This window comes from Bradyrhizobium sp. CIR48 (assembly GCF_014198315.1).
In the GTDB taxonomy this organism is placed as follows: domain Bacteria; phylum Pseudomonadota; class Alphaproteobacteria; order Rhizobiales; family Xanthobacteraceae; genus Bradyrhizobium.
Genome location: NZ_JACIHG010000013.1, coordinates 229625 through 271835 on the forward strand (window position 1 = coordinate 229625; position 42211 = coordinate 271835).

A 42211-nucleotide genomic window follows, 5' to 3' on the forward strand; every position below is an offset into this window, starting at 1 on the left:
CGGAGATCGGCAGGCCGTAGCCGCGATAGCCCATGGCGATCTTGGCCACGAGCCGGAGGTGGCTGGTGACGAGTTGGTGCGCCGCGTCGCGATCGTCATGCTCGCGCCAACGCTTGGCGAGCATGTATTCCTGCTGGGGTTCCAGCATCGGGAACTTGCGGATCTCGGCGAGGTAACGGGAAAGGCCGGATTCTCCATTGAGGACCGGCAAAGCAGCGGTACGGGCCATACTGAAGCCCTCCAAAGGTTCAGGCCCCCGATAGCGGCGGGCCAGGCAGACGACCGCTGTGTTAAAGCCGGCCGTAGCTGCGATGTTCCGTTGGTCATTTCCAACGCAGCCGCAATATACCCCATGGGGGGGCAAAAAGGGAAGGATTGCTGACGTCACGACCCCGTGTGGCAGCTATAATCTTTTGTAATGTAACGCTTTTCTTAAAGGGCCTGCGTCATACCGCCGCTTTCAGGGTGCTCTGGAGGAGAAGCAAATCCTCCGGCAAAGGCGCCTCCCAGTGGAGTAATTCTCCGGTCCTCGGGTGCTCCAATACCAGCAAATACGCATGCAGGGCCTGCCGCCCAAGCGCGGCCAGAGCCGCCTGCGACGAGGGCGCCAGCTGGTTCGCCTTGGTCTTGAAATGCGGGCCATAGACGGCATCGCCCATCAGGGGATGGCCGATATGAGCGAGGTGGACGCGGATCTGGTGGGTACGCCCGGTCTCGAGCTCGCAGGCGAGCAGCGTCGCGATCGGCTTGCCGTCGCGTCCGTTAAAACTCTCCAGAATCTCCCAATGCGTCACCGCCTCGCGGCCGCCCTGGCGCACCGCCATCTTCTCGCGCGCATGCGGATGGCGGTCGATCGGGGCGTCGACGGTGCCGCGATGGCGGCCCGGGACGCCCCAGGCAAAGGCCATGTAGCCGCGGCGCATCGCACCGGTGCGGCCGTGGTCGGCGAATTGCGCGGTCAGCGAGGCATGGGCGAGGTCATTCTTGGCGACCACCATCAGCCCTGTGGTGTCCTTGTCGAGTCGGTGCACGATGCCGGGCCGGCGCACCCCGCCGATGCCCGACAGCGAAGAGCCGCAATGGGCGATCAGCGCGTTCACCAGCGTACCGGTCTCGTGGCCGGCCGCGGGGTGCACCACCAGCCCCTTCGGCTTGTTGAGGACGACGATGTCATCGTCCTCGAACACGATATCGAGGGCGATATCCTCCCCCTTCGGCTCCGGCGGGGCCGCCGCCGGCACGTCGATTATGATCGTATCGCCGGATGTGACGTGATAAGCGGGGTCGCGGACCGCGGAGGCCTTCAGGCTCACCGCGCCCGCCAGGATCAGGGCTTTCAGCCGCGATCGCGACAGGTCGGTGAGGTGTGCCGCCAGCACGCGGTCGAGCCGGGCCGACCCCTCGTTGCCGGCGACGACAACCTCCAACCTTTGCGCAGAGCCAAAATTTTCCATGACGACGACTGATACCGCTGTTCCCGAACCGAGCCCCGAGCAGGCCGCGCTGTTCGCGCGGGTGCGGCGGATGATGCTGATCGCGGGGTTGACCACGGCGCTGGCGATCTGCGCCGTGCTGATCGCGGTGGGCTACCGCCTTTTCAAGTCGGAGGGAAGGGCGGCCGAGGCGGCCAGTGACGTTACCGCCATCCTGCCGAAGGGCGCCAAAATCGTCTCGACCGGCCTCGCCGGCGACCGCCTCGTGGTCAGCCTGGATGTCGGCGGCGTCATCGAGATCCGCACCTTCGACGCCCACACGCTCAAGCCGGCCGGGCGGCTGAAATTCGCCAATGAGCCGTAAAAGGCTCCTCGGGGTCCTTGCGGCGGACAAATTTCGAGGCTATTGGCTAGCCCTCACGCTCCCTTCGTCTAGCGGTTAGGACGCGGCCCTCTCAAGGCTGAAACAGGGGTTCGATTCCCCTAGGGAGCGCCAAATCCTCGATATTCCTCGACTTTTTGCTGCGACCCCATCCGACGGCGGCCCGGTCCGGCCGCGCGATCTCGCTTGGTCATAGGTTGCGCGCCGCAGCGTCGACGCTGATGAAGCGGTCGAGTGAACCCGCCCTGACATTCACTCCGGCGCAAAGTAAGTCGCATCGCGCCGTCGCTTCTGTGCCGCGCGATGGTTGCATGACGAGCGCGTGGCTCGGGCTCCCCCTCGACGCCTGTTTGAGCGGCGATCGCGAGAGAGCCCTGGCCGCAAGTTCAGTGATGCGCCGAAATGCTCCTGACGGTCTCGGTGAGCATATCACCGGACGCGGAATGGCCGACGTCGCCCAGGCTGATGATGCCGACCATCCGCTTGCTCTTGTTGATCACCGGCAGCCTGCGGACCTGCAGCTTCTCCATGTGATGCATCGCCTTGGCGAGGTCATCGTCCTCGCGGCAGCAATGGATGCCCTCGGTCATCACGTCGCTTGCCGTCGCGCGGCCGGCATCGAAGCTGTGGCTCGCGAGCCCTTTGCAGACGATATCGCGGTCGGTCACCATTCCGACCAGCTTGTCATCCTCGCCAATCGGAATGCAGCCGATGTCATGCGCCCGCATCAGTTTGGCAATCTCGGTGATTGGGGTGTTGGGGCTGACCCAGTCGACACCCTTGTGCATCACGTCTTTGACTTTCATGGCGAGCCTCCGTTCGTGGGTTTCAAGTGCGTTGATGCAATGCAACGGCACCCCCAATCTTCCGAACTCCGACCAGACAAGCGCAGACACTCTCGCCGCCACCCTGCGGAACAGTATGACGGCAACCTCACGGCCAGAGTTCCCGCCCAAGATCGCAACGGCAATCGGCGGTCTACAAAACCTCAGTCATGCGCGCTGAAGCGCCCGTGCGGTGCGTTGGCCGTCAGGCGCGCAAACTGCGCGTGACCCATATGGAGTAGCGTCTCATGATCGCCGGCTTCCATATAGATGTCTGGCTGCGCCTCGATGCTGTCGTCGATGATCATTTCCAATCCGTAGCATTTGCCGACGGCGGGAACCGCACCGTGTGCACAGTCGCTGAACAGCCGATTGACCTCGGTTTCATTGGCCATTTGGACATTGTCGCCGAGGCTTGTCCTCAGGTCCGACAGGCGGAGGTGATGCGATGCGGGCAGGATGGCCAGCATGTATCCGCCGTCGCGCCGCAACACGATGCCCTTGGCGAGGCGGTCGCCCGAGATATGGCATGCCTCGGCCGTTCGAGCGGACGTCATGCTGAGTTCGTGCGGGATCACCTCGTACTGGATGTTCTCAGCGGCGAGGTATTTCTGGAGCGTGGGAGCAATGGCCATGGCATCACCTCCGATGCGGAATGCAAACCATCCACCGCGAGGTCGACCCTGCAGACTCTCGCCATACGATGGGCGGCTGCCTGACTAGAGACCCAACATAGGTCTTCCATCCGCAAGCTGCAATTCAGCGTTCGCGGTTTTCTTCTGCGCGGAGCGCCATCGGTCGAGACTGGCACTCAGGGGCAAGCTTCGCGCATGGCTCGGCACAGCCTCTCTCTCACGCCGTCGTGCCGTCGATCGAGCGGCGGATCACCTTCTGCACCTCCGAATTCGACAGGAACAGATCGTGGTTGATGATGCCCCAGCCTTCCTGGGAGGCATCGACCACACGCACACCGAGCCGCGCGATGACCGCTTTCTCGGCCGCGCCGACCCGCGTCATGCCACCTGCGAGCTGTCCCGACAGCGCGAGTGCGCGATCGTTCGTCGCGGCGATCACGGTGATCTTGCCGGCCAGCGGGCCGATGCGCTGGATCGCCGACGAGAACACGTCCATGTCGATATCAGGCGCGGCAAACACCACGGCGCCGATCTTGCTCGTGACCGTGTCGCCGTAACGAGCGTGGAGCTGCCGCAGGCTTTCGAGCGTCAGCATGGTTCCCATGCTGTGGGCGACGATGTGCACGCGGCCGGCGCTTGGCGCCGACACGAGCGCAGAGAGTACGCGTTCGAAATCGTCGCGCGACCACATCGCGCTGTCGCGGTCATAGGCGTAGTCGAACAGGCCGGCCTTGGAGGGCCAGGAGAACACCATGGTCCGGCCGCGGAACTTGATCCCGTCGGAGAGATGGGCGCCGTCCAGCACGGCCGTCTCGAATGTCTGCTTGAAGCCGTGCACATAAATCAGCACGTCTCCTGTCCCGGCTTGCGCAGCAAGATCGCCAGCGTCGGCCGGCACCGCTTCGACCCGATCAAGGCGCCAATCGCCAAGTCCAACGGAGGCGAGGGAAAGACGGCTCTCGTCCGGCGCCGCAAGCTTGGCCCGCGCGACCGTCATGGCCGTCGCGCGTTCCGGCCCAAACCAGGGTTTGGCACGGGCGCCGTTGACGGGCTTGCGCGTGGTGGTGACGAGCACGGTCGGGTCGACGGAGAGGGACGACGCATCGAAGCGCGCGCCGGTCGCACCCAGGCCGGCGCATCCGCCGAGCGTGAGGGCACTTCCTGCCGACATGAGTCCGCCGAGGAAAGCGCGGCGAGAAACGGAACGACGGGAGTCGCGTTGCAGAGGACGTCGGACGATCACTGGGAACCTTTGGGAACTTTGCCCACCTCACGCCGCCCCGCCTAGCTCACTGAATGACAATGCAGGCGAGAAGACGGCGGAGCCGGTTCGCGGCGGGTTCAAGTCATGGCGCACTCTCAACACGGCCTCGTAGGACGTAATTTTCTTGATCTGAGGTGCGAGCACGTCCTCTGCCGTTTCGAGGTCGAAGCGGGTCTGAATGTTCATCCACAACGCGGCGCCTGTCTTGAAGAACTTTCCGAGCCGCAGCGCAGTGTCGGCCGTGACGGGTTTTTCTTCGCGCGCTCGATCCGAGTGCGTGGCACATTCAGGGCCGCCGCGACCGCGCAGGGCGTCACTTCAGCGGAACGAGAAATTCTTCCCGTAGGATTTCTCCCGGATGAATCGGCGGGAGTTTCCTTGCCATCTGCGTACTCCTTTGGTCGGCCACGGGCGGCCTACCGGAGACCACGGAGGTTACTCGCCGGCCGTTTGCTTCTCAAGCCGGGACCGTGCATTCGAGGCGTGCCACAGATCGATCGGCGCCCGTCAAGCGAAACAGGCCAAAGTTCTGTCAACCCCTCCACGCAAAAATATTCCACTTTACCGAAATTCGGATTTGTCGTATGTGTCGGCCATTCCAGCCCACCAAAGGGGCGGTCGTACGTCGTTTCGAGCGCGGGCTGGGAGTTGCGGTGGACGCGGGCGGCGTTAAGGCGGAGCTTGCGCGTGCAGGGCGAGAGAACCTCGTGAGCATGCGTGACCTGCGAAGACGAACGGCGCCCATGTCCGGCGGAGCCTCTTGGCGAAGCCGGATGGCCTGCGTACGGCAAAACCGTGTGGTCCTGGCCGTCGTTGCTACGGTCAAGCCTTTCGCGGAGATGCGAGCGAGCCCAACCGGGCAGACTGCATCATCCAATTCGCGGGGCGAGGGAGGCCAGAAGGAAAGTTCGGCTCCCGGGAGAGCGCGGCATATTGGCCGTCAGACCATCGCGCAGGGAAGGCCTGGTTTCGGCTGCCCTGTGTCTCCCCTGTGCATTGCATGTGCAATCTGTTCAGCACGGGGGTCTTTACGGGTGCCAGCCGGCGCCCGGCCTTCCCTGCGCCCTTTCTTTCGAGAGGGTGAGGAGAGCAGCACAGCTCGGGCAAACCATGCCGCGAGGACGCGGGCGCGCGTCCGCGGGTTGCCTGCCAAATGACCTTCCGTGCGAGCATGATGCGTCGGCTTCAGTGGAGGTGGTCGTCGCTTCCGGAATCTGCCTTGATGCGATTTCGACGTGGAGGGAGTGACAATATGAGCGGCTTGGTGATCTCTGGCGGCCGGGTGGTAGATCCCGCGAGTGGGATGGACGCCGTCGGTGACGTGGCGGTGGTGGACGGCAAGGTCGCCGCGGTCGGTACGGGCCTCGGCGGCGCCGAGCGCGTGATCGACGCGACCGGGCTCGTGGTCGCCCCCGGCTTCATCGACCTGCACGCCCATGGCCAATCGATCCCGGCGGACCGCATGCAGGCGTTCGACGGGGTGACGACGACGCTCGATCTCGAGGCCGGCGTGCTGCCGGTCGGGTCCTGGTATGAGCGTCAGGCGAGAAAAGGCCGCGTGCTGAACTACGGCGCCGCCACCAACTGGGCGTTTGCGCGCATCGGCGCAATGACCGGCTCCAATGCGGAGAGCTCGCTGGAGGCGTTCGGCAACGCCATGCGCGACCGCCGCTGGATGGACAACGTGGCGAGCGATGCGGAGGTCGCCGGCATTCTCGAGCGTCTCGGGCGCGGTCTCGATGAAGGCGGCATCGGTATCGGCATCCTCAATGCCTATGCGCCGGGCGCCGGCGTGCAGGAGCTGACCGCGGTCTGCCAGCTCGCCGCCGCCAAGGACGTGCCGACCTTCACCCACGTCGCCTTCATGTCGCGCATCGACCCAGAGAGTGCGGTGGAAGCCTATATCCGCCTGATCGGTTATGCCGGCGCCACCGGCGCGCACATGCACATCTGCCATTTCAACTCGTCGAGCAAGACCGACGTCGAGCGTTGCCGTGTGCTGATCGCGAAAGCGCAGGCGCAGGGCCTGCCCATCACGGTCGAGGCCTACCCTTACGGCACCGGTTCGACCGTGCTGGCCGCCGCCTTCTTCAGCGACCCCGAATTCGTCGAACGCAACGGCACCGGCTACGATTCGGTGCAGCGCGTGACCGACGGCTATCGCTTCCACGACCGCGAGGAGCTCCTGAAGGCGCAGGCCGAGGAGCCGTCCTCGCTGGTGCTCTGGCACATCCTCGACATCGAGAACAATTCGCATCACCGCGACCTGCTCGACATGTCGGTGCTGTATCCCGGCGGCGCGATCGCGTCCGATGCGATGCCGTGGACGACGTCGGACGGCAAGACCTACACCGGCGATGCCTGGCCGCTGCCTGACGATGCCACCTCGCATCCGCGCTCAGCCGGCTGCTTCACCCGCTTCATCCGCGAATGGGTGCGCGAGCGCAAGACCGTGTCGCTGCTCGAAGGCGTGCGCAAATGCGCGCTGATCCCGGCGGAAATCCTGTCGCAGAGCACGCCGGCGATGCGCGCCAAGGGCCGGCTGACGAAGGGCGCGGACGCCGACATCGTCGTGTTCGACTACGAAAAACTCTCGGACCGCGCGACCTTCACGGCGATGAACCGTCCGTCCGAAGGCGTGCGGCATCTCGTGGTCAGCGGCCAGATGCTGATCAGCGACGGCGTGCTGGACCTCGCGGCGCGTCCGGGTAAGCCGGTGCGCCGCCCCGTGGTCGGGGGCTGACCCATGCCGGTCCCCATTCTCCTGGTGACGGGCTTTCTGGGGGCGGGCAAGACCACGGTCGTGAACCATCTCCTGGCGCATGCGGAGGGGCGGCGGATCGCCGCGATCGTCAACGATTTCGGCGCCATCAACATCGATGCGGAGCTGATCGCGGGCGCCAGCGACGGCGTGGTCAGCCTCGCCAATGGCTGCATCTGCTGCTCGCTCGAAGGCGATCTGCTGCGCACGCTCTCGACGCTGCTGCGGCGCGATCCGAAGCCCGAACACATCGTCATCGAGACCAGCGGCGTTGCCGATCCCGCCGACATCGTCCGCAATCTGATGGACCCCGTGATCCTGCGCGAGGCGCCGCTGGAGACGGTGCTGTGCGTGATCGACGCCGCGACACCGCCGGCCGCGTTTGAGGATGCGCTCCAGCGTTCGCAATTGCGCGTCGCCGATATCGTGGCTTTGACCAAGCTGGACCTGGCGGACGAGGGCGCGGGGGCGCGGATGCGTCAGGCCATCCGCGCCTTGCGCCTTCCCGCCGTGGTGGTCGATGCGCGGCATGGCGAAATCCCGTCCGCGCTGCTGTTCCCCGCGAATGTCGAGCGTGCGCCCGCGCCGCGTGATCCGGGTCCGAAACGGCCGGCAGAAGAGCGCTTCGAGACGATGAGCTGGACCTCGGACCGGCCGATCTCGCTGCCGCGCCTGCAGCAGGCCATCGGCCGTCTCGCGCCGAAGCTGGCGCGTGCGAAAGGCCTGTTCGAGACGGTCGAGCAGCCGGGACGCCAGATGGTGTTTCAATTCGCCGCCGGCCGCGCCACGCTCGCCCCGGGCGATGCGCCCGCGCCGGGGGTGCGGCGGACGCGGATCGTGTTCATCGCCGAGCTCGGGGTGCTGTCGAAAGCCGAGCTCGACGCGATCATGGAAGCGTGCGTTGCAGGCGAGTAGGGCAATCCGCGCCGATCGCAGGGCGTATCAGGCGCCTCAATCCTCGATCGGCAGGGCACCGGCAGGTCCGCCCAGCTCACGCGAATTGCGCCAGCCCGTGACCGACGGACCAGTTCTCCTTGGGGGCATCGAGCACGTTCACGAACACGTCCTCGGGCCGGACGCCCGGGCTTTCGCCGAGAAGGTCCGCGATCCGGCGATACAATGCCTTCTTCTGCTCGGGAGTGCGCGAGGCGAACACCGTGATCTGGATCAGCACCGCGTCGTCGCTGCGCTCGACGCCGTAGGCATTGCCGCAGCGGAAATTCGCCGGCTCATGCTCGGTGATGGCCATGAACGCGTCGTCCACGGGCACGTTCAGCGCCTCGCGCATGGCGCGGTAGAGGCCGTCGAGAATCGCCTGCCGGTAGGCTTGCGGCTTGCCGGCGCGCATCGAGATGTGGAGCAGAGGCATCGCGCGTCCCTTTGCATGCGGGCCCGACCAGCAAGGCGAATGCGTACGCCGCTGTTCGGTCCGGTGTTGAAACGGGCTATCAATTCCAATTGGTTTTTGACACGATGTCGAGAAAGCATGTTCTTGACGTTGTGTCAAATACTTCCCAAAGGAGCCGAGCTTGCGGCCGCGCGAATTCGACCATGACGATGTCCTGCGCATTGCGTTCGACCAGTTCTGGCGCAAGGGCGTGCGCGGCACCTCGCTGTCGGACATCGCGCGCGATGCCGGCGTCCAGCGCGGCAGCCTTTACAACGCCTTCGGCAGCAAGGAAGCGCTGTTCCTGCAGGCCTATGAATGCTATGCGGAGGATTATCTCCTCGCGCTGCAGAAGGCGCTCGGGACGGGCAGCCTGCGGAAGCGCCTCACCGCTTTCTTCGATCTGACCATCACCAACTTTCGCTCCGGCACGCCCCCGCGCGGATGTCCGACCACGCGCGGCCTGATGGAGCTCGGCGCCGCGGAAGGCGAGGGATTGGACGAAGAAGCGCGCCAGGCCTTTGCGGGCCTTATCTCGCGCATCACAGCACTGGTTCAGGACACGTTGTCGGCAGGCGCCGAGCGCGGCGAGTTCAACGGCAACGCCGGGGCCGCGGCGCTGCACATCATCACCGTGACGCGCGGTCTCGCCGTGCTCGAACGTGCCTTCGGCGATGAGCCGCAATTGCGCAAGATCGCCGCGCACACCATCGATCTCGTGCTCGGCAGGAAGGGCGGCTAGCGCATGATCCGGAAAAGTGTGAAGCGGTTTTCCGGAAAGATCATGCGCAAACAACAGCCCTCAGCACAAGGCGAGCGCGTTGACCGCCCGCGTCGCCGCAGCTTCCTTGCCGGAGCCGACGAACGCGCAGACGATGGATTCGAGCTCGCCCGGCTGCTTGCGGCGCGCGACCGCTAGCAATCGCATCAATTCCGTCTCGTCCTTCGACAGCCGACGGCAGGACGGCGGCATGAAGCACAGTTCGCATGGCCGGCCGCTGCGCAGGATCCTGACCAGCGCTGCCACGCGCGCGACCAGCAGCGGACTGTCGGCAATGCCAGGCGCCTCGTCGGCAAAGCGATAGGCGGCTTCCCAGCAATCGGAGGCGCCGGTGGTGTAGGCCGCCCCGATGAAGCGGAACAGCGACAGCGCGACGCGGCAGAAATCATCGTAGCTGTCGACGCAGGGGGGCGCTCCAAGCGCGGCCTGGAGCGGACAGAGCCGCGATGGGCCGGCGTCCGGCACCGAGGCGCAAATAGCTGAGGGCATGACCGATCTCGTCAATGCAATGTCGGGCTTCCGACCAGCCAGCTCTTCATCGCCATGGTGCGATCATGGTCGAGGGATCGCACCTGCCGGTCGGGCAGGATGAGGCCTGCCATGCGGAAGATCGTGGCGAGCCCCCGCACGGGCGCCAGCGCCCAATCGGCACCGACCGGCGGCAGCCAGCTCTCGAAGCGTTCGCGCACGATGTCGATGCGATCCTGTTGGGCCGCGGCGATGGCCTGCAGAATCCCGTGCTCGCTGTCCGACATGCGCGGACAGGTCGGGCAGTGCACTTCGATCGCGGTATGGGCCGTACAGGCGAAGATCTCGATGATGGATTCCAGCGAGAGCACGGCATCGCCCACGCGGAAATGGTCGTACACCTCCTGGATATCGGCTGCGGTCGGAACGGCGCCTCCGCTGCGTGCCTTGGCCCGGAATCCCCAGATGAAGAGCCGTTCCGCCGCACTGAGCGCGGGAAGGTCGAGAGACCCTGATGATGTCGATTGATGCATGAAACCTCTGGCCGTTGGCTGCGCTCACGCCACAGCTGGCGCTGATTGTCTGCATCGATCGTTCTGCCGGAGCCCTCTCCAAGTCAACGCTCGCAGGGGCGATATCGAGGTCTTCTAGTCTTGAAGAGGTTTATATTCGAAGACGGGGGCGGCGCCGCGAGGGTGCGAAAGCCGTGCGCGGCCGCCGGGCTTCGGCGGCCGATTGGGGAACCCGAATGCTTAAAGCTTTGCTAAGGGGATCGGGATAATCTGGCATGTCTGTCCCGCCAAATTTCGTGAGCTCCGATGATTTTCTCCCGCATCAGTTTCAAGCTGGTCCTGATTGTCGGCATCAGCCTCCTCGGCATGATCGCGCTGGCACCGATCGCCCTGTCGACCCTGCGCACGCAAATGGTCGCCGATCGCCAGGCCAAGACGCAGCAGATGGTTGATGTCGGCTACGGCATTCTCGCCCACTACCAAAAGCTCGAGAGCGAGGGGAAACTCCCGCGCGAGCAGGCCCAGGCCGCCGCGATCGCCGAGATCAAGAGTCTGCGCTACGACAAGGTCGAGTATTTCTGGATCAACGACATGGCCCCCAAGATGGTCATGCATCCGATCAAGCCCGAGCTCGACGGCAAGGATCTGTCCGGCATGAAGGATCCCGCCGGCAACGCGCTGTTCATGGGCTTCGTCGACGTCGTCAAGAAGCAGGGCGCGGGCTTCTACGGCTACCTCTGGCCGAAGCCCGGCTTCGACCAGCCGGTCGGGAAAATCTCCTATGTGAAGGGCTTTGCGCCCTGGGGCTGGATCATCGGCACCGGCATCTATCTCGACGATGTCGACGCCGTCTTCCGCCAGGCCGCGACGACGTTCGGCTATGTCTGTCTGGCCGTGCTGGTCCTGGTTCTCGGCGCGTCCTTCGTGATCGGCCGCAGCGTGACCCGGCCGCTGGCAAAAATCACCGCGCTGACCGAGCGGCTTGCCGCCGGCGACAGCGCGTTCGAGGTGCCCTATACCGACCGCAACAACGAGGTCGGCGCGCTCGCCAAGGCGCTGGCCGTGTTCAAGGACAATGCGTCGGCCGTCGGCCGCATGCATGCCGAGCAGCAGGAGCTGAAGCAGAGGGCCGACGACGAGAAGCGCAAGGCCATGACTGACCTCGCCGGCAAGTTCGAGGCGAGCGTCCAGGCCGTCGTCCGCGATGTCTTCAACGAGGCGCGCGCGATGCAGCAGGCCGCGCAGGGCATGTCGGAAACCGCGGACAAGGCGACCGACCGCGCGAGCTTCGTCGCCTCCGCCTGCCAGCAGGCCTCGAGCAACGTGCAGACGGTGGCCTCCGCCGCCGGCCAGCTGTCGTCCTCGATCTCGGAGATCAGCCAGCGCGTCGCACAGGCCGCGACGGTGGCCGACAAGGCCGCCGCCGACGGCCAGCGCACCAACGACACCGTGCAGGGGCTGGCAGCGGCCGCGCACAAGATCGGCGAGGTCATCGACCTCATCAACCAGATCGCCTCGCAGACCAATCTGCTCGCGCTCAACGCCACGATCGAGGCGGCGCGCGCGGGCGAGGCCGGCAAGGGCTTTGCGGTGGTTGCGAGCGAAGTGAAGTCGCTGGCGAGCCAGACCGCGAAGGCGACCGACGAGATCGGCGCGCAGATCACCGCGATCCAGGCCGAGACCAACCAGGTCGTCGGCAACATCGAGAGCATCCGCGCCACCATCATGGAGGTCAACGAGATCTCCTCGTCGATCGCCGCAGCGGTCGAGGAGCAGGGCGCCGCGACGCAGGCGATCGCCCACAGCGTGCAGGAGGCGGCCTCCGGAACCGATCAGGTCTCGCAGAACATCTCCGGCGTCACCGACGCGACCGCGGCGACCGGCCAGGCCGCAGGCCTCGTGCTGCAATCGAGCGGCCGGCTGACGCAGAAGCTGCAATCGCTCGAAAACGAGGTCAGCGCTTTCGTCGCGGGCGTGCGCGCGGCGTAACGAAACGCGCTGCGAGAGACTTTCTTTTTCCGCGTCGCGGCATCGGCCGCGACGCCGATGCTGTTTTTCTTGACATGACCTCTGCCGTGCTCGACGTGTAGCGATGTCGATTGACGGCACGTGCGTGCCTTCGAAAAGAAAAGCAACACGGGAAAGACGTCATGAGCGCGGGCCTCAACGAGAAGGATTATCTCGCCACCTTGCGTGGCCTGTGGGACAAGGCCTGGCCGAAAGGCATGCCGCGTTCGCCGAATTATCTGCACGGCGAAGTTCCCTTGACGGAATATCTGCGCGCCTGGGCGAAGCGCAGTCCGGAGCGGCCCGTGGTGATCTTCTACGGCCATGTCACCACCTATGCCGATCTCGATCGGCAGAGCGATCGCTTCGCGGCGCTGCTGGCGGCCAAGGGCGTCGGCAAGGGTGACCGCGTCGCCGTGTTCCTGCCGAACTGCCCGCAATTCCACATCGTGTTCTTCGGCATTTTGAAGCTCGGCGCGATCCATGTCCCCGTCAGCCCGCTGTCGCGCGCGTTCGAGCTGTCCTACGAGCTGAACGACACCCAGGCCGAAATAATCGTGGCGCTCGACCAGCTCGTCCCCGTCGTCGAGCAGGTGAAAGGCGAGGTGCGCCTGCGCGAAATCATCGTCACCAGCTTCGCCGACGTCATTCCGGTAATGCCCGCGTTCCCCACGCCGGACTCGATCCGCGCGCCGCGCGTTGCGGTCCCGGGCGCGACCGATCTGCTGCCGGCGCTGGCGGCAATGCCCACACCTCTGCCGCTGCCGCCGCCTGGGCTCGATGATGTGGCCGCGCTCAACTACACCGGTGGCACCACGGGCATGCCCAAGGGCTGCGTCCATACCCATCGCGACATGGTCTACACGGCCGCGGCCAATTACGGCATCTCGGTGCTGTCGGACGAGAGCAGCGTGTTCCTGTCGTTCTTTCCGGAGTTCTGGATCGCTGGCGAGAACTTTGGCCTGATCTTCCCGCTGTTCTCCGGCGCGACGCTGGTGCTGCTGGCGCGCTGGGATGCCGTCGGCGCGATGGCGGCGATCGACAAGTACAAGGTCACGATCACCGCGATGCCGGTCGACGGCGCGGTCGAGCTGATGGACCATCCGCGCTGGAGCGAGTTCGACCTGTCGTCGCTGCAGCAGGTCCGCGTCGTCTCCTTCGTCAAGAAGCTCAACGCCGATTATCGCAAGCGCTGGAAGGGTCTGACCGGCACGATCCTGATGGAGGCGGCATGGGGCATGACGGAAACCCACACCTCCAACACCTTCACGGCGGGCTTCCAGGATAACGATTTCGACCTCAACAATCAGCCGATCTTCGTCGGCCTGCCGGTCCCCGGCGCCGAGTTCAAGATCACCGATTTCGAGACCGGCGCATTGCTGCCGCTCGGCGCGGAAGGCGAGATCCGCGTGCGGACGCCCTCGTTGCTGAAGAGCTACTGGAACAAGCCGGAGGCGACCTCCGAGTCGCTCGTCGACGGTTGGCTGCGCACCGGCGACATCGGCACCATCGACAAGGACGGTTTTCTGCACTTCCTCGGCCGCCGCAAGGAGATGCTGAAGGTCAAGGGCATGAGCGTGTTTCCGCCGGAGATCGAGGCGCTGCTCGGCCAGCACCCGAAGGTGCTGGGCTCAGGCGTGGTCGGGCGCGACGATCCTGACAAGGGGCAGGTGCCGGTGGCCTATATCCAGCTCAAGCCGGAGGCGGTCGGCACCATCTCTGCGGAAGATCTGCGCGCCTGGTGCGCCGAGCGCATGGCCGTCTACAAGGTCCCGGAAGTGCGTATTATCGATGCCCTGCCGCTGACGGCGACGGGCAAGGTGAAGAAGCAGGATCTCGATCCGAATCTTCCTGCTGCTGTCTGAGTGAGAGAGACGATGTCGTTCAAGAAACTCCTGATCGCCAATCGCGGCGAGATCGCCATCCGCATCGCACGCGCGGCGGCCGATGCCGGCATCGCGACCGTTGCGATCCATCCCACTGATGATGCGCTGTCGCTGCACGTGCGTGTGGCCGACGAGGCGGTCGAAATCCCCGGCCGCGGCGCCCGGGCCTATCTCGACATCGATGCGGTGGTGACGGCGGCGAAAAGCGTCGGGTGCGATGCCGTGCATCCCGGCTACGGCTTCCTCAGCGAGAACGCCGCATTCGCCAAGGCGTGCGCGGACGTGGGCCTCACCTTCGTCGGGCCGAAGCCGGCGGCGCTCGAATTGTTCGGCGACAAGGTCGCGGCGCGGCAACTGGCAAAGCGTTGCGGCGTGCCGATCATTGCCGGCACCAGTGGGCCGTCCTCGCTGGAGGAGATCACGGCGTTCTTCGCTTCGCTCGGCAGCCATGCTGCGATCGTGATCAAGGCCATGGCCGGCGGTGGCGGTCGCGGCATGCGCGTGGTCGAGAACGCATCCGATCTTGCGGAAGCCTATGCGCGCTGCCAGTCCGAGGCCAAGGCGGCCTTCGGCTTCGACGGCGTCTATGCCGAGCGGCTGATCCGACAGGCGCGGCATATCGAGGTGCAGATCATCGGCGATCGTCACGGCGCGATCTCTCATCTCTGGGAGCGTGAATGCACCATCCAGCGCCGGCACCAGAAGCTGATCGAGGTGGCGCCGAGCCGTCGCTGAGCGATCCCTTGCGCGGCCGCATCATCGAGGCGGCCAAGCAGCTTGCGACGGCGGCGGCTTACGACAATCTCGGCACGTTCGAGTTCCTGGTCGACGGCACGGCCGAGGACAGTTTTGCCTTCATCGAGGCCAATCCGCGGCTGCAGGTCGAGCACACCGTGACGGAGGAGGTGCTTGGGCTCGACCTCGTCCGTGCCCAGCTTGCGGTCGCGGCGGGCAGCACGCTCGCCTCGCTTGGCCTTGCGCAGGGATCGATCCCGAAGCCACGAGGCCATGCCATGCAGCTTCGCGTCAACATGGAAACGCTGGACGAGACGGGCGCCACGCATCCGACCGGCGGCGTGCTCGCCGTGTTCGAGCCGCCGTCGGGGCCCGGCGTGCGCGTCGATAGTTTTGGTTACGCCGGCTACAAGACCAGCGCGGCCTTCGACTCGCTCCTTGCGAAAGTCATCGTGCATACGCCGGGCGAAGCCTGGCATGATGTCGTTGCAAAAGCCTCGCGTGCCCTGCGCGAATTCCGGATCGACGGCGTCGTCACCAACATCGCCTTTCTCCAGGCCGTGCTCGCGCATCCCGATTTCAGGACCAACCGCATCGCGACCGACTTCATCGATCGCAATATCGGCAAGCTCGTGGATGCCGCCGATGGCGCGGCCAAGCCGCTTTACTTTGCGCCAAGCGAGGGAAGTGGTGTTCACGGTGCCGAGACGCACGTCGTGCAAGTGGTGCCTGAAGGCACGGTAATGGTCGCTGCACCCTTGCAGGGAACCATCGTCACCATTCAGGTGAAGGAAGGCGAGATCGTGCGCCCCGGCCAGCAGCTCGCCGTGATCGAGTCCATGAAGATGGAGCATCTGGTGATGGCCGAGCAGGGCGGCCGGGTCATGACGCTCGTCGCAGGTGACGGCGCCACGTTGATGCATGGCGAGGCAATCCTCTATCTGGAGCCGCTCGACGTGGCGGCCGACAGCACGACGGCTGAGGCCGACATTGATCTGGACCACGTCCGCCCCGACCTCGCCGAGCTGATCGCCCGCCAGGCCAACACGCTGGATGCGAATCGCCCCGCCTCGGTCGAGCGCCGCCGCAACACCAACCAGCGCACCGCGCGCGAGAACGTCGCCCAGCTCGTCGACGACGGCTCGTTCATGGAGTACGGCAGCCTCGCCATCGCGGCGCAGCGCCGCCGGCGCAAACTCGACGATCTCATCAAGAACACGCCGGCCGACGGCCTCGTCATGGGCGTCGCCACGGTGAATGGCGAGAAGTTCGGACCCGAGGGCGCGCGCTGCATCGTTGTGGCCTATGACTACACCGTGCTCGCGGGCACGCAGGGCCACATGAACCACAAGAAGATCGACCGCATGCTGACCCTTGCGGAAGACTGGCGCGTGCCGCTGGTGTTCTATGCCGAGGGCGGCGGCGGCCGGCCCGGCGACACCGACCGGCTCGGTATGACCGGGCTCGACGGTCCGTCCTTCGTGCAATTCGCAAGGCTCTCCGGCCTCGTGCCCGTGATTGGTGTCGTCTCCGGCTATTGCTTCGCCGGCAACGCCGCGATGCTTGGCTGCTGCGACGTGATCATCGCCACCAAGAACGCCTCGATCGGAATGGGCGGCCCTGCGATGATCGAAGGCGGCGGCCTCGGCGTCTATCATCCGGCCGAGGTCGGCCCGGTCTCGTTCCAGTCGCCGAACGGCGTCATCGATATCCTCGTCGAGGACGAGGAGGAGGCGACATCCGTCGCGCAAAAGTATCTGTCCTATTTCCAGGGCGCGGTGACGGAATGGGAGGCCGCCGACCAGCGCCTGCTCCGACGCGCCATCCCCGAGAACCGGCTGCGCGTCTACGACATCCGCAGCGTGATCGACCTCGTCGCCGACAAGGATTCCGTGCTGGAGCTGCGCCGCGACTACGGCGTCGGCATGATCACCGCGCTGATCCGCATCGAAGGAAAGCCGTTCGGCCTGATCGCCAACAATCCGCGCCATCTCGGCGGCGCCATCGATGCCGATGCCGGCGATAAGGCCGCGCGCTTCCTCCAGCTCTGCGACGCGTTCGACCTTCCCGTCGTTTCGCTCTGCGACACGCCCGGCTTCATGGTCGGCCCGGAAGCCGAGAAGACCGCGATCGTGCGCCATGTCTCGCGCATGTTCGTGACGGGCGCGAGCCTCACCGTGCCCTTGTTCGGCATCGTGCTGCGCAAGGGCTATGGTCTCGGCGCGCAGTCGATGATCGGCGGCGGCTTCCACGCCTCGTTCTTCACAGCGGCCTGGCCGACCGGCGAGTTTGGCGGCATGGGGCTGGAGGGTTACGTCCGCCTCGGCTTCCGCAAGGAGATGGAGGCGATCACTGATCCCGAGGAACGCGAGACCTATTACCGCAACAAGGTCGCCGAGCTCTATGCCAACGGCAAGGCGGTCTCGATCGCATCGGTGTTCGAGATCGACAACGTCATCGATCCCGCCGAGACGCGCCGGTGGATCATGGCCGGCCTGCGCTCGGTGCCGAAGCCTCCGGCCAGGGTCGGGAAGAAGCGGCCGTGCATCGATACGTGGTGAGGGCGGTGCAGCAATAGATGAGCCCGTCATTCCGGGCGCGCGCAGCGCGAACCCGGAATCTCAAGATCCTAGGGTGCGCAAGGGCACACCCTAGTTCGATGCTTCGCATCGCCCCGGGATGATGAGAAGAGACAGCGTGCCTCCAAGCCGTTCCCGGTTCCCGATTGACATCCCCGCCTGTGGTGCCAGACTTTGCACAATAATACAGGGTGGAGACGTCCGCGATGGCCAGCCTGTCGGCCTCGAACCATGTCGCCCGTGTCTTGTCCGTCGCCAATCAACTGGCCGACGTCGATGCCTCTTCGCGCATTGCCGATTCCTGGCGGCGCTGCCTGATCAGCCACAAGCTCGACCCCGCCCGCCAGGGACCGCCGCAGACGCTGACTGAAGCCGAGGTCCGGCATGTCGCCGAACCCATGGAGCAGCTGATCCAGCTGGCGACGCCGGAGCTCGAAGACCTCGCGCGGGTGCTGCGCGAGGCCGGCTATTGCGTCAATCTCGCCGACCCCAGCGCCACGATGCTGTGGAGCCGACTGCCCGGCCCGGCCGATACTGAAATCTTCATGCGCTGGAAGGTCTATACCGGCTCGAATTTTTCCGAGGCTTTCGAAGGCACCAACGGGCTCGGCACCGCACTTGCGGAGCAGAAGCCGATTCTGGTGCATCGTGACGAGCATTTTCGCGCGCAGTGGCACATGTTCTCCTGCGCCGTGGCGCCGCTGTTCGACCAGGCCGGTCGCCTCGCCGGTGCCGTGAACATCACCTCATGCCGAGAGGATCTCGAGCGCGCTGCGCATCAGCTCGCGCTCGCGGTGACGATGGAGGCGACGCGGCGCATGGAGGGTGCGATCTTCCGCGGTCATTTCCGCAACGCCTGGATCGCGACCGTGCCGGGCGACGGCGGCAGCGGTCTGCTCGCCTATGACGACGATCGCCGCATCGTCGGCGCCTGCCGTTCGGCGCGCGCACTGCTGGGTCTCACCGACGGCCTGATCGCATCCGGCATCGATCTGTCGCGCTACGTCAAGTTCGATCATCATGCCGGCCGCGGCGCGGACGAGACGGTCGAGTTGCGCCGCGCCGATGGCAGTGCGTTAGGGCGGGGGCATGTTGCGCCGCCGCTGCGGGCGAGATCATCGGCGCGCCCGCTCGCACCGCGCCGCGATGCACCTGTCGATCGATTCGACGCCCTGCATCGGCTCGCCGGCCGCGATCCCGGGCTGATCAGAAGCGTGAAGCGGCTCCGAAGCATCGGCGATCACAATCTGCCGGTGCTGCTCCATGGCGAGACCGGCGTCGGCAAGGATGTGTTCGCGCGCGCCATTCACGCGGCCAGCAACCGCGCGCGCAGCAATTATGTGGCGCTGAACTGCGCGGCGATGCCGGAGAGCCTGATCGACGCCGAGCTGTTCGGCTACGAGGCCGGCGCCTTCACCGGCGCGCGGCGCGACGGCTCGAAGGGCCTGATCGTGCAGGCCGACGGCGGCACGCTGTTCCTCGACGAAATCGGCGATATGCCGATCGCGCTGCAGACGCGCTTGTTGCGCGTGCTGGAAAACCGCGAGGTCTGGCCGCTTGGCGCGCTCAAGCCTGTCGCCGTCGACATCCGCCTCATCAGCGCCACCCACCGCGATCTCGGCCGCATGGCCGAAGAAGGCGGCTTCCGCGCCGACCTCTATTTCCGCCTGCGCGGCCTCGAGGTGCGGCTGCCGGCCTTGCGCGAGCGTGCCGATCGGGACGACGTCATTCGCCAGATCGCGCGCGAAGAGGCGCCGAACTGCAGGCTTTCGGACCAGGCGTGGTCGCAACTCTCGGCCTATTCCTATCCCGGCAACATGCGCCAGCTTCGCCACGTGCTGCGGCTCGCCGGTTGCACGGCGGAGAACGGGGTCATCACCGAGGCGGATCTGGATCTGCCGCCGTTCGGAGGACGGGCGGCGGAGCCGGATCTTGCAAGCGCCGAGCGCGCCACGGTCGTGGAAGCCTTGCGCCAGCATGGCGGCCGCGTGACGGCGGCGGCCCGCGCGCTGAAGCTCAGCCGCGCCACGCTGTATCGGAGGATCAAGCAGCTGAAGATCGAGACCGCGCAGTAGCGTTCAGCTGCATGCGGCGAGACGGGTGAGGGGTCTCTCTCTCCGCGAGTCCGGAATCGTAGGGTGGGCAAAGGCGCACTTGCGCCGTGCCCACGTCGTCTCACCAATAGGCAGAACGTGGGCACGCTTCGCTTTGCCCACCCTACGATATCTGCACTTGTGGATAGATACCCCTCATCCGGCGCCATAGCCGAAGCTCTGCTTCGGCGTTCTTAAGAACGGCGGCCGAGGCAGCGTGGTCGCCGCTGTTCTTAAGAAAAATCCGTCCAGCTCAGATGCCGTGAATCGAGGTCGCCGACCGTCACCGTTTCGCGCATCTCATGCGGCGTGTGAAAACTGCTGCGCAGGTACACCAGTGGCGCTGCGGACGCCAGATGCGACACGCCGCGCACTTCGCCGACGAAGATCGAATGCGTCGTCGTCTCGAACTCCTGCGCCAGCACGCAGTCGAATGCGGCGACCGCATCCGTCAGCACCGGGGCGCCGGTGGCGCCGCGCGTCCATTGCCCGAACGCAAAACGGTCGTCGCCGTTGACGCCCTTCTGGCCGCTGAAGGTCAGCGCGAGCAGGGCGTGGTCCTCGTGCAGGAAGTTGATCGCGAACGCGCCTTCCTCGCGGATGCGCGCATGTGCGCTGGCGTTGCGGTTGACGCAGACGATCAGCGAGGGCGGGCTATCCGACAGCGAGCAGGCCGAGGTCACCGTCAATCCCGTGCGCTTGCCGTGCTCGGCGCCGACCGTGACCAGCGCGACGGCGCTGGCACATTGGCGCATCGCCTGCTTGAAATCCTTCACGTCGAGAGGATTGGCGTCGACCGTCACGCGGAAATCTCCGAAAACAGAAGCGGGTGCGACACGATCGCGCCGCACCCGCTGAGCGTCAAGCCGCCTTCTTCGCGGAGCCGAGATGCGCAAGGCGCGGCATCACCTCGTTCTTCAGCAGCGAGAGCGAGTGGTGCCAGGCTTCCGCCTTGTGCTTGTAGTCGAAGCCGAACACCAGCAGCACGCCGAAGCCGCCGACCTCGTCGTAGATCTTCTCGATCTTCTCGGCGACGGTCGCGGGCGAGCCGACGATCCAGTTCCGCTTGGCGCAATATTCGACCGTGACGTCGCTGTCGGGGACATCAGGGGCGTGCTTGAGATAATCCTTGAAGCCGAAATGGCCGAGCAGCGGCAGGAAGTACTCGCTCATCATCCGGCCCATCATGTCACCCGTCGAGAGCTTCCAGGCTTCCTCGTCGGTGTCGGCGACGAACACCTCGCGCACCAGGCGCCAGTCCTGCCGGTTCGGCTTGCGCCCGGTCTTGGCGGCGCCGATCTCGACCGAGTCCCAATGGCTGGAGACATAGGCCGGGTTGAGGTTGAGGCTCATCGGGATGAAGCCGCGCTCGCCGGCGAGCTTCAGCGTGTCCGAGTTCTTCGACAGCCCGGCAACGCCGATCGGCGGATGCGGCGCCTGCAACGGCTTGATGTGGGGCTTGAGGAAGTCGAACATCGTGTCCGGCTTGGTCACCGTCCAGAACTTGCCCTTGTGGGTGAAGGGTGCCGGCTCGGTCCACAGCTTCAGGATGATCTCCAGCGCCTCGCGCGTCATGTCGCGGTTCTGCCCGCTCATGCCGTCGACGTTGAACATCGCCCAATCGCTCGGCAGCCCCGAAGCTGCGACGCCGAAATTGAGCCGGCCCTCGGAGAGATGGTCGAGCATCGCGACGCGGTTGGCGAGCTCGGCCGGGTGGTGATAGGGCAACAGGAAGCCGCCGGGTCCGATGCGCAGCTTCTTGGTCTGCATCAGGGCCTGCGCGATCAAGAGGTCCGGCGTGGGATTGGGTTCCCAGGGCGCGGTGTGGTGCTCGCCGACCCAGGCTTCCTGATAGCCGAGCTCGTCGAGCCAGCGCATGACCTGCAGGTCCCAGTCGTGCCCTTCCTTTAGGCCGCACTCCGGCGGATGCGAAGGCATCGTGAAATAGCCGATCTCCATGGGTTTCCTCATCTGATGTTGACGCGTCTTCTCGCGCGTTGACGGAGTTGAGCGCCGAAGCTTCAGCAAGCGCTGTGCCAGCACGGCGGAGCCTCGAATTGCGGAGAAAGGGCTGGTTTGCCCGCACAATAGCCGGTATCTCGGCGGTAGACCCGCAAGACGTCGTCTCATTGTCGCGAGACGACGTCCCGGCCGTGAGACGAGGACAGAATGACCGAACCCGCTTATGTCGCGGTGGACTGGGGCACCAGCAGCTTCCGGCTGTGGCTGGTCGATCGTGCCGGCCAGGTGCTGACTGAGCGCCGCAGCGGCGAGGGCATGCTCGCCGCGGCGAAGACCGGCTTTCCCGCCGTGCTGCAATCGCATCTTGCCGCGGTCGAGGCGCCGGATCATCTGCCGGTTCTCGTCTGCGGCATGGCCGGCGCTAGGAACGGCTGGGTCGAAGCCGGCTATGTCGACACGCCGGCGCCGCTGGCCGCCATCCTGAAACAGGCCGTGCGCGTCCCCGGCGGAGCCCGCGACATCCGCATCCTGCCCGGCATCGCGCAGCGCGAGACAAAAGCGCCGGACGTGATGCGCGGCGAGGAAACGCAGCTGCTCGGCGCGCTCGGCCTCAAGGCCGCGGGCGAGGCGCTGGTCTGCATGCCCGGCACGCATTCGAAATGGGTGCGCGTGAAGGACGGCGTGGTCGAACGCTTCTCCACCTTCATGACCGGCGAGCTGTTCAGCGCCGTCTCGCGCGAGACCATCCTGTCGCTCGCGGTCGCCGGCGCCGACGAGGCCGAGGATGTCGCGAGCTTCAAGGCGGCGGTGAAAGCCGCGTATGAGGCGCCCGCCTTTGTCGCCAATCACTTGTTCGGCGCGCGCTCACGCCAGCTGCTGTTCGGCGGCACGCCGGCCGCGGCGCGCGAGACGCTGTCGGGCACGTTGATCGGCGCCGAGCTGGCGGCGGGGCTCTCCGGCCCCGTTCCCCAAGCGGGCGTCGAGCTGATTGCATCGGGGCGGCTTGCGATGCTGTACCGGCTGGCGTTCGAGGCGCTGTCGGTCAACGCAATTCCGGTCGACGCGGATGAGGCCGTCCGCCGCGGCCTGTCGATGGCGGCTGCCGCGATCTGGACGAAGCAGAAGGACTTTTGAGATGAGCGTTCCCTTTCCGCCGATGAAGCGGCCGCTGGTTGCGATCCTGCGCGGCGTCAAGCCGGAGGAGACCGAGGCGATCGTCGCCGTGCTGATCGAATCCGGCATGACCGCGATCGAAATTCCCCTGAACTCGCCCGATCCGTTCCGCTCCATCGCAACGGCCGTGAAGCAGGCGCCTTCAGGCGTGCTGATCGGCGCCGGCACGGTGCTGACCACCGCGGATGTCGATCGTCTCAACGACGTCGGCGGCAGGCTGATGGTCTCGCCGAATGTGGACACGCAGGTGCTCGCGCGTGCGCATCAGCACGGCATGGTGACCTTGCCTGGCGTGTTCTCGCCGACCGAGGCGCTGCTCGCGGCGCGCTCGGGCGCATCGGGCCTGAAATTCTTTCCGGCCAACGTGCTCGGCGCATCCGGCATTGCCGCGATCCGCGCCGTGCTGCCGCCAGGCGTCATGATCGCCGCGGTCGGCGGCGTCTCCGATCAGAATTTTGCGGAGTACATCGGGGGCGGCGTCACCGCCTTCGGGCTCGGCTCCAGCCTCTACAAGCCCGGCATGAGCGCGGCCGATGTCGCAGGCCGAGCGAAGGCAACGATCGCGGCTTACGATCGGGCAATTCAGAAAGATTGAACGGACAATAAACTAGCCGTGATCCTGACATGGCCTATTGTGCCACATAGTGTCGCGATGCTGACGTTTTGCGCATCGCATTATGTGACTGGCTGAATCAGGAGACCGACATGGCGATCAACAACGTGGCCGATCTGTTCGTGGCAACGCTCGAGCAGGCCGGCGTCAAGCGCATCTACGGCATCGTCGGCGACAGCTTGAACGCCCTGACCGAATCGCTGCGCCGCCGCGGCACGATCGAATGGATCCATGTCCGCCACGAGGAGGTCGCCGCGTTCGCCGCCGCCGGCGAAGCCGAGATGACCGGAAGCCTTGCGGTGTGCGCGGGCTCCTGCGGTCCCGGCAATCTGCATCTGATCAACGGCCTGTTCGACGCGCATCGCAGCCGCGTTCCCGTGCTGGCGATCGCGGCGCAGATCCCGACCGCCGAGATCGGCGGCGGTTATTTCCAGGAGACCCATCCGCAAAACCTGTTCCGTGAGTGCAGCCATTATTGCGAGCTGGTGTCCGACCCGAGCCAGCTTCCTTACGTGCTGGAGAATGCCATCCGCGCGGCGGTGGGCCTGCGCGGTGTCGCCGTCGTCGCCATGCCCGGCGACGTCGCATTCCGTAGCCCGCCCAAGCGCGCGCTGTCGACAACGCGCGGACTCGCGCTGTCGGCGCCGAAGGTGGTGCCGCAGGCCGATGAGCTGCAGGCGCTCGCCGAACTCCTCAACGGCACCGAGCGCGTCACCCTGTTCTGCGGCCGCGGCTGCGCCGGCGCGCATGCGCCCTTGATGCAGCTGGCGGAAGCGCTGAAGAGTCCGATCGTGCATGCGCTCGGCGGCAAGGAGCATGTCGAGTACGACAATCCCTATGACGTCGGCATGACCGGCTTCATCGGCTTCTCCTCCGGCTATGCCGCCATGCACGCCTGCGACGCCCTGGTGATGCTCGGCACCGATTTTCCCTACGAGCAATTCTTTCCGACCGATGCGAAGATCGCGCAGGTCGACATCCGCCCGGAAAATCTCGGACGACGCTGCAAGATCGATCTCGGCCTCGTCGGCGACGTCAAGCTGACCATCGAGGCGCTGCTGCCGCTGCTGAAAGCAAAGACGCAGCGCAAGCACCTCGACGATGCCGTCGCGCACTACAAGAAGGCGCGCGAGGGCCTGGATTCGCTGGCCAAGGGCACGCCGGGAAGCAAGCCGATCCACCCGCAATATCTCGCAAAAATCATCAGCGATCATGCTTCCGACGATGCGGTCTTCACCGCCGATGTCGGCACGCCCACGGTGTGGGCCGCGCGCTATCTCGACATGAACGGCCGCCGCCGGCTGGTCGGCTCCTTCGTGCACGGCTCGATGGCCAACGCCATGCCGCAGGCGATCGGTGCGCAGGCCGCCCAGCCCGGCCGCCAGGTGATCTCGCTGTCGGGCGACGGCGGTTTCTCCATGCTGATGGGCGATCTCATCACGCTGACGCAAATGAAGCTACCGGTGAAGGTCGTGATCTTCAACAACGGCGTGCTCGGCTTCGTCGCGCTGGAGATGAAGGCGGCGGGTTTCGTCGACACCAATGTCGACCTGGAGAATCCCGATTTCGCGGCGATGGCGCGCGCCATGGGAATCTTCGCCAAGCGCGTCGAGGACCCCGGCGAGCTTCCGGGCGCGGTGAAGGAGATGCTCGCCCATGACGGGCCGGCGCTGCTCGACGTCGTCACCGCCAAGCAGGAGCTGTCGATGCCGCCGACCATCACGCCCGAGCAGATCAAGGGCTTTAGCCTCTGGGTCCTGCGCGCGGTGATGAACGGCCGCGGCGACGAGGTGCTCGATCTCGCGAAGACGAACCTATTGCCGCGTTAGCCCCGCTTCACCGAAGGCGCGGGCAGTCGCTCGTGCCGGTTCTGGAAGCGTTGCCAGTGCATCACTGAGCCGATCAGCAGGGCCGGCACGAAGCCGAGCAGGATCAGGAAGTGCGGCAGCTCCTTCGGCGAGACGAAGGCGATGGCGATGTCCGAGATCAGCCAGAGCGCCGCGAACATCACCGCAAAGTCCGTTCGCGGGCAGCGCAGGTAGTAGAACACGGCGGTGATGACGATGGCGGGTCCGATCGCCACGCCGATCATGATCGCGGTCAGCTCCTTCGGCGTCAACGCGTCGAGCATCATCGAGGCCAGCAGCCAGAGTGCGGCGAACATGGCGACGATGTCGAGCGGATGCCGCAATCCAATACCTCTCGCGGGGACGTGCTATCGTTGTGGCCGGGGCTGCGGCCGTCAAGTCAAAATGCGCTTATTCCTCGTCACTTCCTGGCGTCGGGCGCAGCATGAAATGGCCGAAGGCGGTGGCGATCGGCTTGTCCGCATCGTCCTGCCAGGCGCGCGCCTCGAAGGCGACGATGCGCCGGCCCTGCTTGACGATCGAAACGTTGGCAAACGTATCGAGCGCACGGCCGGAGCGCAGATAGTTGACGGTGAGCCCGATCGGCTTCGGCGGCGCGGCGGCGCCGAGCTCGCGCGCGACGCCGATGATGGCCGTGGTCTCGAGGAAGGCCCCAGTCATGCCGCCGTGGATCGCGGGCAGGATCGGGTTGCCGATGATGATTGGCGAGAACGGCATCGTCAGCGTGCCGTCGTCATTGACGCGGATGCCGAGCGCGCGCGCGAACGGGCTGCGCGCGAACGGGCCATCCGGATCTTCCGGCGCCTCCAGCACCGGGATGCTGCGCGCATCCATCCTGCGGTCGGCGAGCATGTTGGTGCGGTTGGCACCGATCATGAAGCAGGCGGTCGCAGTCGCCACCGGATCGTCCTCGGATTCCTGATAGGCGGTGGAGCGCACGAAGGCGATCGAGCGCGTGGTGCGGTAGCACACCGAATGCGCCTTGATGTCGAGGCCCGGCGTCGCCGGCTTCTGATAGTCGATGCGCAGGTCAAGGGTTGCGATCGCGCGCGTGCCGTCGAGCGCAAGTTGCACCGCCATGCCGCAGCTCTCGTCCAGCATCGCGGTGACGACACCGCCATGCAGCACGCCGGTCTCGGTGTCGCCGACGAAGACGGGCCGGTAGGGCAGGCTCGACCAGGCCTCAGCTGGTGCAAAGCGATCGAGCTGGAGCCCGCTGATATGGCCGTAATCGGAGCGGCGGCCCTGGATGGCGTCGGCGAGTTCCTCGAATGGGAGCGTGGTCGGTATGGTGCACATGGGGACGTTTTAGACCAGTGTCGGGCGCCGCGCAAAACCCCGAATTGGCCTCGACAGAGCAGGCCGAAGCACCGATGGTGGGCGCTCCGTTCGCCGACTAGCCGCAAGGAGCGCCCATGGCCGACCCCGAAACGCCTGCCAACAATCAGGGGCCCGTCACCATTTCGAGCTCCAGCTCGGAGCGGGCGCCGATCATCTATTTCGACGGCGCGTCCTGCTTCGGTCATCACAACGGCGCGATCCAGATCGAGCTCGCCGCTAACTTGCTCATGCCGGTCGGTGCCGCGGTCAGGGTCGACGTGATCCAGACCGCGCACCTGCGCTGCAGCGTGGCCGCCGCGCTGGCGCTGCGCGAAGCCCTCGACAAGGCGCTGGCGATGTACCGGCAGGGCCAGCAGCAGCCGGTGACGGAGGAGATCCCGACGGTGAAGAATTGAAGCTGGTGGTGCGACTGCGTCGGCCTTCATGGTTCGAGACGCGCCGCAAGGCGGCGCTCCTCACCATGAGGGTCTAAGATATCGCTGCGAAATCAGACCTCATCCTGAGGAGCCCGCCAACGGCGGGCGTCTCGAAGGATGGCCGCAAGCGCAAGGCTGAAACAAACAGCCAAGCCTCAGCCTACATGCACCTTCGGCTTCTTGCCGCCGTTCCACTTGCCGTCGAGCGCGCGCTCGATCTGGGCGGCGAGTTGCAGCAGCAGGCCGTCATTGGCCTGCTTGGCGATGGCCTGGATGCCGAGCGGCAGGCCGTGGTCTTGCGTTGCCATCGGCATCGAGATCGCCGGCATGCCGCAGAGATTGGCCAGCGGCGTGAAGGCAAAGAAGCGCCAGAGATTGTCGAACCAGTCGCGCACATCGGGGTTGTCGGAAATGGTGAGATATTCTCTGGTGCCGACCTTCGGTGTCGGCAGCGCAGTGATCGGCGTCAGGATCACGTCCCATTGCTCGAAGAAGGTGCCGAAGCCGCGCGATGTGGTGTTGAATACGCCCTGCATCTTGGCACGCTCGGCGAAACTGGTGTGCCGGCCGGCTTCCCAGATGCGGATGTTCATCGGCTCGATCAGATCCTCCGGCGGCTTTTCCAGCCCGCGGGCGGCGAGCATGTTGGAGATCACCACGGCGAAGTTCGAGATGTAGCAGGTGGTCTGCGCCTCGAATGCAGCGGGAAGGTCGATCTCCGGCAGCGCATAGTCGACGTGATGGCCGAGGCCTTCGAGGAAGCGTCCGGCCTTCTCCAGCTCGGCTGCGATCTCGGGCGTCGCGGTGTAGTTGCCCCATGTATGGGACAATGCGATGCGCAGCTTCGAGGGATCGCGCTTGATCATCTCGGAATAAGGCTGCGCCGTGGTCCAGAACGGCATGAACTCGCCGGGCGCAGGCCCGCGGGTATGATCGACGAAGGCGGCGGTGTCGCGCACGCTGCGCGACTGGCAGCCCTGGATCGAGACGAGGCCGGTGAGGTCGGACATGTGCGGGGCGAGCGAGAACACGCCGCGCGAGACCTTCAGCCCGATATTGCCGTTGACGCCGGCGGGAATGCGGATCGAGCCGCCGCCGTCGGTCGCATGCGCGATCGGCACCACGCCGGCCGCGACCATCGCGGCGCTGCCCGCCGAGGAGCCGCAGGTGGTGTAGTCGGTATTCCAGGGATTGCGGGTGACATAGACTGCCGGATTGTCGGCCGAAGAGCACACGCCGAATTCCGGCGTCGTGGTGCGTCCGATCAGGTTGAGCCCCGCCTGGCGGAATTTACCGGTGAGGAACGTATCGGCCGCGGCGCGATTGCCGCGCATCAACAGCGAGCCCATTTCCTGCAGCCGGCCCTTCATGGTCGGCCCGAGGTCCTTCATCAGGAAGGGCAGGCCGGCGAACGGACCTGCGAGATTGGCGCCGTCCTTGGCGGGATCGGCGATCACGTCCTCGAACAGCTCGACCACGCCCGACAGCGCCGGATTGACCTTGGCGACACCAGCGGCAGCCTGGCGCGCCAGCTCCTTCGCCGTCAGCTCGCCCTTGCGGACCCGCCCCGCCAGCGCGACGCCATCGTGCTGCGCCCATTCCGTCCAGCTCATCGGCAACGTCATGAAGTCCTGATCTCCTTAAGATGCGGCGCCACCTTTTTCGCAAGGGACCGCCTGAATCAACTGAGCCGGCACGAGGGGCAGGGTTGCACGGGGCGGAGAGGTCGCAAGGCGGCGTCGTCCCAATCCGGCAGTTGTCCGATCGTTGCAACCCGGAGGAGCCTGTAGCCCGGATGGAGCGCAGCGTAACCCGGGGCCGCTCGCCCGGCATCTGGCACCGTCCCGGATTACGCTGGCGCTCCATCCGGGCTACGCGCCATCGTCCTGTGTCGCCCTCTGTCAATCCAGAAATGCAAAAATATTCCACTTTACCGAAATTCGGTTTCGGCGTATGTGTCGCCCATCCTGATCCGGCGAAAGGGGCGGTCGTACGTCGTCACGAGCCGCGGATCGGGGAGCGGTGGACGCGCAGCGTCGTGCACGAGAGGCGGGAGCAGGGCGGGATCAACCCCGTGAGGTCCAGGCTTCGTGCGGACGAACGGCGCTTGAAGCGTACGGCCAAATCGCGTGGTCCTGGCTGTCGTTGCTACAGCCAAGCCTTGCGGAGGTGCGCCGAGCCCGACCGGGCGAAGCGCGCCGCCATCCGTGAGGTGACGGAGGCAAGCAGGAACTCGTCTCCGGGGAGAGCGCGCCATAGGCCGTCAAACATCGCGCAGGGAAGGCCGGACGTTTCGGCTTCACCTGTTGATCCGTTGTGCATTGCGTGTGCATCTCATCGCACGACGGACCCGCGGGTGCCAGCCGGCGCCCGGCCTTCCCTGCGCCCTTTCGTTGAGGGCGCGATGCGGAGCGCAAAGCTCGGGCGGAATCGCCGCGAGGAGGTGAAGACATGTCTGCAACACACAACCGGCGTCGTAGGGTGGGCAAAGCGACTTGTCCGCCATAGCTCGAAGAGCGACGGCGGAAGCGTGCCCACGCCTCTCGTGCCGCGTTTAAATTTGGTGGGCACGGCGCGGTGCGCCTTTGCCTACCTACGGCACCGTGTCTGCCGCATACACTCGGTGTGATCGCCCGCGCAGGCGCATCCGGGATCCGCGAGGGTGTTCGCGCGCCGTCCCCACGAATGTGGCGAGATCGCATCGGTTCGACAAAAAATCCCCTGTCGACGGTCCGCCGCAGTACCTTGATGAATCAACCCCGGTTGGTCCATAAGCGGCGTCCCGTGGCCGGTGGTTCGCCCCCGCGTTGCGTGCTTGGATAGAGGAATTCTCGCGTGGCAAATATCAACCAGAAAATTGCGCAGGAGCTTGGGGTTCGGGCGGAGCAGGTCGAGGCGACGGTGACGCTGCTCGATGGCGGCGCCACGGTTCCCTTCATCGCCCGCTACCGCAAGGAAGCGACCGGTGCGCTCGACGACGCGCAATTGCGCACCCTGGAGGAGCGCCTGGGTTACCTGCGCGAGCTCGAGGATCGCCGCAAGGCCATCCTCGAATCAGTCCGCGAGCAGGGCAAGCTCGATGCGGCGCTCGAGGCCTCCATTCTCGCCGCCGACAGCAAGGCCCGTCTCGAAGACATCTATCTGCCGTTCAAGCCGAAGCGCCGCACCAAGGCGGAGATCGCCAAGGAGGCCGGCCTCGAGCCGCTCGCCAACCAGCTGGTGGCGGAGCCCACCAACGATCCGAAGGTGGTGGCCGAAGGCTTCATCAACGCCGAGAAGGGCGTTGCGGATGCCGCCGCCGCGCTGGACGGCGCCCGCGCCATCCTGGTCGAACGCTTCGACGAGGACGCCGACCTGATCGGCGCGCTTCGCGAGGAGATGTGGACCAATGCGCGCATGGCCTCCAAGGTGCGCGACGGCAAGAAGACCGAGGGCGAGAAGTTCGCCGACTATTTCGAGTTCTCCGAGCCGCTGACCAAGCTGCCCTCGCACCGCATCCTCGCGATGTTCCGCGGCGAGAAGGAGGAGATCCTCGACCTGCAGATCCAGGCCGAGGCCGAGGCGCCGCCGCCGGGCGTGCCCAGCGCCTATGAACTGAAGATCATGAAGCGGTTCGGCATCGCCGACCTCAAGCGCGCCGGCGACCGCTGGCTGATCGACACGGTGCGCTGGGCCTGGCGCACCAAGATCCAGGTGCATCTCAATATCGACCTGCGCATGCGGCTGTGGAACGCCGCCGAGACCGAGGCCGTGCGCGTGTTCGCCTCCAATTTGCGCGATCTCCTGCTGGCCGCGCCGGCCGGCACCCGCGTCACCATGGGGCTCGACCCCGGCTATCGCACCGGCGTCAAGGTCGCCGTCACCGATGCCACCGGCAAGGTCGTCGATACCGCCGTGATCTATCCGCACGAGCCGCAGCGGCAGTGGAACGAGTCGCTTGCGATCCTCGGCAAGCTCGCATTGAAGCATCGTGTCGAGCTGATCGCGATCGGCAACGGCACCGCCTCGCGCGAGACCGACAAGCTCGCAGGCGATCTCGTCAAGGGGCTGGCCGAGCTGAAGATGACCAAGATCGTGGTGTCGGAAGCCGGCGCGTCGGTCTATTCGGCCTCGGCTTTCGCCTCGGAGGAATTGCCCGGTCTTGACGTCACCCTGCGCGGCGCGGTCTCGATCGCGCGGCGCCTGCAGGATCCGCTCGCCGAGCTCGTCAAGATCGAGCCCAAGGCGATCGGCGTCGGCCAGTATCAGCACGATCTTGGCCAGGCGAAGCTCGCAAAATCGCTCGATGCCGTGGTCGAGGACTGCGTGAACGCCGTCGGTGTCGACGTCAACACCGCGTCCGCACCGCTGCTTGCCCGCGTGTCGGGCGTCGGCTCCGGCCTGGCGCAGAGCATCGTGGCGCACCGTGACGCCAACGGCCCGTTCAAGTCGCGCAAGGCGCTCAAGGACGTGCCGCGGCTCGGGCCGAAGGCGTTCGAGCAATGCGCCGGCTTCCTGCGCATTCTCGGCGGCGAGGACCCGCTCGACGCCTCCGGCGTGCATCCGGAAGCCTATCCGGTGGTGCGCCGGATCCTCAGCGCCACCAAGAGCGACATCAAGGCGCTGATCGGCAGCAGCGAGATCGTGCGCACCTTGAAGCCGAAGGATTTCGTCGACGAGACCTTTGGTCTGCCGACCGTCACCGACATTTTGAAGGAATTGGAGAAGCCCGGCCGCGATCCGCGTCCGGCGTTCAAGGCCGCCGTGTTCAAGGAGGGCGTCGAGGAGATCAAGCATCTCCAGAAGGGCATGATCCTCGAGGGCACCGTGACCAACGTCGCCGCCTTCGGCGCCTTCGTCGATATCGGCGTGCACCAGGACGGCCTCGTGCACATCTCCGCGATGTCCAAGACCTATATCAAGGACCCGCGCGAGGTGGTGAAGCCCGGCGACATCGTCAAGGTCAAGGTGCTGGACTTCGAGGTCGCGCGCAAGCGCATCTCGCTGACCTTGCGTCTCGACGACGAGGTCGGTGCCAAGAAGGACGCCCCCGGCATGCAGCGCGACAACAGCGCGCGCAACCCTTCCCGCATGACGTCGTCCGCCCCGCGAAAGCAGGAATCCTCCGGCGGCGGCGCCCTCGCCGAAGCGCTGCGCCGCGCGGCGGAGAAGAACAACGGCAAGCGGGCGTGAGATCTTGACCTCTCCCGCCCTTTGCGGGGAGAGGTCGGAATTCGCGCGTAGCGCTGATTCCGGGTGAGGGGCGTGGCAACCTGCGCGCCGAATCGATGGTCCCCCCGGCTCCCACACACGCCCTCAATTCAAATCACATTCGCGGAAGCAGCCCCTCACCCCACCCTCTCCCCGTAAGAACGGGGAGAGGGAGTGATAGAGCGTCCTCTCCCTAACACTCGCGTCAGAATCTGGCGCGTTTGTAAGTTGAAGGCGCCGATCTCTTGCTCTCATCTGATCATCCTCGTGCGACGCGCAAACCGCCGCACTGCAAGGAGGATGCTTCGATGAACAACAGGCTTCTCAAAGGCCTCACCGCGGTGACGATCGCCGCGGCGATGGCGCTCGCTTCACCGGTGCTCGCCCGTGGCGGCGGCGGACATGGCGGCTTCGGCGGCGGCGGTCATTTCGGCGGCGGTGGACATTTCGGTGGCGGCATGCACGCAGGCGGCTTCGGCGGCATGCGCGCCGGCGGGATGGGCGGTGCGCGCTTCGCCCATGTCGGCGGTCCAGCCTTTGGCGGTGCACGCTTCGCCCATGCCGGCGGTCCCGCTTTTGGCGGCGCACGCTTCGCCCATGCGGCGATCGGGCCGCGTTTCGCCGGGGCCGGCTGGCACGGCCATCGCGGCTTCCACCATCATCACCATTTCCGTCGTTTCGCCGTCTTCGGCGCGCCCTTCATTTACGCCGGCTACAACGATGGCTGCTGGCGCAGGAGCTGGACGCCCTATGGATGGCAATGGGTCAATGTGTGCGGAGACTATTGGTAGTCGCATCGCCGTACCGCACCATTGTCGCGATCGCCACCGGGCGGTTCCGTCCAGCCCCGGAACGGGATAGTCTGGTGGCGATTGTCGCGCGGAGTTTTGCATGACCGGAGGTCACCGTCGCATCCTGGTCGTCGAGGACGATCCGGAAACAGCAGGCCAGCTCGTCGAGGAATTGACGACCTCCGGCTACGACGTCGATCTCGCAGCTAGCGGCCGTGAAGCCCTCAGCCACGGCGCCGCGCGCGACTATGCCGTGATCACGATCGACCGGATGCTGCCCGATATCGACGGCATCAGCGTGATGCGGCAATTGCGCGACGACGGCGTTGCCGCGCCGTTCCTGATCATCTCCGCGCTCGGCGAGGTCGATGATCGCGTGCGCGGCCTGCGCGCCGGCGGCGACGACTATCTCGTCAAGCCGTTCTCCTTCACCGAATTGCTGGCGCGGCTCGAGGCGCTCGGCCGCCGCAGCGAGACCATCGCCAAGGAGACGCTGCTGCGGGTCGGCGATCTCGCCATCGACCTGATCGCGCGCAACGCCAGCCGCCGCGGCCGCAAGATCCCGCTGCTGCCGCGCGAGTTCCAGCTGCTCGAATATCTCGTCCGCAACGAGGGCCGCGTCGTCTCCCGCGCGATGCTGCTCCAGCACGTCTGGGACCTGCATTTCGACCCCTCCACCAACATCATCGACGTCTATGTCGGGCGCGTCCGTCGCAAGGTCGATGATGCCCAGGCCTATCCGCTGATCCACACCATCCGCGGCATCGGATATTGCCTCCGTGCTCCTGGTTAAGACGCTCCGCTCCTCCACCTTCCGCCTGGCGCTGATCGCGATCGCGGCGTTCGGGCTGATCGTCGCGGCGATCATGGCCTATGTCTATTTCGGCACGCTGGCCTATGTGGAGAGCCGGGTCGGCGACGCCGGCGATCACAGCGGTTTCACCGCGATGATCGAGCTTGCAATGGCGGCGGTTGCCGTGCTGCTGCTGGTGCTCGCCGGGCTTGCCGCCGTGCTGGTGACCCGGCGCACGGTCGGGCGGATCGAGGAGATCAACGCCACCAGCCGCGCCATCATGCTCTCAGGCCTCGACCAGCGCATCCCCTTGCGCGGCAGTCATGACGAATGGGACCGCGTCGCCGAAAACCTCAACCAGATGCTCGACCGCATCGAGACGCTGATGGGTGAGGTCAAGCAGGTCAGCGACAACGTCGCCCATGATCTGCGCACGCCGCTGACGCGGATGCGCGGCCGGCTGGAGAAGGCCTATCACCACGAACGCAACAGCGAGGCGGATGCCGCGCTGATCGGCGACACCATCGCCGATCTCGACGCCGTGCTCGGCATGTTCGCCTCCATCACCCGGATCTCCGAGATCGAGAGCCGCGCCCGCACCGGCGCCTTCCGCGCGCTCGACCTCGCCGAGATCGCCGGCGAGGTCGTCGAGCTCTATGACGCCGCAGCCGAGCAGGTCTCAACGCGCCTCAGCCTCGCCGGAGACCGCGAGGTGCCGATCACCGGCGATCGCGACCTGCTGTTCGATGCCATCGCCAATCTCGTCGACAATTCGATCAAGCACGGCTGCAAAGGCGGGCAGGTGACCGTGACGTGCCGCAGCGCCGATGGTGGTGCGGTGATCGCCATCGCCGACGATGGTCCGGGCATTCCCACTGAGGAGCGCGATCACGTCTTCAAGCGCTTCTACCGGCTCGAGCAGAGCCGCTACACGCCGGGCAACGGTCTTGGCCTCAGCCTCGTCGCCGCGGTCGCGCGCCTTCACGGCGCGGGCGTAGCGCTGCATGACAATGCGCCGGGCCTGACGGTCGAGCTCCGCTTCCCCGGGACATCATAGCTCAATCACGCCGCGGCGTGCCGCATGCGCCACCGCATCGGTGCGGCCGGTGGCGTCCAGCTTGTCGAGCAGCGAGCCGACATGGAATTTGACGGTGTGAACGGAGATGCCGAGCCGGCGGGCGATCATCTTGTTGGAGGCACCCTCGGCCATCAGCGCCAGCACGTCGAGCTCGCGTTGCGTCAGCGCGATGTCGGCGGACATCATGCGTGGATCGCGGGCGACGACGGTCGCCGTGGCCGTCTCGCCGGGCCCGGCGAGACGCAGCCCGGTGACGTTGCCGAGCAAGGCCGCCAGGCGATCGGCGAGGGCGGGATCGTCAATCTCCAGGGCAAGCACGATCTCCGGCGTCCGGTCCTCGCTCACGCCTCCGGCCTCTCGCCGACCGTGACCTTGAAGCTGATCGGCTCGCCGCCGCGGTGCGCCGCGACGTCGACCACCGCGCCGACGCTCGAAGGACCCAGCGTTCGCGACAGCGCGCGCACGCCTGACAGCTTCTGGTCGTTAACTGCCACAATGACGTCGCCCTGGCGGATGCCGGCCGCGGCCGAAGGGCCGGCCTTGTCGACATTCATCACCATGGCGCCGATGCCGTCGTCGAGCCGGACCGGCTGGAGCCCGAGGCCGAGATATCCGCGCGCGATGCGGCCGCGCGTATCGAGTTGCGCCGCGACGCGCTCGATCGTCGCCGTCGGGATCACCAGCACGCGCCGCGGCCCGAGCACGGCCATGCCAAAGGCTTCGCCCGATGCATCGAGCGCAAGGCCGCCCTGCTGGCTGCCGCGCAGGCGGACATCGAGCTCGATCCGCGCATCGATCTCGCCGCCGCGCAGGGAGCGCCAGCCGCTGCCGGACGCCGATACCATCCCCAGCGCGGCACTCGGCGTCTCGCGGTTGGTGGCCACCACGATCGACAACGCGCCGAGGGGCGGGACCGTGGCGGCGAGCTTGACCGGCGTAGCAGCGGCCTCAGTGCGCAGCAGCGCGATGTCGGTGGTGTGGTCGCGGCCGGCGATCGTGGCAGCCACGCGGCTGCCGTCGGCGAGACCGATCTCGACCTCGCCCTCGTCGGCCAGCGCCTCGTCGGCGGTGACGATCAGCCCCCCTTTCCAGACGAAGCCGGTCGCACGGGAGCGATGCGAGTGCACAGAGACGATTGCGGGCGCAGTGCGCGCCACCACATCCGCGAGGGCGGACGATAGTGAGGACAGGGGAGTTGGGTCAGTCATAGCTGGCTCCTATAAGCTGCCCTCAATCTGGGATGTCGCGGGGAATCGCGAAACTGGCCGGGTGGTCAGGACACCGCCTGTTACGGCCGACGAACATGTGATTGGGAGCCGCTCACGGGAACGTGTAGCAATCGGCCCGACATTGCGCCGCACGGCCCCAACCAGTTTCAGCGAGCCCTGACCGATGACCATCGACCTCACCCGCCGCACCCTGCTGCAACTCGCCGGCGCGGCCTCCCTTGCCATGGCGGCCGCAGCTGCGGCGCGTGCCGAGGGCACGCCGCAGGGCGGCGGGCCGACCTATGCCAGCCGAACGCCGATGCGGATCGGCATGGTGACGCTGCGGGTGAAGAATCTCGACAAGGTCGCGGACTATTACCGCGATGTGATCGGCCTCACGGTGATGGAGCGCTCGGCGACTGCGGTGAAGCTCGGTACGGCCGGCGTCACGCTGCTGGTACTGGAGGCCCGCCCCAATGCGGAAATCGAGCCGCGCAATGCCGCAGGCCTTTACCACACCGCCTTCCTGATGCCGACGCGCAAGGACCTGGCGCGCTGGCTGGTGCACGCGGCCTCGCACCGCGTGAAGCTGTCGGGCTTTGCCGATCACCTCGTCAGCGAATCCGTCTATCTCGACGATCCCGAAGGCAACGGCATCGAGGTCTATGCCGACCGCGATCCCTCGCAATGGCAATGGAGCGAGAGCAGCGTGAAGATGGCGTCCGACGAGCTCAACATTCCGGACCTGTTGTCGCTGACCAATACGCGCGTGCCAGATTACGCCAAGGCGCCGGACGGAATGCGCATCGGCCACATGCATCTGCGGGTCGGCGATCTCGCGCAGGCCGGAGGCTTCTATCATGGCGCCATTGGCCTCGATCCGACCCGCAGCCGCAGCGGCGCCGCGTTCCTGTCGTCGGGCCGCTATCATCATCACCTCGGCATCAACGTCTGGCAAAGCCAGGGCGCCGGCCAGCGCGACGATAAGATGACGGGTCTCACCTGGTTCTCGCTGGTCATGGCCAAGCCGGAGCTGCTCGCCGCGCAGGAAGAGCGCCTGCGCAAAGGCGGTGCGAAGCTCACGGCGCTTGCCGACGGCGTGGAGGCGATTGATCCCTGGGGCACGCGGGTACGCTTGCTCAAGGTTTGATCGCGGGGGCGGGCATTGCTAAGACCCGTCGGGTGCCAGCTTCCGGAGCCCCGACATGTCCGAATTCCACGGCGTCTTCCCCTATCTCGTCTCGCCCGTCGATGCCGACGGCACGGTGCGGACGAACGTGCTCGCAAAGCTCTGTGATGATCTGATCGGCGCCGGCGTGCACGGGCTGACGCCGCTGGGTTCGACCGGCGAGTTCGCCTATCTCAATGCCGCACAACGCACCGCGGTCGTGCAGACCACGATCGAAGCCGCGCAGGGCCGCGTGCCTGTTGTCGCCGGCGTCGCCTCGACCTCGACGGCGGATGCGGTGGCGCAGGCGAGGGCCTACCAGAAATGTGGGGCCGACGGCATCTTGGCGATCCTGGAGGCGTATTTTCCGCTCAGCGACGCCCAGGTCGAATCCTACTTCCGCGCCATCGCGGATGCCGTCGACATTCCCGTCGTCATCTACACCAATCCGCAATTCCAGCGCTCCGACCTCACCCTCGACATCATCGCGCGCCTCGCCGAGCACCCGCGCATCGGCTACATCAAGGACGCCTCGACCAACACCGGCCGGCTGCTCTCGATCATGAACCGCTGCGGCGATGCCTTGCGGGTGTTCTCGGCCTCCGCCCACATCCCGGCCGCGGTGATGCTGATCGGCGGGCTTGGCTGGATGGCGGGCCCGGCCTGCATCATCCCGCGCCAGAGTGTCGCGCTCTACGACCTCTGCAAGGCCGGCCGCTGGGACGAGGCCATGGCGCTGCAGCGCCGGCTGTGGCGCATCAACGAAGCCTTCGCCCGCTTCAACCTCGCCGCCTGCATCAAGGCGGGGCTTGCAGTCCAGGGCTACGACGTCGGCGACCCCGTCCCGCCGCAGGCCGCGCTGACGGCCGAGGCGCGCAAGGTGGTGGAGGCGGCGCTGCGCGAGCTGACATAGCTCGTTGTCACGCGGCAATATGCCCCGGCGCTCGTGCGGGAGCCCCAAAAGTCCCAACCTGCGCAATCGAGAAACTTCCGAGCGTTTGCGACGTTGCCGCGTGAGCGATTTCTGTCCATGCAATGTGCATCTCAGAGCCCGCATTCAGCACAAGACACGGTGATCACCCATGAATCGTCGCTACGCGATTGCCGCGGCAGCCTTCGCCGCCCTGCTGCTCGCCGTCACGGCCGCGAAAATCCTGCATGTCCCGGTCTCCTATGCCTCATGGGCGGCACCCTCCGCACGCGCCGTCGAGCAGCGCGGCCCGCTGTCCGATGGCGAAAAGGCGACCATCGACATCTTTGAACGCGTGTCGCCCTCGGTCGTTCAGGTGGCGGTGAAATCGGCGGCGAGTCCGCTCACGGGCGAGGAAGGCCAGGGCGGCGGCGCGTCCGGCACGGGATTCGTCTGGGACCGCGAGGGCCATCTCGTGACGAACAATCACGTCGTGGCCAATGGTGGCGAGATCGCGGTGCGCTTCGCCTCAGGTGAAGTCGCGCAGGTCGACCTCGTCGGCACGGCGCCCAATTACGACCTCGCGGTGCTGAGGATCCGCAGCGTGCGCGAGCTCCCGCAGCCGGTGGCGCTCGGCAGTTCGAACGACCTGAAGGTCGGCCAATCCGCCTTTGCGATCGGCAACCCCTTCGGGCTCGATCAATCGATGACCTCTGGCATCATCAGCGCGCTCAAGCGCCGGCTTCCAACCCATGGCGGCCGGGAGATCGCCAACGTCATCCAGACCGATGCTGCGATCAATCCGGGCAATTCAGGCGGGCCGCTGCTGGACTCCGCCGGCCGGTTGATCGGCGTGACTACGGCGATCATATCGCCGTCCGGCTCGAATGCCGGCATCGGCTTCGCCGTGCCGGTCGATGTTGTGAACCGGATTGTCCCCGAGCTCATCCGCAACGGCCGCGTGCCGACGCCCGGCATCGGCATCGTCGCCGCCGGCGAGGATGTGTCGACGCGGCTTGGCGTCGAAGGCGTCATCGTGGTGCGGACGGCCCCCGGCAGCCCCGCCGAGCGGGCGGGGATTCGCGGCGTCAACTTTTCGACGGGAGCGGTCGGAGACATCATCACCGCGGTGGAAGGGAAGCCGGTGCGGCGCCTCTCCGATTTGACCGATGCGCTCGAGCAGGCCGGAGCGGGCAAGACAGTTCGCCTCACGGTCAAACGCGGCTCGGACAGCCGCGAGGTCAATATAGGCATCATCGATATCGAGCGTTCCTGACGGCGAATTCCGCGCCCGCAAGGGGGGCAGACGCGCATTGCAGATGTGTCGCGGCTCGGTTGTCTGGCGCGCAAAATCGGTTAAAACCGCCGCGGTCGTTTTTGCGGATTTCGAGGACCCCACGGAATGAACATTCTTCCCGGCAATTTGCGTTTCGGAGCGGGGCAGCCCGTCAAGCGTTTGGAAGACCAGCGGCTGCTGACCGGGAAGGGGCAGTTCATCGACGACAAGCCGGGAGACGGCGCGCTGTGGCTCTACGTGCTGCGCTCGCCGCATGCCCATGCGACGATCGTCTCGATCGACACCAGCGCGGCCGCCGCGATGCCGGGCGTTGCCGCGATCTACACCGGCGCCGACCTCGTCAAGGACGATGTCGGCAGCATCCCGACGCTGAGCATCTTCAAGCGCCCCGACGGCAAGCCGATGACGGTGCCGCCGCGCCGGCTGCTCGCCCATGAGGTCGTCCGCTACGCCGGCGAGGCCGTGGCTGCCGTTGTGGCTTCGTCCCGCGTCGAGGCGCAGAGCGCGGCCGAGGCGATCGTGGTCGAGTATGACGTGCAGCCTGCGGTGGTCGACCCTGTCGAGGCCGTCAAGCCCGGCGCGCCCGTGGTGTGGCCGGAGGCGCCCGACAACATCGTCGGTGCGATGGCTTACGGCGATGCCGCCAAGGTGGACGAGGCGTTCGCCAAGGCCGCGCACACCGTCGAGCTCGACCTCGTCAGCCAGCGCCTCGTGCCGTCGGCGATGGAGCCGCGCTCGACCATTGCCGAGATCGACAAGAAGACCGGCCGCCTGCTGCTGCATGTGCAGTCGCAGACCCCGGCCTCGACCCGCGACGTGCTCGCCGAGGCCGTGCTGAAGCGTCCCAAGGACAGTGTGCGTGTGCTGGTCGGCGATATCGGCGGCGGCTTTGGCCAGAAGACCAACCTCTATCCCGAGGACGGCATCGTCGCTTACGCCGCGACCAAGCTGAGCAAGAAGATCCGCTGGCGCGGCGATCGCACCGACGAATTCGTCGGTGGCACCCACGGCCGCGATCTCACTTCGACTGCCTCCTTTGCGCTGGACGAGAAGGGCAAGGTGCTGGCCTATCGCGTCAAGTCGATCGGCTGCACCGGCGCTTACTCCTCGGGTGCGGCGAACATCATTCCGCTGGTGCTCGGGCCGTTCGTGCAGACCGGCGTCTACGACCTGCCGCTGGTGCATTTCGAGGTGCAATCAGTGATGACCCACACCGCGCCCGTCGGTGCCTATCGCGGCGCCGGCCGGCCCGAAGCGGTCTTCATCGTCGAGCGCCTGTTCGACGCCGCCGCGCGAAAGATCGGCATCGATCCGCGCGCGATCCGCAAAGCCAACTACATCAAGCCGGCGCAGCTGCCTTATACCAATGCGGCGGGCCAGGTTTACGATTCCGGCGCCTTCGCGCACATGCTCGACCGCGCCGTGAAGCTGGCCGACTGGGACGGCTTTGCCGCGCGCAAGAAGGCGGCGAAGAAGAAGGGCCTGCTCTACGGCCGCGGGCTCACCTCCTACATCGAATGGACCGGCGGCCGCGCCCACACCGAGAAGGTCAGCCTGCACGCGACCTCTCAAGGGCGCGTCGTGCTGCATTCCGGCACCATGGCGATGGGGCAGGGGCTGCAGACCACCTACACCCAGATGATCTCCGACACGCTCGGCATTGCCATGGACAAGATCGATGTCGTGCAAGGCGACACCGATCTCGCGATGGGCTTTGGCAGCGTCGGCTCGCGCTCGTTGTTTGTCGGTGGCACCGCGGTCGCGGTCTCCTCCAACGATCTGATCCAGAAGGCGCGCGAGAAGGCGGCGAACGTGCTGGAGACCTCGGTCGAGGACATCGAATATCAGGGCGGCATGCTGACCGTGGTCGGCACCGACCGCCGTATCAGCCTGTTCGACATCGCCGAAAAGGAGAGCGGCGCCAAGCTCAGCGTCGATTCCGAGGGCGAGGTCGATGGTCCGAGCTGGCCGAACGGCACGCATATCTGCGAGGTCGAGATCGATCCCGAAACCGGCGTCTCCAAGGTCGTGCGCTACACTACGGTCGACGATGTCGGGGTCGCCGTGAACCCGATGCTGGTGACGGGGCAGATCCATGGCGGCGTCGCGCAGGGCATCGGTCAGGCGCTGTATGAAGGCGTCTCGTATGATGCCGACGGCCAGCTCCTCACCGCGAGCTATCAGGACTATTGCATCCCGCGCGCCGACGACGTGCCGCCGATCGTGGTGACGCTGGATGATTCCGCGCCCTGCCGCACCAATCCGCTCGGGGCCAAGGGCTGCGGCGAGTCCGGCGCCATCGGCGGCCCGCCTTGCGTCACCAACGGCGTGATGGACGCGCTCGCCGAGCTCGGCGTCACCCAGCTCAATACGCCGCTGACACCGCAGAAGATCTGGCAGGCGATCCGGGAGGCGAAGGCGGCGGGTTAGCGTCGAGTTATTGCGCTAGCTGCTGCCACACACTCCGCTGTCGTCCCGGACAAGCGCGCCCAAGCGCGCGCCGATCCGGGACCCATATGTGGACGGCCCCCGTGGCACAAGAGCTTTGTGAGGTTTGACCAGATCGCTTGCATCCATATGTGCGGCCTGTTGGGTGCAGCTTGTTCGCTGCTGGCCAAGATGGTTTCCGCAACACGAGTTCCAATCACCGCAGCGG

The 42211-nt window shown here is 66.1% G+C and carries 35 protein-coding genes, 1 tRNA gene and 1 pseudogene (1 of these 37 only partly in view); 21 read left to right on the forward strand and 16 right to left on the reverse strand.

Annotation, left to right across the window (positions count from 1 at the left end):
- On the reverse strand, positions 1–229 hold the 5' end (the start) of the coding sequence (gene rpoH, locus GGD66_RS34055) for an RNA polymerase sigma factor RpoH (RefSeq protein ID WP_018318222.1). The gene continues 671 nt to the left of window position 1, outside the view; the window shows 229 of its 900 coding nt (coding positions 1–229); it begins with the start codon at positions 227–229; the stop codon falls past the left edge of the window.
- Positions 230–446: 217 nt separating this feature from the next.
- Positions 447–1454, reverse strand: a complete 1008-nt coding sequence (locus GGD66_RS34060) for an RluA family pseudouridine synthase (protein WP_183261017.1) — start codon at positions 1452–1454, stop codon at positions 447–449.
- On the opposite strand from GGD66_RS34060, the gene GGD66_RS34065 reads away from it, so the two are divergent.
- Both GGD66_RS34065 and GGD66_RS34070 read left to right on the forward strand, forming a co-directional pair.
- On the forward strand, positions 1453–1797 hold the full coding sequence (locus GGD66_RS34065) for a hypothetical protein (protein ID WP_028140457.1): 345 nt from the start codon (positions 1453–1455) through the stop codon (positions 1795–1797). The genes GGD66_RS34060 and GGD66_RS34065 overlap by 2 nt on opposite strands.
- 57 nt (positions 1798–1854) lie before the next feature.
- Positions 1855–1929, forward strand: a tRNA-Glu gene (locus tag GGD66_RS34070).
- 272 nt (positions 1930–2201) lie between these two features.
- On the opposite strand, the gene GGD66_RS34075 is transcribed toward GGD66_RS34070, so the two are convergent.
- The 4 genes from GGD66_RS34075 to GGD66_RS42295 all read right to left on the reverse strand — a co-directional run bounded on the left by GGD66_RS34075 (position 2202) and on the right by GGD66_RS42295 (position 4724).
- On the reverse strand, positions 2202–2621 hold the full coding sequence (locus tag GGD66_RS34075; RefSeq protein WP_018317283.1) for a CBS domain-containing protein: 420 nt from the start codon (positions 2619–2621) through the stop codon (positions 2202–2204).
- 182 nt (positions 2622–2803) lie between these two features.
- Positions 2804–3274, reverse strand: coding sequence for an aminoacyl-tRNA deacylase (locus GGD66_RS34080; RefSeq protein ID WP_026201821.1), 471 nt, complete (start codon positions 3272–3274; stop codon positions 2804–2806).
- Positions 3275–3491: 217 nt separating this feature from the next.
- Positions 3492–4445: an alpha/beta hydrolase gene (locus tag GGD66_RS34085; protein ID WP_210321766.1), complete on the reverse strand. Its 954-nt coding sequence runs from the start codon at positions 4443–4445 to the stop codon at positions 3492–3494.
- Positions 4446–4544: 99 nt separating this feature from the next.
- Positions 4545–4724: a hypothetical protein gene (locus GGD66_RS42295; RefSeq protein ID WP_312014214.1), complete on the reverse strand. Its 180-nt coding sequence runs from the start codon at positions 4722–4724 to the stop codon at positions 4545–4547.
- A gap of 1066 nt (positions 4725–5790) precedes the next feature.
- Between GGD66_RS42295 and GGD66_RS34095 the strand changes: the two genes are divergently transcribed.
- Both GGD66_RS34095 and GGD66_RS34100 read left to right on the forward strand, forming a co-directional pair.
- Positions 5791–7281 carry an amidohydrolase family protein gene (locus GGD66_RS34095; RefSeq protein ID WP_183261021.1) on the forward strand — a complete coding sequence of 497 codons (1491 nt, stop codon included), beginning with the start codon at positions 5791–5793 and terminating at the stop codon, positions 7279–7281.
- A 3-nt stretch (positions 7282–7284) separates the two neighbouring features.
- Complete coding sequence (locus GGD66_RS34100) at positions 7285–8214, forward strand: GTP-binding protein (protein WP_183261023.1); 930 nt, start codon at positions 7285–7287, stop codon at positions 8212–8214.
- A 76-nt stretch (positions 8215–8290) separates the two neighbouring features.
- Here GGD66_RS34100 and GGD66_RS34105 read toward each other — a convergent pair whose 3' ends face one another.
- Positions 8291–8668 (reverse strand): tautomerase family protein, encoded by a 378-nt coding sequence (locus tag GGD66_RS34105; RefSeq protein ID WP_018317276.1) that lies wholly within the window; start codon positions 8666–8668, stop codon positions 8291–8293.
- Between the two features lie 160 nt (positions 8669–8828).
- Here GGD66_RS34105 and GGD66_RS34110 point away from each other — a divergent pair, with 160 nt between their 5' ends.
- Complete coding sequence (locus GGD66_RS34110) at positions 8829–9428, forward strand: TetR/AcrR family transcriptional regulator (protein WP_183261025.1); 600 nt, start codon at positions 8829–8831, stop codon at positions 9426–9428.
- 60 nt (positions 9429–9488) lie between these two features.
- Here the strand turns inward: GGD66_RS34110 and GGD66_RS34115 are convergent, their stop codons facing one another.
- Positions 9489–9956 carry a hypothetical protein gene (locus tag GGD66_RS34115; RefSeq protein WP_183261027.1) on the reverse strand — a complete coding sequence of 156 codons (468 nt, stop codon included), beginning with the start codon at positions 9954–9956 and terminating at the stop codon, positions 9489–9491.
- An 11-nt stretch (positions 9957–9967) separates the two neighbouring features.
- Positions 9968–10468 (reverse strand): hypothetical protein, encoded by a 501-nt coding sequence (locus GGD66_RS34120; RefSeq protein ID WP_183261029.1) that lies wholly within the window; start codon positions 10466–10468, stop codon positions 9968–9970.
- 285 nt (positions 10469–10753) lie between these two features.
- Between GGD66_RS34120 and GGD66_RS34125 the strand changes: the two genes are divergently transcribed.
- The 4 genes and pseudogenes from GGD66_RS34125 (at position 10754) to GGD66_RS34140 (ending at position 19729) form a co-directional block, all read left to right on the forward strand.
- Positions 10754–12436, forward strand: coding sequence for a methyl-accepting chemotaxis protein (locus tag GGD66_RS34125; RefSeq protein WP_092260679.1), 1683 nt, complete (start codon positions 10754–10756; stop codon positions 12434–12436).
- A gap of 161 nt (positions 12437–12597) precedes the next feature.
- Positions 12598–14319, forward strand: coding sequence for an AMP-binding protein (locus GGD66_RS34130; protein ID WP_183261031.1), 1722 nt, complete (start codon positions 12598–12600; stop codon positions 14317–14319).
- A 12-nt stretch (positions 14320–14331) separates the two neighbouring features.
- Positions 14332–17636, forward strand: a pseudogene (locus GGD66_RS34135) (carboxyl transferase domain-containing protein).
- Positions 17637–17860: 224 nt separating this feature from the next.
- The gene (locus tag GGD66_RS34140) at positions 17861–19729 is read left to right on the forward strand and encodes a sigma-54-dependent Fis family transcriptional regulator (protein WP_183261033.1); all 1869 of its coding nucleotides are present in this window, start codon (positions 17861–17863) and stop codon (positions 19727–19729) included.
- 251 nt (positions 19730–19980) lie between these two features.
- On the opposite strand, the gene GGD66_RS34145 is transcribed toward GGD66_RS34140, so the two are convergent.
- On the reverse strand, positions 19981–20550 hold the full coding sequence (locus GGD66_RS34145) for a flavin reductase family protein (protein ID WP_183261035.1): 570 nt from the start codon (positions 20548–20550) through the stop codon (positions 19981–19983).
- 58 nt (positions 20551–20608) lie between these two features.
- Positions 20609–21706, reverse strand: a complete 1098-nt coding sequence (locus tag GGD66_RS34150; protein WP_183261086.1) for an LLM class flavin-dependent oxidoreductase — start codon at positions 21704–21706, stop codon at positions 20609–20611.
- A gap of 210 nt (positions 21707–21916) precedes the next feature.
- Between GGD66_RS34150 and GGD66_RS34155 the strand changes: the two genes are divergently transcribed.
- From GGD66_RS34155 to poxB, 3 genes are all read left to right on the forward strand, one after another.
- On the forward strand, positions 21917–22843 hold the full coding sequence (locus GGD66_RS34155; RefSeq protein WP_183261037.1) for a 2-dehydro-3-deoxygalactonokinase: 927 nt from the start codon (positions 21917–21919) through the stop codon (positions 22841–22843).
- A gap of 1 nt (position 22844) precedes the next feature.
- Complete coding sequence (locus GGD66_RS34160; protein ID WP_183261040.1) at positions 22845–23477, forward strand: 2-dehydro-3-deoxy-6-phosphogalactonate aldolase; 633 nt, start codon at positions 22845–22847, stop codon at positions 23475–23477.
- Positions 23478–23587: 110 nt separating this feature from the next.
- Positions 23588–25324 (forward strand): ubiquinone-dependent pyruvate dehydrogenase, encoded by a 1737-nt coding sequence (gene poxB, locus GGD66_RS34165; protein WP_183261042.1) that lies wholly within the window; start codon positions 23588–23590, stop codon positions 25322–25324.
- Here poxB and GGD66_RS34170 read toward each other — a convergent pair.
- Together GGD66_RS34170 and GGD66_RS34175 are read right to left on the reverse strand one after the other, a co-directional pair.
- The gene (locus GGD66_RS34170; RefSeq protein ID WP_018317263.1) at positions 25321–25686 is read right to left on the reverse strand and encodes a hypothetical protein; all 366 of its coding nucleotides are present in this window, start codon (positions 25684–25686) and stop codon (positions 25321–25323) included. The genes poxB and GGD66_RS34170 overlap by 4 nt on opposite strands.
- A 67-nt stretch (positions 25687–25753) precedes the next feature.
- Positions 25754–26662, reverse strand: a complete 909-nt coding sequence (locus GGD66_RS34175; protein WP_183261044.1) for a PaaI family thioesterase — start codon at positions 26660–26662, stop codon at positions 25754–25756.
- A gap of 116 nt (positions 26663–26778) precedes the next feature.
- Here GGD66_RS34175 and GGD66_RS34180 point away from each other — a divergent pair, with 116 nt between their 5' ends.
- Positions 26779–27099, forward strand: a complete 321-nt coding sequence (locus tag GGD66_RS34180) for a hypothetical protein (protein ID WP_165637419.1) — start codon at positions 26779–26781, stop codon at positions 27097–27099.
- A gap of 176 nt (positions 27100–27275) precedes the next feature.
- On the opposite strand, the gene GGD66_RS34185 is transcribed toward GGD66_RS34180, so the two are convergent.
- On the reverse strand, positions 27276–28745 hold the full coding sequence (locus GGD66_RS34185; RefSeq protein WP_183230401.1) for an amidase: 1470 nt from the start codon (positions 28743–28745) through the stop codon (positions 27276–27278).
- A gap of 1210 nt (positions 28746–29955) precedes the next feature.
- On the opposite strand from GGD66_RS34185, the gene GGD66_RS34190 reads away from it, so the two are divergent.
- The 4 genes from GGD66_RS34190 (at position 29956) to GGD66_RS34205 (ending at position 34951) form a co-directional block, all read left to right on the forward strand.
- On the forward strand, positions 29956–32292 hold the full coding sequence (locus tag GGD66_RS34190; RefSeq protein ID WP_026201817.1) for a Tex family protein: 2337 nt from the start codon (positions 29956–29958) through the stop codon (positions 32290–32292).
- 326 nt (positions 32293–32618) lie between these two features.
- The gene (locus tag GGD66_RS34195) at positions 32619–33101 is read left to right on the forward strand and encodes a hypothetical protein (RefSeq protein WP_018317259.1); all 483 of its coding nucleotides are present in this window, start codon (positions 32619–32621) and stop codon (positions 33099–33101) included.
- A 100-nt stretch (positions 33102–33201) separates the two neighbouring features.
- Positions 33202–33894: a response regulator transcription factor gene (locus GGD66_RS34200; protein ID WP_018317258.1), complete on the forward strand. Its 693-nt coding sequence runs from the start codon at positions 33202–33204 to the stop codon at positions 33892–33894.
- Positions 33881–34951: a HAMP domain-containing sensor histidine kinase gene (locus GGD66_RS34205; RefSeq protein ID WP_183261046.1), complete on the forward strand. Its 1071-nt coding sequence runs from the start codon at positions 33881–33883 to the stop codon at positions 34949–34951. The genes GGD66_RS34200 and GGD66_RS34205 overlap by 14 nt, the downstream gene beginning before the upstream one ends.
- Here GGD66_RS34205 and GGD66_RS34210 read toward each other — a convergent pair.
- Positions 34946–35317 (reverse strand): response regulator transcription factor, encoded by a 372-nt coding sequence (locus tag GGD66_RS34210; protein WP_183261048.1) that lies wholly within the window; start codon positions 35315–35317, stop codon positions 34946–34948. The genes GGD66_RS34205 and GGD66_RS34210 overlap by 6 nt on opposite strands.
- On the reverse strand, positions 35314–36180 hold the full coding sequence (locus GGD66_RS34215; protein ID WP_183261050.1) for a S1C family serine protease: 867 nt from the start codon (positions 36178–36180) through the stop codon (positions 35314–35316). The genes GGD66_RS34210 and GGD66_RS34215 overlap by 4 nt, the downstream gene beginning before the upstream one ends.
- 184 nt (positions 36181–36364) lie before the next feature.
- Between GGD66_RS34215 and GGD66_RS34220 the strand changes: the two genes are divergently transcribed.
- The 4 genes from GGD66_RS34220 to GGD66_RS34235 all read left to right on the forward strand — a co-directional run bounded on the left by GGD66_RS34220 (position 36365) and on the right by GGD66_RS34235 (position 41985).
- Complete coding sequence (locus GGD66_RS34220; RefSeq protein WP_183261052.1) at positions 36365–37330, forward strand: VOC family protein; 966 nt, start codon at positions 36365–36367, stop codon at positions 37328–37330.
- Positions 37331–37385: 55 nt separating this feature from the next.
- Positions 37386–38261: a dihydrodipicolinate synthase family protein gene (locus tag GGD66_RS34225; protein ID WP_183261053.1), complete on the forward strand. Its 876-nt coding sequence runs from the start codon at positions 37386–37388 to the stop codon at positions 38259–38261.
- Between the two features lie 169 nt (positions 38262–38430).
- Positions 38431–39534 (forward strand): S1C family serine protease, encoded by a 1104-nt coding sequence (locus GGD66_RS34230; protein ID WP_183261055.1) that lies wholly within the window; start codon positions 38431–38433, stop codon positions 39532–39534.
- A gap of 126 nt (positions 39535–39660) precedes the next feature.
- Positions 39661–41985: a xanthine dehydrogenase family protein molybdopterin-binding subunit gene (locus tag GGD66_RS34235; RefSeq protein WP_183261057.1), complete on the forward strand. Its 2325-nt coding sequence runs from the start codon at positions 39661–39663 to the stop codon at positions 41983–41985.
- The last annotated feature ends 226 nt before the right edge of the window (positions 41986–42211 follow it).

Excerpts from the sequence above, each read along its gene's own strand:
- GGD66_RS34125 (WP_092260679.1), top strand. The coding sequence starts at position 10,754 with ATGATTTTCTCCCGCATCAGTTTCAAGCTGGTCCTGATTGTCGGCATC.
- GGD66_RS34140 (WP_183261033.1), top strand. The coding sequence starts at position 17,861 with ATGGCCAGCCTGTCGGCCTCGAACCATGTCGCCCGTGTCTTGTCCGTC.
- GGD66_RS34065 (WP_028140457.1), top strand. The coding sequence starts at position 1,453 with ATGACGACGACTGATACCGCTGTTCCCGAACCGAGCCCCGAGCAGGCC.
- GGD66_RS34215 (WP_183261050.1), bottom strand. The coding sequence starts at position 36,180 with ATGACTGACCCAACTCCCCTGTCCTCACTATCGTCCGCCCTCGCGGAT.
- poxB (WP_183261042.1), top strand. The coding sequence starts at position 23,588 with ATGGCGATCAACAACGTGGCCGATCTGTTCGTGGCAACGCTCGAGCAG.
- GGD66_RS34155 (WP_183261037.1), top strand. The coding sequence starts at position 21,917 with ATGACCGAACCCGCTTATGTCGCGGTGGACTGGGGCACCAGCAGCTTC.
- GGD66_RS34120 (WP_183261029.1), bottom strand. The coding sequence starts at position 10,468 with ATGCATCAATCGACATCATCAGGGTCTCTCGACCTTCCCGCGCTCAGT.
- GGD66_RS34175 (WP_183261044.1), bottom strand. The coding sequence starts at position 26,662 with ATGTGCACCATACCGACCACGCTCCCATTCGAGGAACTCGCCGACGCC.
- GGD66_RS34180 (WP_165637419.1), top strand. The coding sequence starts at position 26,779 with ATGGCCGACCCCGAAACGCCTGCCAACAATCAGGGGCCCGTCACCATT.
- GGD66_RS34150 (WP_183261086.1), bottom strand. The coding sequence starts at position 21,706 with ATGGAGATCGGCTATTTCACGATGCCTTCGCATCCGCCGGAGTGCGGC.
- GGD66_RS34100 (WP_183261023.1), top strand. The coding sequence starts at position 7,285 with ATGCCGGTCCCCATTCTCCTGGTGACGGGCTTTCTGGGGGCGGGCAAG.
- GGD66_RS34085 (WP_210321766.1), bottom strand. The coding sequence starts at position 4,445 with ATGTCGGCAGGAAGTGCCCTCACGCTCGGCGGATGCGCCGGCCTGGGT.
- GGD66_RS34230 (WP_183261055.1), top strand. The coding sequence starts at position 38,431 with ATGAATCGTCGCTACGCGATTGCCGCGGCAGCCTTCGCCGCCCTGCTG.
- GGD66_RS34115 (WP_183261027.1), bottom strand. The coding sequence starts at position 9,956 with ATGCCCTCAGCTATTTGCGCCTCGGTGCCGGACGCCGGCCCATCGCGG.
- GGD66_RS34130 (WP_183261031.1), top strand. The coding sequence starts at position 12,598 with ATGAGCGCGGGCCTCAACGAGAAGGATTATCTCGCCACCTTGCGTGGC.
- GGD66_RS34105 (WP_018317276.1), bottom strand. The coding sequence starts at position 8,668 with ATGCCTCTGCTCCACATCTCGATGCGCGCCGGCAAGCCGCAAGCCTAC.
- GGD66_RS34160 (WP_183261040.1), top strand. The coding sequence starts at position 22,845 with ATGAGCGTTCCCTTTCCGCCGATGAAGCGGCCGCTGGTTGCGATCCTG.
- GGD66_RS34185 (WP_183230401.1), bottom strand. The coding sequence starts at position 28,745 with ATGACGTTGCCGATGAGCTGGACGGAATGGGCGCAGCACGATGGCGTC.
- GGD66_RS34200 (WP_018317258.1), top strand. The coding sequence starts at position 33,202 with ATGACCGGAGGTCACCGTCGCATCCTGGTCGTCGAGGACGATCCGGAA.
- GGD66_RS34080 (WP_026201821.1), bottom strand. The coding sequence starts at position 3,274 with ATGGCCATTGCTCCCACGCTCCAGAAATACCTCGCCGCTGAGAACATC.
- GGD66_RS42295 (WP_312014214.1), bottom strand. The coding sequence starts at position 4,724 with ATGAACATTCAGACCCGCTTCGACCTCGAAACGGCAGAGGACGTGCTC.
- GGD66_RS34220 (WP_183261052.1), top strand. The coding sequence starts at position 36,365 with ATGACCATCGACCTCACCCGCCGCACCCTGCTGCAACTCGCCGGCGCG.
- GGD66_RS34225 (WP_183261053.1), top strand. The coding sequence starts at position 37,386 with ATGTCCGAATTCCACGGCGTCTTCCCCTATCTCGTCTCGCCCGTCGAT.
- GGD66_RS34235 (WP_183261057.1), top strand. The coding sequence starts at position 39,661 with ATGAACATTCTTCCCGGCAATTTGCGTTTCGGAGCGGGGCAGCCCGTC.
- GGD66_RS34095 (WP_183261021.1), top strand. The coding sequence starts at position 5,791 with ATGAGCGGCTTGGTGATCTCTGGCGGCCGGGTGGTAGATCCCGCGAGT.
- GGD66_RS34060 (WP_183261017.1), bottom strand. The coding sequence starts at position 1,454 with ATGGAAAATTTTGGCTCTGCGCAAAGGTTGGAGGTTGTCGTCGCCGGC.
- GGD66_RS34195 (WP_018317259.1), top strand. The coding sequence starts at position 32,619 with ATGAACAACAGGCTTCTCAAAGGCCTCACCGCGGTGACGATCGCCGCG.
- GGD66_RS34075 (WP_018317283.1), bottom strand. The coding sequence starts at position 2,621 with ATGAAAGTCAAAGACGTGATGCACAAGGGTGTCGACTGGGTCAGCCCC.